The organism is Paraburkholderia sp. SARCC-3016, assembly GCF_031119615.1.
Taxonomy (GTDB): domain Bacteria; phylum Pseudomonadota; class Gammaproteobacteria; order Burkholderiales; family Burkholderiaceae; genus Paraburkholderia.
Window position 1 is genome coordinate 1 of record NZ_JAVHZD010000020.1, and the last position, 57457, is coordinate 57457.

At 61.6% G+C, this 57457-nt stretch carries 54 protein-coding genes (1 of these 54 cut by a window edge); 15 read left to right on the forward strand and 39 right to left on the reverse strand.

Annotated features, from left to right (window positions below):
• Positions 1-49: 49 nt before the first annotated feature.
• The 18 genes from QYH69_RS20310 to QYH69_RS20395 all read right to left on the reverse strand — a co-directional run bounded on the left by QYH69_RS20310 (position 50) and on the right by QYH69_RS20395 (position 20387).
• Positions 50-907, reverse strand: a complete 858-nt coding sequence (locus tag QYH69_RS20310) for a contractile injection system tape measure protein (protein WP_308833601.1) — start codon at positions 905-907, stop codon at positions 50-52.
• Positions 908-938: 31 nt separating this feature from the next.
• A complete protein-coding gene (locus QYH69_RS20315) occupies positions 939-1919 on the reverse strand; it encodes a tail fiber protein (protein WP_308833602.1) in 981 nt (326 codons plus the stop codon).
• A gap of 7 nt (positions 1920-1926) precedes the next feature.
• Complete coding sequence (locus QYH69_RS20320; RefSeq protein WP_308833603.1) at positions 1927-4761, reverse strand: hypothetical protein; 2835 nt, start codon at positions 4759-4761, stop codon at positions 1927-1929.
• Positions 4745-7519, reverse strand: coding sequence for a hypothetical protein (locus tag QYH69_RS20325; RefSeq protein WP_308833604.1), 2775 nt, complete (start codon positions 7517-7519; stop codon positions 4745-4747). The genes QYH69_RS20320 and QYH69_RS20325 overlap by 17 nt, the downstream gene beginning before the upstream one ends.
• 91 nt (positions 7520-7610) lie before the next feature.
• The gene (locus QYH69_RS20330) at positions 7611-8033 is read right to left on the reverse strand and encodes a hypothetical protein (RefSeq protein WP_308833605.1); all 423 of its coding nucleotides are present in this window, start codon (positions 8031-8033) and stop codon (positions 7611-7613) included.
• The gene (locus QYH69_RS20335) at positions 8030-8452 is read right to left on the reverse strand and encodes a GPW/gp25 family protein (protein WP_308833606.1); all 423 of its coding nucleotides are present in this window, start codon (positions 8450-8452) and stop codon (positions 8030-8032) included. The genes QYH69_RS20330 and QYH69_RS20335 overlap by 4 nt, the downstream gene beginning before the upstream one ends.
• 28 nt (positions 8453-8480) lie before the next feature.
• Positions 8481-10022 (reverse strand): phage baseplate assembly protein V, encoded by a 1542-nt coding sequence (locus QYH69_RS20340; protein ID WP_308833607.1) that lies wholly within the window; start codon positions 10020-10022, stop codon positions 8481-8483.
• A gap of 50 nt (positions 10023-10072) precedes the next feature.
• Positions 10073-10765 (reverse strand): hypothetical protein, encoded by a 693-nt coding sequence (locus QYH69_RS20345; protein WP_075161264.1) that lies wholly within the window; start codon positions 10763-10765, stop codon positions 10073-10075.
• A 2-nt stretch (positions 10766-10767) separates the two neighbouring features.
• Positions 10768-10932, reverse strand: coding sequence for a DUF5908 family protein (locus QYH69_RS20350; RefSeq protein WP_308833608.1), 165 nt, complete (start codon positions 10930-10932; stop codon positions 10768-10770).
• A complete protein-coding gene (locus tag QYH69_RS20355; protein WP_308833609.1) occupies positions 10929-11396 on the reverse strand; it encodes a phage tail protein in 468 nt (155 codons plus the stop codon). Before QYH69_RS20355 ends, QYH69_RS20350 begins: the two co-directional genes overlap by 4 nt.
• Positions 11396-12634 carry a phage tail sheath C-terminal domain-containing protein gene (locus QYH69_RS20360; RefSeq protein WP_308833610.1) on the reverse strand — a complete coding sequence of 413 codons (1239 nt, stop codon included), beginning with the start codon at positions 12632-12634 and terminating at the stop codon, positions 11396-11398. Before QYH69_RS20360 ends, QYH69_RS20355 begins: the two co-directional genes overlap by 1 nt.
• Positions 12634-13959: a phage tail sheath C-terminal domain-containing protein gene (locus tag QYH69_RS20365; protein ID WP_308833611.1), complete on the reverse strand. Its 1326-nt coding sequence runs from the start codon at positions 13957-13959 to the stop codon at positions 12634-12636. Before QYH69_RS20365 ends, QYH69_RS20360 begins: the two co-directional genes overlap by 1 nt.
• A gap of 56 nt (positions 13960-14015) precedes the next feature.
• Positions 14016-15068, reverse strand: a complete 1053-nt coding sequence (locus tag QYH69_RS20370) for a phage tail sheath C-terminal domain-containing protein (protein WP_308833612.1) — start codon at positions 15066-15068, stop codon at positions 14016-14018.
• Positions 15069-15079: 11 nt separating this feature from the next.
• Positions 15080-15532: a phage tail protein gene (locus QYH69_RS20375; protein WP_308833613.1), complete on the reverse strand. Its 453-nt coding sequence runs from the start codon at positions 15530-15532 to the stop codon at positions 15080-15082.
• 283 nt (positions 15533-15815) lie between these two features.
• Complete coding sequence (locus QYH69_RS20380; protein ID WP_308833614.1) at positions 15816-17291, reverse strand: NCS1 family nucleobase:cation symporter-1; 1476 nt, start codon at positions 17289-17291, stop codon at positions 15816-15818.
• A 187-nt stretch (positions 17292-17478) separates the two neighbouring features.
• Positions 17479-18357, reverse strand: coding sequence for an SIS domain-containing protein (locus QYH69_RS20385; RefSeq protein WP_308833708.1), 879 nt, complete (start codon positions 18355-18357; stop codon positions 17479-17481).
• 83 nt (positions 18358-18440) lie between these two features.
• On the reverse strand, positions 18441-19511 hold the full coding sequence (locus QYH69_RS20390) for a sn-glycerol-3-phosphate ABC transporter ATP-binding protein UgpC (RefSeq protein WP_308833615.1): 1071 nt from the start codon (positions 19509-19511) through the stop codon (positions 18441-18443).
• 102 nt (positions 19512-19613) lie between these two features.
• Complete coding sequence (locus QYH69_RS20395; protein ID WP_308833616.1) at positions 19614-20387, reverse strand: SDR family oxidoreductase; 774 nt, start codon at positions 20385-20387, stop codon at positions 19614-19616.
• A gap of 296 nt (positions 20388-20683) precedes the next feature.
• Between QYH69_RS20395 and QYH69_RS20400 the strand changes: the two genes are divergently transcribed.
• From QYH69_RS20400 to QYH69_RS20420, 5 genes are all read left to right on the forward strand, one after another.
• Positions 20684-21913 carry a sugar ABC transporter substrate-binding protein gene (locus QYH69_RS20400; RefSeq protein WP_308833617.1) on the forward strand — a complete coding sequence of 410 codons (1230 nt, stop codon included), beginning with the start codon at positions 20684-20686 and terminating at the stop codon, positions 21911-21913.
• Positions 21914-21939: 26 nt separating this feature from the next.
• On the forward strand, positions 21940-22077 hold the full coding sequence (locus QYH69_RS20405) for a hypothetical protein (protein ID WP_308833618.1): 138 nt from the start codon (positions 21940-21942) through the stop codon (positions 22075-22077).
• Entirely contained in the window at positions 22074-23006 is a 933-nt protein-coding gene (locus tag QYH69_RS20410) for a carbohydrate ABC transporter permease (protein WP_075159390.1), read from the forward strand. The genes QYH69_RS20405 and QYH69_RS20410 overlap by 4 nt, the downstream gene beginning before the upstream one ends.
• The gene (locus QYH69_RS20415) at positions 23003-23848 is read left to right on the forward strand and encodes a carbohydrate ABC transporter permease (RefSeq protein WP_075159391.1); all 846 of its coding nucleotides are present in this window, start codon (positions 23003-23005) and stop codon (positions 23846-23848) included. The genes QYH69_RS20410 and QYH69_RS20415 overlap by 4 nt, the downstream gene beginning before the upstream one ends.
• 107 nt (positions 23849-23955) lie before the next feature.
• On the forward strand, positions 23956-25416 hold the full coding sequence (locus tag QYH69_RS20420) for a DHA2 family efflux MFS transporter permease subunit (RefSeq protein WP_308833619.1): 1461 nt from the start codon (positions 23956-23958) through the stop codon (positions 25414-25416).
• Between the two features lie 123 nt (positions 25417-25539).
• On the opposite strand, the gene QYH69_RS20425 is transcribed toward QYH69_RS20420, so the two are convergent.
• Positions 25540-25875 (reverse strand): hypothetical protein, encoded by a 336-nt coding sequence (locus QYH69_RS20425; RefSeq protein WP_308833620.1) that lies wholly within the window; start codon positions 25873-25875, stop codon positions 25540-25542.
• Positions 25876-26143: 268 nt separating this feature from the next.
• On the opposite strand from QYH69_RS20425, the gene QYH69_RS20430 reads away from it, so the two are divergent.
• Positions 26144-26881 carry an SDR family oxidoreductase gene (locus QYH69_RS20430; protein WP_308833621.1) on the forward strand — a complete coding sequence of 246 codons (738 nt, stop codon included), beginning with the start codon at positions 26144-26146 and terminating at the stop codon, positions 26879-26881.
• Between the two features lie 96 nt (positions 26882-26977).
• Positions 26978-27721, forward strand: a complete 744-nt coding sequence (locus QYH69_RS20435; RefSeq protein WP_308833622.1) for a GNAT family protein — start codon at positions 26978-26980, stop codon at positions 27719-27721.
• Between the two features lie 76 nt (positions 27722-27797).
• Here the strand turns inward: QYH69_RS20435 and QYH69_RS20440 are convergent, their stop codons facing one another.
• The 3 genes from QYH69_RS20440 to QYH69_RS20450 all read right to left on the reverse strand — a co-directional run bounded on the left by QYH69_RS20440 (position 27798) and on the right by QYH69_RS20450 (position 30057).
• Positions 27798-28619, reverse strand: coding sequence for an alpha/beta hydrolase (locus tag QYH69_RS20440; protein ID WP_308833623.1), 822 nt, complete (start codon positions 28617-28619; stop codon positions 27798-27800).
• 407 nt (positions 28620-29026) lie between these two features.
• Complete coding sequence (locus tag QYH69_RS20445) at positions 29027-29497, reverse strand: VOC family protein (protein ID WP_308833624.1); 471 nt, start codon at positions 29495-29497, stop codon at positions 29027-29029.
• Between the two features lie 80 nt (positions 29498-29577).
• A complete protein-coding gene (locus QYH69_RS20450; protein ID WP_308833625.1) occupies positions 29578-30057 on the reverse strand; it encodes a VOC family protein in 480 nt (159 codons plus the stop codon).
• A 292-nt stretch (positions 30058-30349) separates the two neighbouring features.
• On the opposite strand from QYH69_RS20450, the gene QYH69_RS20455 reads away from it, so the two are divergent.
• Complete coding sequence (locus tag QYH69_RS20455) at positions 30350-30820, forward strand: low affinity iron permease family protein (protein ID WP_374992464.1); 471 nt, start codon at positions 30350-30352, stop codon at positions 30818-30820.
• A gap of 91 nt (positions 30821-30911) precedes the next feature.
• Here QYH69_RS20455 and QYH69_RS20460 read toward each other — a convergent pair whose 3' ends face one another.
• The 4 genes from QYH69_RS20460 to QYH69_RS20475 all read right to left on the reverse strand — a co-directional run bounded on the left by QYH69_RS20460 (position 30912) and on the right by QYH69_RS20475 (position 33654).
• A complete protein-coding gene (locus QYH69_RS20460; RefSeq protein WP_308833627.1) occupies positions 30912-32195 on the reverse strand; it encodes an RNA polymerase sigma factor in 1284 nt (427 codons plus the stop codon).
• An 8-nt stretch (positions 32196-32203) separates the two neighbouring features.
• A complete protein-coding gene (locus QYH69_RS20465) occupies positions 32204-32644 on the reverse strand; it encodes a VOC family protein (protein ID WP_308833628.1) in 441 nt (146 codons plus the stop codon).
• 41 nt (positions 32645-32685) lie between these two features.
• Positions 32686-33099, reverse strand: coding sequence for a YciI family protein (locus tag QYH69_RS20470; RefSeq protein WP_308833629.1), 414 nt, complete (start codon positions 33097-33099; stop codon positions 32686-32688).
• Between the two features lie 201 nt (positions 33100-33300).
• The gene (locus tag QYH69_RS20475) at positions 33301-33654 is read right to left on the reverse strand and encodes a YciI family protein (protein WP_075159403.1); all 354 of its coding nucleotides are present in this window, start codon (positions 33652-33654) and stop codon (positions 33301-33303) included.
• Between the two features lie 661 nt (positions 33655-34315).
• Between QYH69_RS20475 and QYH69_RS20480 the strand changes: the two genes are divergently transcribed.
• Positions 34316-35437: a porin gene (locus tag QYH69_RS20480; protein WP_308833630.1), complete on the forward strand. Its 1122-nt coding sequence runs from the start codon at positions 34316-34318 to the stop codon at positions 35435-35437.
• A 92-nt stretch (positions 35438-35529) separates the two neighbouring features.
• On the opposite strand, the gene QYH69_RS20485 is transcribed toward QYH69_RS20480, so the two are convergent.
• The 10 genes from QYH69_RS20485 to QYH69_RS20530 all read right to left on the reverse strand — a co-directional run bounded on the left by QYH69_RS20485 (position 35530) and on the right by QYH69_RS20530 (position 50842).
• Entirely contained in the window at positions 35530-35997 is a 468-nt protein-coding gene (locus QYH69_RS20485; protein WP_308833631.1) for an SRPBCC family protein, read from the reverse strand.
• Between the two features lie 105 nt (positions 35998-36102).
• The gene (locus QYH69_RS20490) at positions 36103-37242 is read right to left on the reverse strand and encodes an aromatic ring-hydroxylating dioxygenase subunit alpha (protein WP_308833632.1); all 1140 of its coding nucleotides are present in this window, start codon (positions 37240-37242) and stop codon (positions 36103-36105) included.
• A gap of 318 nt (positions 37243-37560) precedes the next feature.
• Entirely contained in the window at positions 37561-39105 is a 1545-nt protein-coding gene (locus QYH69_RS20495; protein ID WP_308833633.1) for a glycosyltransferase family 2 protein, read from the reverse strand.
• Positions 39105-39719: a cytochrome b gene (locus tag QYH69_RS20500; RefSeq protein WP_308833634.1), complete on the reverse strand. Its 615-nt coding sequence runs from the start codon at positions 39717-39719 to the stop codon at positions 39105-39107. Before QYH69_RS20500 ends, QYH69_RS20495 begins: the two co-directional genes overlap by 1 nt.
• A 193-nt stretch (positions 39720-39912) precedes the next feature.
• Positions 39913-40830, reverse strand: a complete 918-nt coding sequence (locus QYH69_RS20505) for a LysR family transcriptional regulator (RefSeq protein ID WP_308833635.1) — start codon at positions 40828-40830, stop codon at positions 39913-39915.
• 113 nt (positions 40831-40943) lie between these two features.
• Positions 40944-44261, reverse strand: coding sequence for an enterotoxin A family protein (locus QYH69_RS20510; protein ID WP_308833636.1), 3318 nt, complete (start codon positions 44259-44261; stop codon positions 40944-40946).
• Positions 44262-44381: 120 nt separating this feature from the next.
• Positions 44382-47834 carry an enterotoxin A family protein gene (locus QYH69_RS20515; RefSeq protein WP_308833637.1) on the reverse strand — a complete coding sequence of 1151 codons (3453 nt, stop codon included), beginning with the start codon at positions 47832-47834 and terminating at the stop codon, positions 44382-44384.
• Positions 47835-47958: 124 nt separating this feature from the next.
• On the reverse strand, positions 47959-48285 hold the full coding sequence (locus tag QYH69_RS20520) for a thioredoxin family protein (protein ID WP_308833638.1): 327 nt from the start codon (positions 48283-48285) through the stop codon (positions 47959-47961).
• A 135-nt stretch (positions 48286-48420) separates the two neighbouring features.
• On the reverse strand, positions 48421-49542 hold the full coding sequence (locus QYH69_RS20525; RefSeq protein WP_308833639.1) for a 3-deoxy-7-phosphoheptulonate synthase: 1122 nt from the start codon (positions 49540-49542) through the stop codon (positions 48421-48423).
• 211 nt (positions 49543-49753) lie between these two features.
• Positions 49754-50842 (reverse strand): alpha/beta fold hydrolase, encoded by a 1089-nt coding sequence (locus QYH69_RS20530; RefSeq protein ID WP_308833640.1) that lies wholly within the window; start codon positions 50840-50842, stop codon positions 49754-49756.
• 305 nt (positions 50843-51147) lie between these two features.
• Between QYH69_RS20530 and QYH69_RS20535 the strand changes: the two genes are divergently transcribed.
• The gene (locus tag QYH69_RS20535) at positions 51148-51345 is read left to right on the forward strand and encodes a DUF3562 domain-containing protein (protein WP_308833641.1); all 198 of its coding nucleotides are present in this window, start codon (positions 51148-51150) and stop codon (positions 51343-51345) included.
• 13 nt (positions 51346-51358) lie between these two features.
• Positions 51359-51832, forward strand: coding sequence for a GNAT family N-acetyltransferase (locus QYH69_RS20540; protein ID WP_308833642.1), 474 nt, complete (start codon positions 51359-51361; stop codon positions 51830-51832).
• A gap of 67 nt (positions 51833-51899) precedes the next feature.
• Here the strand turns inward: QYH69_RS20540 and QYH69_RS20545 are convergent, their stop codons facing one another.
• The 3 genes from QYH69_RS20545 to QYH69_RS20555 all read right to left on the reverse strand — a co-directional run bounded on the left by QYH69_RS20545 (position 51900) and on the right by QYH69_RS20555 (position 54449).
• Positions 51900-52481 carry a DUF3501 family protein gene (locus tag QYH69_RS20545; protein WP_308833643.1) on the reverse strand — a complete coding sequence of 194 codons (582 nt, stop codon included), beginning with the start codon at positions 52479-52481 and terminating at the stop codon, positions 51900-51902.
• Between the two features lie 28 nt (positions 52482-52509).
• The gene (locus QYH69_RS20550) at positions 52510-53847 is read right to left on the reverse strand and encodes a heterodisulfide reductase-related iron-sulfur binding cluster (RefSeq protein ID WP_308833644.1); all 1338 of its coding nucleotides are present in this window, start codon (positions 53845-53847) and stop codon (positions 52510-52512) included.
• A 179-nt stretch (positions 53848-54026) separates the two neighbouring features.
• Positions 54027-54449, reverse strand: coding sequence for a rubrerythrin family protein (locus tag QYH69_RS20555; RefSeq protein ID WP_075161269.1), 423 nt, complete (start codon positions 54447-54449; stop codon positions 54027-54029).
• A 231-nt stretch (positions 54450-54680) separates the two neighbouring features.
• Here QYH69_RS20555 and QYH69_RS20560 point away from each other — a divergent pair, with 231 nt between their 5' ends.
• From QYH69_RS20560 to QYH69_RS20575, 4 genes are all read left to right on the forward strand, one after another.
• The gene (locus tag QYH69_RS20560; protein WP_308833645.1) at positions 54681-55040 is read left to right on the forward strand and encodes a DUF3564 domain-containing protein; all 360 of its coding nucleotides are present in this window, start codon (positions 54681-54683) and stop codon (positions 55038-55040) included.
• Between the two features lie 275 nt (positions 55041-55315).
• A complete protein-coding gene (locus QYH69_RS20565) occupies positions 55316-56065 on the forward strand; it encodes a DNA/RNA non-specific endonuclease (RefSeq protein ID WP_308833646.1) in 750 nt (249 codons plus the stop codon).
• Positions 56058-56315, forward strand: a complete 258-nt coding sequence (locus QYH69_RS20570) for a hypothetical protein (RefSeq protein WP_308833647.1) — start codon at positions 56058-56060, stop codon at positions 56313-56315. The genes QYH69_RS20565 and QYH69_RS20570 overlap by 8 nt, the downstream gene beginning before the upstream one ends.
• 372 nt (positions 56316-56687) lie before the next feature.
• On the forward strand, positions 56688-57457 hold the beginning of the coding sequence (locus QYH69_RS20575; protein ID WP_308833648.1) for a hypothetical protein. It continues 1792 nt past the right edge of the window; 770 of the gene's 2562 nt are visible here — the first part of the coding sequence; it begins with the start codon at positions 56688-56690; the stop codon falls past the right edge of the window.

The following is a 57457-nucleotide window of genomic DNA, read 5'->3' on the forward strand; positions in this document are numbered from 1 at the left end:
TAGCCATGTCGTTCTGTGAGCCAAGGAGTTGGTAGAATGTTTTGTCTTCCTAAGACCGCTTGGCCTCCGACTTGTGACGGGAATACTGCCGCAGCCGTCGCGTCACTTCGTCGGGAAGCCTGTGCTTCAAGAGGCGTCGCACTCTTGCGTCCCGCCACAGCAACCCCTGCCAGCGCCGCAGTGCCGCTCCCGCCGGCTCCGAAAAAATAGCGAGCGCTTCTTTGTCGATATTGGCGTCGACAACGTGTTCGACGAAGGCATCGGCGTCGTTGCGAGGAAACAGATTGGCGTCCGGCTGACGGGATACAGGTTGACGCTGTAACCAGTGCAACGCCTTGAACAGAAGAGTTGATTCTGCAAGTTGAGCGTCGCCGCACAGTCGTCGCAACGAAGGCCGGGCTGTTTTCAAATGCAGCAGATACTGCCTGGAAGCCCGCCTCAGACACCAGCGCGCCAGCCACCTCCATGCAAGCTCCTGCTCGCTTTCTCTGACGCTCGAAGAAAAGCACCGCTCTAACTCGCGTGTTTCATCCAGCGAAAGCGGCGCAGCGACACTCTCATGCGACTTTGAATTGTCGGTTTGAGGTACTTCCTTTTTTTCATGCGCCCAGGCGGGGGCCGAATCGGGCTCCGCATGCGTTGCGCCGTTCATCAATGCACGGCGCAGTTCTTGCACAAACCGGCTGCGAAACTCGCGTTCGAACTGCCACGCTTGCATTGTCCCAAGGTTCAGCCGCAGCGTGCAGGCTCCAACGTGCGCATGCGCGTGCACGGTCTCGGTCACGATCCGGTGCAAATCGTCCTTCAGCTGCGTGTGGAACAAGCGGCTACACCTGAGCGTTATCGCTTGTTGCATGTGAAATGGCAATTCAATCTGTACGGTGAATCGCTCGATCTGTGTAGTCATGCGACACCTTCGGGATACGCGACGCCGTTTGTCAGATTTTCATGATGAAGGCCAGTACGAAGTACGGAACATAGACGTTCGCGGCGTGCGTGTGCCCGTTATCGGTGATGCCGTGCGAGTGACTCTCTCCGCCGCCTACCGTTTCGAAGTCCACTGTAGTCCATTGATCCGGATTAAAACTCGCAGGAACATGAGAATCTGACCCGTCCGTGTAGGCGGACCCATTTTCGGTCAAGTTATAGCCGTTGACACTCACCCGGTGCGAGTGCTTCGGCATTTCGCTTACCGACAGTGCATGCCCTTGCACCGAAACATTGGTATTCGACGAAGCAGAGGTGGCCGTGAAATAGGCGTGGTTACTGGCGTCCCAGGAGACCGTGCCATTGGCACGTCCGGACGTCCCCGTATCTGCGCCCAGAATGAATCGATTCCTCAAATCCGGCACCGTCACGCTGTTTCCATCGGAACCCGTCACGGTCGAGCCGTCGCAAATATGCCACCCGTCGGGAACCGTCGAACCGGAAAACATCATGATCATTCCCTTCACAAAAGCGATGGACGCATTCAGGCTAACGCCATTGCTGTCGACCATAATTCCCGGGCCCGCTTTGACAGCCACGTTGCCATTGCTATCGAACTCAACGCCATTACCGATCTTGACCCTAAGTCCGCTACCATCGACGTCCATTCCGTAACCGGTTTGAACGGTCACCCTGACGCTTTGGTCGGTACTGTCGATTCCAACGCCAAGCCCCGTCTTCACCGAAACTTTCCCTTTGTTCGCCGCGTCGCTGTCCGGCGCGATTTGCATCCCTGCGCCGACGCTGTTGTCCGTCTGATCCGCACTTTGGCCGACCGCGCGGCGGCCGCATTCAGCGATATTGATGAGTTCGCTGAAATCGGTGTCCAGTGGAATGGAGCCCGCCTGGAAGCGGCTCTTCAGATCGTCCGTCGTCCCGCCTGTCGTGCTGGCCACTGCCGCAGCACCTTCGCTCGAATTTGCGTTCGCCATGACTTGCTCACTCCTTGATCCCATCCGCCGGGGGCAATGAATCGTTTTTCGGCACGAAGAACAGACTGTTTTCCACAATGACGTCGACATTCCATTCATCGCCGCTCGCACCGATCACCTCGGTCTGCTGCTCCGGTTTCGCAATGATCATCGCGCCGATGCCGACATCGAGAGCGGCAGGCACCCGTCCCAATCCGAGTTTCCACAGCAACTGGAAGGTCGCCGTGCTCGGCGCGGTTTTGGTGCCTTGCCATACGGCATAGCTCAGCGCGAAGCTCGCAAACGACTGCGGGTCGTGCGGGTCGGAACTGAGCCAATGGATCATCAACGCAATATGTGCGGGAAGCTCTGCCTGAACGCACTGCTTGATCCACGACTCGGTGGCATCGGGGTCGCCCCCCTGGGGCAGCATGCCCTTGTTCAGCACAAGGCTGACGACCATTGAAAATCGATCGGCGATGCTCAGCGTATGCCACGTGTAGCCGCCGGCATCGGCAGGGGACGGAAAAGCCCCGGTTTCGCCTGCGGCGGGAATCACCTCTAGCGTCCCCGCGATGCCGTCGACCTGCTTGACGAGAACCTTCATCGACCAGCTTGTGCCATCCGGGCCCGATATCGCATCGATCGACAGCAGATCGCCTTCCCGCACGCCCGCCGGAAACGGAAACGACGATGCGATCGTCAATACGACCGGTGCGACGGGCGGGTCCGGTGTGTCCGCCGCATACGTCAACGGATAGACGATCTCTCGCAACCATGCCTGGCAGTTCTGCCAGTACAGCGCGTGATCTTCCTGCGCCTCGAGTACCGCGGAGACACGCGCAGCGAGCGGCGGGTTGGCGGCGAGCTGCAGCGTGAACGATTGACTGGCTGCATCCACCTTGTCGACGATCAACCCTTGCAGCGTCATTCCGTTGCTTTCGGGATAGAGCCGAAAGTCGATCAGGTCTCCGCTTTGAAGGTCCGATAACGAAGGCGTTGCCGGACACGTCACCGTTAGCGTACGGCCGTCTTCCGAAAGGTCCACTGCGGTCGGATAAACAGGCGTGTCGTACGCGGCTGACGGTTTTGCGGGCAGCAGCGAGCGATGCTCGACGAGATAGAACGGCAGCCTGCCCATCTCCACCGGATGTGAGAACAACGTCTCGCCCCACCCCATGCGGGCGGCAATGCGCTTTTGCAGCGCGGATACCCTGTCTACGCGGATATTGGCGCGCCGGTAAGCCAAGCTCGTGACTTCAGCCAGATAGTCCTGCTCGACTTGCAGAAATTCGTCCTGCGACGTGTCGAGCATCTGCGACGCCCGCTGCGTGCCGAAGTAGCCCAGCAGAAAATTGACGACGTTCAGCTCCTGATCGTAGTCTTCGGCGGAAGACGTAATCTGATCGACGAGCAGATTCTTGTATGCCGCATGCGCACTATCCCCGGCGCTACCATCGGCATAGGGCCATTGCGCGCCCCACACCGTATCCCCATCGCGTATGAACGACAGCAGGGCGGGAAGCATGGCCAGCTGCCGGCACCCGTTGGCCATCGCCTGCTCGAACGGCAACAGATACTGATACAAAGGCTGCGGACCGCCATAGCCGATCGGCAGTTGCAAACCGTAGCACGCCGGCATCCTGTCGGTCACCGGGTGGTATTGCGACAGGTTGCGCGCTTTGCCGTAAGGCAAAACCACCGGCGGATTGCGCTGTATGACGACGGCCGGCAATTGCGCCTCGATATCGTCCTTGCTGCAGACCACGATCTTTCCGTCCGCCGTGATCAACCGCACCGATTGCACGAGCGTACCGATCGGATCGTCGCCCCACGTCTGCGGATAGCGGTTCGGCCCCGCCGTGTTCCAGGTCCACATGCCACTGCCTGACGGCGGGTCCGAATATTCCCGAAGAGACAGAATGCTTTTAACGCCCTCAATCTGCATCCATTTCTGTGCCAGTCCGCTCAGATTGACGTAGACAGTGTTGGTGTAGTCGGTCGCCGCGGGCAATTGAGGCTGCCATCCGTGCAGCAGATACGGCCCATCGTAAATATCTTCCGTCGCAAAGCCTTGCTGCTGTAAAGCCGCGGTGCTTTCGTGGTCGACCGTCGGAGAGATATAGGCCTCGGTAGCGGTGTAAATATCAGCGTAGATTCTTGCGTAATCCTGTGCTCCTTCTTCGATCTGTATGTCCGCGATGGGATTGATTTTCACGGGCTGGGCCACCACGATCTTGCTGATGCATTCGCACAGGTTGCGGTAATCGGTGAGGAAAGCGCCAAGCACCTGTTGCGCTTCGGCGCTGTTCGCAGCCGACTCGCGAGTCGGCTCCAGATACAGCGCGTAGTCGCCGCGAAGGCAGTATGTGACCGCGCTCGCACCTTCCTTGGTGAAGCCGAACTCGAGGCTCTCGGGATCGTAGTAGTAGATGTAGTCAAAGCAGTTTGCGGAAGCGGGGTCGTCGGAGTCCAGCGCAATCAACTGCACATCGCGGTACAGGTAGTAGGTTTCCTGCGGATCGGTAAGATCGAGCAACGCGCGCCGGTAATCCGCGGGCGTGATCGGTCCACAGGTCAATGCCGTTTGAGGACCGAAATCGACGGGGAATAAGCCCCCGCCCGGAAGCTGCTCGTCGACCGATGGCGTAAGCAGATCGGCGAGAGGCAAGGTATGCCGATACGACAGATCCGAAGTGCTATAGCTATATCCCTCGATGAATGTCACACCGGGGTCGTGCTCGCCGGTATCGGTCCAGATCTGTCCACCGAAGTTCGCGATCGCTTGCAACGCCTGTTCGCATAGCGCATCAAAATGAATATCCGCCCGGACCAGACGGAGCAGTTCAGAAGGCCGACGCATACGTCCTCCCCGTCCGGTTCGCGCAAGAAGCCGTAGTCTGCCAGTTCAGGATCAGAACCTCGTCGCGTTGTGCATGGATCGAGACCGACTGTCCGTTCAACGTCATGCTGTTGACACTGGTTACGAATGGCTGCTGCTGAATCCAGGCAATGATCCCGTAGTAGTCCAGTGTATTGCCCAGTGTGACGCCGCGCGGCCCGCCCAGTATCCACGGCATGTAACGCAGCGTCAGCCGCTCCTGCAACTGGCGGTATCCGTAGTCCGGGTTCACGTTGAATGTGATGTTGTAGGCAATCTCAACGTCGCGATATCGCGGATTGACGACCTCGATGCGGGCCCACGCGGACGCGAGTCCCTGCAGATATTGCTTCATTTCGTTCAGATGGGCCTGGCTGAACTGCGGACGCAACGGATCCTGGTTGTCCTTCTTTTCGTTGACGGGTATCGCCACGACGGTTTGTATCAGCGAAGCAGGAAGGTCCGTCATGCTGTCCGCCGGCGGCAGCGCGACATCGAATACGTTGCTGAAATGCGCTTGCAGCAGCGCCGCCATGTCCTGCCATGTCAATGCCCGGTTGCGGTGGGACAGTCGCTGCGCAACGCGCGAGAAGAATTCGGACGGCGTTTCCGCCGGACGTCCGCCGCTAGACGGCCACGGTTGCGTCACGGACGACAATCCCGCCACGGGCGTCACCGCGCGCGTCACCGTGAAGGCAGGCAGCGGGCGTGTGAAGTGGCTTGCGGGCACGGTTTGCGGCTCATCGAGCGTCGCGGTCATGCCGTTTGCGGATATACCCTGCAACCAAACGTAACCGTACTGCGCGGTCTCCGAGCTTTCATCCACCCGCGCCGGGTTTATGAGGGCACACGGCTGATCGAGCACGGCGCGCAACCAGTAGCGGCCGGACGGCATCTGCGGCGCATCGGTGGCGGCGTCGTGCGGCAGCACCGCCGTCCACAGGCCGCAATCCATCAGTCCTTGCGTATCGTCTACCAACGTGTCGCCGAGCGAGGCCCAGGTGTTCGCCTGATTCAGATATTCCCATGCAGGCTGCAACGACTGCGGGCTCTGTAGTTGCCAATACAACGAAAGCGTTTCGCCCGGGATGCCATCGGTCAGCCCGACATAAAGATATGAACTGGCCGGATCATCCGCTTGCGCGCCGTCCGCCATATAACCGAACGGCGTCAGCAAATACTGGACGATGTCGGCTGCCTCGACGGCATAGCTCACCGTCATCGCATTGATTTGAGGTGTGTAAGGCGGATTGAGCGTCGTCGTGCCGGCGAGCTTCTGGTAATCCTGATAGCCGAAATCGCGACCTGTCAACTCGAAGCGGAGCCAGCGCGGCCAGTCGCACGGATTCGACGGATTACCCACGCCGGTGGGCAGCATTGGCGGCACGGCCACTGTCAGGCTGGCCCCGGCGGGCGCACCCTTGCCCGCGGCGAAGAGCGGCTGCGGCCCCGTCGCGGCCGGGTTGTCGATGCTGGACGAAAGCGGCTGCGCGCCAGAGCTCGACATCAATAACGCCTGCACTTTGAAGTCGCTATTGTCGGCCGGCTTGACGTCGCTATCGTAGTTCGCGTACCAGTCGGGAAAGCCTTCGTCCGGCAGACCCAGCCATCGTGGTGCCAGCGTCAGTTCGAGCGGCGCGGTCTGCTCGCACCAGTCAGCGGCGATCAGATTGAAGCCGCTCCCGACGACAGGCATGGTGCCGAACGGATAGCTAGTTCCGTCGAGACGGTTGGCGCCGCTATCGGTGCCATAGCTCACGGCACTGCTGCCTTCGACCTGGACTGACAAGCTCACGATAACCGGCACCGTCTGACCGTTCACGCACCCCAGTTTCAAGACGGGGACGTCCATCGTGATGCCATCGAGATTGTCGGGCGGGCTGATGGCCGGCTGATCGCCGTCGAGCAGCCACGACAGGGTGAGTTGATCCTGCGACACGCTGGAAAGCGCGAGTTCGAGCCAGCCATTCGCGCTGCTTACCTGCGCGACAGTCAAATTCGCACTCGCCACAGCTGAGCCGAATGTCACAGTGAATGTTCGGATTCCTGTACTCATTGCAAGCGAATCCGATGCGATCAACCGGCCGACGACTACCGGCTGCTGTTGCGCTTCGGGATCGAACAACCTGACGCCGGCCGATGGCCAGGCGCCCTGCTGCTGATCGTATGCGACAGCGGCCACTTGCGATGGGCCATCGCCGGGCTGCACCCAGCGCAAGTCCGTCCAGATGCTGGGGTTCACGAGCAAGTCTGCGTCGAGCGCGTATCTGACCGGGACGCCGCCGGTTTCGCCCGCATCGAACAAGGTGCCGGCCCGCAACAGGCATCCGCGAACCGACGGGCTCAGTGCGAACTGCAATACGACGTTGTCCGACTGCGCCGGCGACTCCCGCAGACTCAACAGGTCGCGATAGTAGAGATCCCGGTGCGCAAACGGCAGGTAGTTGAACAGTGCTCTTGGCGTTTTCAGCAACTGGAGAAACGCCAGCATGAACGCCTGTTGCGGCAGCAACGTTCCATCTGCCGAATCCGGTTTGCCAGACAGTTCGGCAAGCACGGGCGGAGCGTTCCCCGACATGAAGAAGAAGTCCGCCCACGTGTGGCCGCTGTCAAACGGTATCAGCGCGACGTAGTCTTCGAGGGATTGCAGCAGTTGCTCGTCGCTGCGGCCATCGAGTCTGAAGCCGTCGTCGACTGCAAGCTCGCTGAGCGCCCGGAGCAGGTTGTCCGGCACGGTCATGTTCGCTCTCCTACCAAATTCCCGGCCATCCGTTCATGGTCGAGAGACTCGTGTGCCGAGCCGCCTCATGCCCAGGCGGGCAGGTGCGGCTTCAGGCACGGACAAATTGCTGATGTGCGATAAATGCCCCGCGACCCATGCCGGGCGCGGTCGTATCCGGTGTAAAAGGAGTGCTCGCCATCACAGCCGGGGCCGTGGGCGTGAATCGCGCGGTGAATTGCGCCCCTGTTCCCTGAAGCATCAGCGGCGTCTGTCCCGCGACAAAGGGCGCCGTCTGACTCGCGTCGAGCATTTCGATGCTGACGATGCCTGCGCCAGGCGAATAGCCGGCGATGAAGTACTGCGCCGGCCACTGCGCGCGGTGCTCGTCGCCGACCACGCAAATCGGCCGACCCGATATCGTCGCGACTCCGGTACCCGTCAGGATCGCGGGTCCCGAGAGCACAACCTGGCGCGGGCCGAACATCGGTTCGAATGTCGCCTCGTCGCCGTCGCAAAGCACCGGTGAACTCATTGGAGTACTCCTCGCACCGCCTGTCCGATGTCCAACGTTCCCGACATACGCTGCGCCACGTCGCTGCCGCGCAGGCAATACGTAACTTCGACGGACACCGTGCTGCTATTCGTTCTGGACTGGTAGACGCGTATTCGCGTCAGGTTTGCGCGAGGCTCATAGCGCAGAATCGCATCCACGACTCTCGCCTCGATATTGCTCGTCAGGTCGCCGTTGATGTTCTCGAACATGACGTCATAGAGCGCGCACCCATAGCCGTCACGCATGATTCGCTCGCCCGGCTCAGTACTGAACAGAATGCGCAAGCTCTGCCTGACGTCCTCCGCGCCGTTCGCCATGACAACGCCGTCATCGATTGAGAACGCGGGTGGGAAAGCCCATCCGCGTCCAAAGATCCGGGTCAGGATGTCGTCGCTCATGCCAGGTGCTCCGTGACGGACGGTTTGCTTAACTCGAGAAATCGATCTTCGGCCCCTCGATCGAGACTGAAGTCTGGCCCGACAGTGTCAAACTGCTGCATTTCAGCGTCAGCGTGCTGTCGGTCTGCAGTTCGCCGCCCTGCTTGAGACTTAGCTGCTCGTGGGGCGAACTCAGAGACACGGCCTGACCCTTCGTATCGAAGCGAAGCTGGTATTGCTGCCCCTCGTGACTAACGACAAGGGCCTTCACGAAATTGCCGGCGTCGGGTTCGATCGGCGGCGGATTCAACGGGTTGTGCATCGAGCCCAGAATGACCGGATAGCTCGGGTCCTCGTCGAAGAAGCCGACCACGACCTCATCGCCCACCTCCGGGTAAAAACAGAATCCGCTCGTCGCGCTGGCATAAGGCTTTGCAAGCCGGGCCCAGACTGCATTGCTACTCTCGCCGAGCACCGGGAGACGAACCTGCAAGCGATGCATGCCATCCGGATCTTCCTTGAAAGCGCAAACCACACCGATGTGCAGACCACACGCTCTTGGCATCGACATCGGCTCGCGCAGCACGTCGTCGTAACCGAGCGTCAAAAGCGTACGCCAGCCTTCGCCCTTTGCGATCCGATGACGGATACCGGTAATGATGGCGCCGCCGTCAAAGGCCCGGCCGAATCCTTCTATCCCCAGCGTCTGCCCCAAGGCGTAATGCGCCGACCCGTCGATGAGGAATTCACCCGAAGCACGGGACGACTGAAAATTCATCAACAGGCCCTTCGCCAGCGCCGTCGTTTCGTCGAGTCGAAGCGGTGTGCTGTAGTTGAACGACCACGGCACATCGTTGATCTCGCGCCCATGCGCACAATCGAACGCGCCGCTGCCTAGCTGCGTCGCCACGCCGGTGACAGTGTCGTTGATCTGCGCATGATCGTTCCAGCTCGAAGCCGTCAGGACGGATGGCTGGAATTGCTCGCTGAATGTCCAGGCGCCCTCTTCGATCAATGTGTCCTGTCCCGGCACGGACGCTCGTTGCCGCAATGTCCGCGCAGGTTGAGGCGCGAGCCGAGGCGGCGCGATTTCGACTCCTTCCGGATTCGGAAACGCCCACACGCCGTTGACACCCAGACGGTGGCGCATGAAATGCCAATCGGAGCAACGGAACTGTACGAGCTGGTCATGCTCGACGCTCATTCCTTCGACATGCAGCAACACAATCCCCTGGGCAACCAGCAGGTTTGTCACGATCGCCGCGTCGGTCATGTTCTCGAACAGTTGCGATCGATGCGTGTTCTGCAGCTTCTGCAAGTCGTGGCGCAAATGCAGCACGAGTTCGGTCCGGGCCCGGGTCATACTGAGTTCCTGCCTCACGATCACGCCGCGGAAGATCAGATGTCCTCTGTCGTCCGGTTCATGAAGCAGCACTTCCACCTTTTGCCCTGCACTGCAAAGCGCAATCTCTTCCTGAAAGGTGATCAGATCTTCCAGCGCGTCGCCTTCCACAGACAGCACAATGCGCGCAGTGGGGATCGCATTGACCTTGTGCTGCACTTCCGTGCGCTCCGCCTTGAGCGCGATCAACGGCTTGGGAGGCTCTCCGACCATCACAGCCGTGACCGGTACGGGACGCATCATTGCTCCTTGTCTGCGCTCGAGACCTGCAGTTGCTGTCCCGGCTCGATCGCGTCAAGACTGTCCAGATCGTTCTCGGCTGCGACCTCCAGGTAGTCGGGCGCTTTCGCCAGCGAACCCGCAGCGCTCGTGGCAATCGACGGCAACGGTGTCGCATCGGGCACGGTAACCACTGCCTCGCCTGGCGAAAGCAACTGTTCCTTCGCGCTTTGCAGCGTCAAACTGCCGTCCGCTACGAGTTCCAGCGTGGCGGTCGCTCGTAGAGGAGTCGCATCCCGCTCGAACAGCGTGTAGCGTATCGACAGCGAACTCATGCGTCCCGCGAAATAGCCGTGGCCATTCCAGCCCATCCTCCCCCACTTCACTTGCAGATAACGGGGTTCGCTATGCGCCGGGTCGACGTTGTAGCAGAGGCCGCGCAACAGACCTAATTGCGCGTCGATCGGTTTCCGATTGCCTGGCATTCTCGCGTCGAAAAGCAACTCCAGCGATAAGCTGCCCGGCTTCGTCTGTACATAGCGATTGCTTTGCCGCGTCGTATTGATAAACACGTCCGGCACGAATTCCGTCTGATAACTGAGGCCAATGGAATCCGGGTTGTACATCACCGCCAGGCTGCCCACGAGTTGAGTCAACTCCCGGTCGCCGTAGGCGATCAAGGTCAGCTTGCCCGTCCTTCCGAGCAGGCCCACGATCACCACTCCAAACGCTGTTCGCACAGCATTTCGAGCACCCTTCGCGCGATGGTTTCGACCCACTCTTCATCGGGCAGACGCCTTGCGGGCAGAACCTCCGCGGGACGCGCTTCATCCGCGGTGACTTTCGCCTGGATAATCAGCTCACGAATCTCCACCGTCATAGCTTCGCTCCTAATGGGATCATGTCCTGGTACCGCAACTCGAGCGTATTGATCAGAACCTGATTGCTATTGGCATCGAGATCGCCGGTCTGCCATCGCACGGGGAGCGCTTTCGTGATCACCCAGTTCGTCAATGGCAAAGGCCACGGATCGAACAGCGAGATCACCGCATTCAGGTACGTCACCTTGCCGCCGAGCAGCTGCCTGTTGAACAGCACGCTAAGCGGCGTCAACAGCATGACGCCCCGTTCCATCACCAGCGATCCATGCTGGATCTTGTCGGCAAAGAAGCGGTTTCGCACATTCTCTCCGCCCTCGGAGTAGGCGGTGACGCCCAGTTCTCGCCCTAACCCGGTGATTCGCTGGAAACTCGCGTCGATGATGTCGGGCACCGGTACGCTTTCGATCCAGAATGTGACTGAAAAGCGATGCGATACGGAGGGCCGGTAAAAAGGTCTTTCCATCACGCCCTCGCCTGTGGTGCGTTGACCGACATGCGGGTATCGAACGTGAGGCTGATCTCGATGAACTCGGCGGGATAAGCGACGGCCACGCCGAGCTTGATGATCATCTTCCCCTGATCGATATCCGCTTGCGTCATCGTTTCGCCGAGGCCGATCTGCACAAAAAAGGCCTCGGCCTCCTCTGCTCCGTAAAGGCCGCCCTCCAGCCACATGTTGCGCAGCCAGATATGGGCCATTCCATGGAATTTGACCCAGGTAAGCGCGTTGTTGTCTTCGAACACGAAGTGCCGACCTAGCTGGCCGATTTGCGATTCGATGTGCGCCAGCAATCGCCGGATCTGCACATACAGCCACGGCGATGCCGTGTCCACCGCGAGCGTGCGGCACCCCCATATACGAACGCCCTTGCCGGCGAAGCTCCGGATCAGATTGATGGATGGGCCTGTCGTCTGGAACAAGCCGGACGATTGCAGCCACGAACATGTCGGCTTGATGACCTGAGACAGCGCGACGTTGGCGGGTGCGCGCCAGATGCCATATTGCTCATCCGTCGTCGCCATGACCGCGATCACGGCCGCAGACGGTGGAACCACGATCTGCGTTTCCGTATCGCTCTCGTAGCCGGTCACGAGACGAGGCCAATACGCAGCGCCCCATTCCGGTTGCGTGGGATGCTGCGCGAGAAATGCGGACAGACAGGCGGCAGCGTTCGCAGGGTCGTCAGGGGTGTCGAAAACGCCGAACACGCCCGCGCGGACCTGGCAGGCAGCGAGCAATGACAGCCACGCTTGCGCCCAGTATGCGGATTCTCCGTCGGGCAACAGCACCATGTCGGGAATGGCTACCAACGTAATGCTCGCTTCCTGCGCAATCGCGGTGGAAATGCGACCGTCGGAGATCGCCGCGATCAGGTCGTCCGGTGTAAGGTCGACGGGATCGGCGTATGCCCCTAACGAAAGCACGAAACCGCCTCGACCGCCATTGTCGAAATAATGCCGTACTGCGTAATAAAGGATGTATCCGTCCGGTGCCGCACCGCCGAAAACCGACTCGTAATCATCGAAGCTGTTTATCGCTACGAGCGTATAAGCCGTTCCCTTCTCGGTGTACCCGACAAATACCGGCACGGCGGTCGCAACGGGATCGTATTCGCCGGGTATCGCATCGTCGCTGTACACCACATCGGGTTGACTGATTCCCATCATGGAAGCTTCCCTCGTCCGCGTGCGCGCACCCATCACATCGACATGCTCTGCGTGAACTCCAGAATGATGAACTCGGCTGGCCGCGCGGCCGCCATGCCGACTTTGGCGATCATCTTCCCCGCGCTGATGTCCTCGTCCGACATGGTGACGTCTTTGCCGATCTGCACGAAGTACGCATCCTCGGGTTTGCTTCCGGCCAGCGCGCCCTGCCGCCATAAGCTATACAGATAATTCTCGATCGCGTGCCTCGTCTTCTCCCAGGTAGGCTGGTAGTTCGGTTCGAACATCATGGTCTGCATTGCCTTCGTGATGTCCGCTTCGGCGCTGTTGAACAGGCGCCGCACCTGGATGTACCGCCAACTCGTGTCGGTCGCCTCCGATGTGCCGGCGAGCGTGCGGCACCCCCACGGCACGATTCCGCGGTCCGGAAGCTTGCGGATGACGTTGATGCCGTTATCGTTCATCGTGCCCTGGTCGGTATCGCTGACCATCACCGCTACGTCGAGCGCACCGCTGATTGGAACGTTCGCCGGGGCATTCCATACACCTCGGGTTCTGTCGGTCGCGCAATAGATGCCGGCCATTGCGGCAGCTGGCGTTACGGATACTCTTAGCCGCGCAAGACGTGAATCGATCGTTGCGCTGATTTCTGCGTACAGGTCGGGATTGACTGGCTTGAGGTCGCTAAACCCGGTCACCGATGTGCCGCTGTCGTCTATATATCCGATGACCTCAATAAGATCGTCGGGCGGGCGCTCCGATCCCGCTGATTCAATGAGACCGGGATAGTAGACGCTCGTATATTCGGATTCCGTATCTGGAGCCTTTCCCTGGGCATCCGCATCGGCGATCAGGAAATAGTTGTTTCCCGCGCCTAGTAGAGAGTTTAACCAGGAATAGTACGTGTCCCGAAGATCCGAATCGATCGTGTAATGCAGATAGACAAGTAAGGTGATTTCTCGCACCTTTTTTATAGCCGATAAAATTCCATCGCTTGTCCCTATTCTAAGGATGTAACAAGGTCCTCCGCCGTTTTCAAAATATTGCCGCAGTGCCAGGTCGATTTCCGGATGACATTGCAGGATTATCTCGTATGTATAGGAATACCCGCCACCTGACAGCGGTTCTGATTCAATCTTCACAGTGACTTCGCCGAGTCGAGGATACAAGCCCTTAAGCACACAATATTCGAGCCAGTTATCCACGCGAATACAGACGTCCTTCGGAATGCTTACGCGGGGATTCTCACTGAAGTCGGTGAGAAAAACGGGCACCGCCGTAGCAGCAACATTGACTGATACCGAGGGCGTCCCTCCCTCTACAACATAAACACCGGGACAACTGGGTTGCGTTGTCATCGTGCGCCTCTCGTTTTATTGAGTGCGTGGATGCGATGGGAAGGGGCGAACGCAGCTTAAGCGTGCTCCATGTTTTGCGTAAATTCGAGAATGATGAATTCGGCAGGCCGCGCGGCCGCCATACCGACCTTGACGATCATCCGCCCCTGGTTGATGTCGTCATCGGTCATCGTGACACCTTTGCCGATCTGCACGAAGTACGCTTCGCTATCCGAGGCTCCGGCCAATCCGCCCTGCTGCCATAAGCCATGCAGATAATTCGTAATAGCCGTGCGCACCTTTTCCCATGTCGGAGGCGTATTGGGTTCAAACACCATCGTGTTCATCGCGTTGCGCATATCGCGTTCGGCGCTATTGAACAGACGACGTACGGAGACGTAACGCCAGTTATCGCTGTCCTCCAGCGTGCGCGCTCCCCAGACGGTCGGCCCCGTATCCTCGAAAGTGCGGATCATGTCGATCGCCCGGCCCTGGTTGTACTCTCCCTGCAGGTCGTCGCTCACCCTGAACTTCGGCGCATACCCGCCCGGTAGCGGCATATTGGCCGGCGCCTTCCAGACCCCGCGACTGCGATCGTTCTTGCAGTAGAGGCCGGCCATCACCGCGCTCGGCGGGATATCGACCGTCGTCCAGCTCACTTTGAGATAAGGGTAATAGACCGCAGCGTACGGTGTGCTCGGGTAAGCGTCCGCTGCCCCTGTCGTCGTGATTTCGGTGGTAGGACCATCTAGAATAACGAACAGTCCGTACCCCGGATCGGTGAGCATCGTGATGCTCGTCGAAATATCGTTGCCGTTCGCGACAGCCAGCGTCACCACATCCTTCCACGCAATTACCGCATTCGCGAATCCGGAATTCGCCGTTGCGTAGCAGGTGCCGCCGCCCGATTCGAAATAGGCACGAAGTCCCGCCACGCTCGCGTCGGTAAAATCCGGGGCGCCGTCGTAGTAGTTCGTCAACTCGAGGTAGCTATTGAATTTCACCACCTCCGTACTGAAACTACTGCCCATGCAAAAAAACGGCACGGCGGTCGGAAGGTTGCTGACCGAAATGGCAGGAGAGGCGTCTTCCTGAATGTACACGCCAGGATAAGTGGTAACGACGGTCATGGCATTTCCTCTTATGCAGTGGCCTGAATCGTGATGCGATCGGCCATCAAGGACATTTCCTGCACCGCAATCTCATTGCTCGCGGCATCCAGTGTGGGCGACGACAAAGACGTTGGAAATGCGTTGGCAACGTTCCATGTCATCAACAATGTGGTGCCTGCCTCGTCCGTCAGACTGATGGTGATGTCCTTTTTCTCCACCTGATTGAGCGAAATCGAATTGATCCATGCGTACAGTTTCGAATCTCCGGGGAACACTCCTTTGCGCAAGGTAATGTTTGGAACCTGGCGTTGACCCGGCATCTTGAACCAGTTTCCAATGCCGTCACGATATTCAATCGTGTCGTAGGTGATGTTCAATCCGGACACGTTGTTAAACGGAATGTCCTCGCCACCCATCGAGACGATAAAACGATAGGTTGGAATCGGATATGAGGCAGCTATCTGATCGGGTGTAGTCGCCATGACCGTGCTCCTTGTTGCACATGTATTCAAACCTTTTTTATCGCATTCCTAACTTCTGACGTCAGGGAATCTTTACGGTTGAATCCTAGCAGGCGACTTCAGTACTTCAAGCGAAATCGGAAGGAATATTCAAATAACCGGATAAGCGGTTCGATTCACGAATGCCAACATTAATTCGATAGCAAACGAAATACCGGGTGCACTGGTACCGTCGTCGACCGCTGCATCGACAATCTGCGCTGCATTGAGGCAGCTCGCAGTCGATGGTGATGGATATTTACCGCTACGCGCGCCTAGCCGCACGCATCAACGCGACATAAGCGACGGCCCCGGCAATCGCACCGATCAGCCAGCCGAAATTGTTCTCCGGCAGCACATGCAGCAGTTGCGTGCAAAGCTCCCAGCCGATCGAAATGCAACCCGAAACCGCGAGCGCAATGACGCCCATCCTGTTCCAGCCGCCGTCATAATAAAAGCGGCCTTTCGGCGACATCGAATAGAGTTCGGCGGTCTGCACCTGCTGCTTCTTGACGAGATAGAAATCGGCCATCATCACGCCGTAAAGCGGCGCGAGCACCGCGCCGAAAACGCTGACGAAGATCGTGATCGCCTTCGCGCTGTCGACGAAGATCCATGGGCAGACGAGCACCGCGAGAATCGACGCAATCAAGCCACCGCGCTTGAAATTCACGTGCTTCGGAAACAGGTTCGCAATGTCGTACGCGGGCGAGACAAAATTGGCAACAATATTGATGCCCATTGTTGCGACGATAAACGTCACGCTGCCGATCACCACCGCCACCTTGTTCTGAATGTGCGCGACGATCGCAACCGGGTCCATGATCATCTGCCCGAATACGGTCGCGCTGCCCGACGTCACGATTACCGTGATGATCGCGAAGACAATGAAATTCACCGGCAAGCCCAGAAAATTGCCGGCTTTCATCTGCCGCTCGCTTTTCGCAAAGCGCGAGAAGTCGCCGAAATTGAGCAGCAGCGCCGCGAAATAGCTGACGACGAGCAAAATCGCATTGCCCATCGAGGCCAGTTGCTGACCGCCCGTCAGTTCCTTGCCGCCGAGCGTCAGGCTCAGGCTGCCGAGCCCTGCCTGCGAAAGAATCCACGCCATCAGCACGAACATCACCACATAGACGGCGGGCCCGCAGAAGTCGATGAACTTGCGGATCGTGTCCATGCCGCGCTGGAAAATGATCAGCTGGAAGATCCACATAAAGAGGAAGCTGATCCAGCCCAGGCCATCGAGACGCAGGAAGCTCACTTGCGTCAGCGACGCCGAGGCGGGTATAAACAGAACGAGCAACGTCGCGACCGCTTTCGACGCGAAATAGGTTTGCACGCCATACCAGACAATACCGACAACACCGCGAATCACCGCCGCAAGGTTCGCGCCCATCACGCCCATGCTGACGCGCGCCATCACGGGAAACGGAATGCCGTGCACGTAGCTCGGCTTGCCGACCCAGTTCATCAGCACATACACGATCAGAATGCCGATCGCGAGCGCAAGCAGCACCTGCCAGCCCGAGATGCCTAGCAGGAACAGACTCGCGGCAAACGTATAGCCGCCGACGCTGTGCACATCCGACATCCACATCGCGAAGATGCTGTAACCGGTCCACGTGCGTTTATCGTGCGGCACAGGCGCGAGGTCGCGGTTATGCAGCCGCGCATCGGCTTGCTCAGCGAGCCCATCCCGTTCGCGTGGTGCGTCGCTATCGTAAAGAGGTGACGAGGACATGGCTTTCCCCTTAAGGGTTAACGACCGGTTATCTGCGAGAGATGCAGTGCGTTACGTAGTGCCATGGCGCGGTCCGCGAGTGCGGAATGACGGGGATGGGGATCGCGTCGGAATGGTGTTTATGCTTGTAATATGGATTGTTTGAGTAATGCGAGCGCTTGTCCAGTTGTCAAAAACCGGTGGCGCGTCAATACGACGAATCGGACGGATCGGTGCGCGCAGCGGAGGTTCGCTCGACCGCGGCGCTCGCCTCGCGCATCTTCTCGAGTGTCTTCGGTCCGAGCCGCAGCGCAATGCCGATCGCGAGCGCGTCGACGATGCAAAGGTGCACGAGGCGCGACACGCCCGGCGTATGCGGCTCGACCGCGTTCGGCGCGCGCAGCAGCAAAGGAATATCGACGAGCCACGCAAGCCGCGATCCGACGTTGGTCAGCGCGATCGTCGTTGCACCGCGCTCTTTCGCGATCTGGATGCTTTCGTTCACTTCGACGCTGCGTCCGGAATGCGAAATCGCGAACGCAACGTCGCCGGGCTCCATCAGGCCCGCATATAGCCGTTGCAGATGCGCATCGGTGAATGCGCTCGCGGCAAGGTCGAGGCGCAGCAAGCGCAGTGCGGCGTCCTGCGCCACGAGCCCCGAGCCCGCGCCGACGCCGAAGAAATAGACGCGTCGCGCGCTCGTCAGCGCGGCGAGCGCTGCTTCGACCGCAACCGGATCGAGCGCGCTGCGCGCGTGACTCAACCCTTCGATCGCCGCTTCGCCTACCTTGTCGAATAGCGTCTGGATATCGTCGTTACGCGCAACCGCCTGCGACTCGTACGGCATTCCGCCCGCGGCGCTTTGCGCGAGACGCATCTTGAAGTCGCGCAGGCCATGCGCGCCCACCGCGCGGCAAAAGCGCGTGACCGACGGTTCGGAGACTTCCGCGCGCTGCGCGATCTCGGTAATGCTCGCGCGCATCGCAAAGTCGACGTCGGCCAGCACCATGTCGGCGACCTTGCGTTCGGCGGGCCGCAGCGACGGCAACGCATCGCGAATATGGGGAATCAGGTTCGCTGCGGACACCCGCATGGTCCTCTTGGGTTCAAGGTCAGCAAATCGGCGCCACGGCGCCCGCTGTACAACGCCAGCACGCGCGGCGCATGGCGTCAGGCAATCCTGCGTCCGCTCTCCGTGTCGAACAGATGCCGGTGTTCGAGCGGCAGCCGCAGCGTAATGCGCTGGCCGGGCTCGAGCGCCGCGCGCTCGCGCGTCGTCACGCACCACGTAGTGCCGCCTACCTTGCCATACAGGTGCGTTTCCGCGCCGGTCGGCTCGATCACTTCTATCGTCATCGGAATGCCCTCCTGCGCAGCGCCCGTTTCGACATGCTCGGGCCGCACACCGAGCGTCACCTTCGCGCCGGGCTGCACCGGCTGACCGGTCAGCGGAATGCGCACGCCGTCGGCAAGCAACAGCGTCAGCCCACCGTCGCCGGCCACGACTTCGCCTTCTGCGAAATTCATCGACGGCGAACCGAGAAAACTCGCGACGAACAGATTGCCTGGCCGGTCGTACAGCTCGAGCGGACGCCCGATCTGCTCGATGCGCCCCGCGTTCATCACGACGATGCGGTCCGCCATCGTCATCGCTTCGATCTGATCGTGCGTAACGTAAATCACGGTGTTCCTGAGCCGCTGGTGCAGCGCCTTGATTTCGGTGCGCATCTGCACGCGTAGTTTTGCGTCGAGGTTCGACAGCGGTTCGTCGAAGAGGAACAGCGCAGGCTCGCGCACGACGGCACGGCCCATCGCGACGCGCTGCCGCTGGCCGCCCGACAGCGCACGCGGAAGGCGATCCAGATAGCCGCCGAGGTTCAGCATTTTCGCGGCCGCTTCGATACGCGGCCTGAACGCCGACGCCGATTCCTTGCGGATGCGCGGGCCGAACGCGATATTGTCGTACACCGAAAGATGCGGATAGAGCGCGTAGCTCTGAAACACCATCGATATATTGCGCTGCTGCGGTGCAAGCGCGTTCGCGCGCGTGCCGCCGATCGTCAACTCGCCGCCGCTGATTTCCTCGAGGCCCGCGACCATTCGCATCAGCGTGCTCTTGCCGCACCCCGACGGGCCGACCAGCACGACGAACTCGCCGTCGTCGATATGCAGGTCGATGCCGTGCACGACCTGGGTGTCGCCATATCGCTTGTAAATGCCGCTCAATTGCACTGCTGCCATGCTGTCCTCGTCGTTGTCAGCCCGGTTTTGCCTTTGCTTCCTGCCGCATCTTTGCTGCCGCCTGCGCCTGTTCGCATCTACCACGGCTGTCGCGCCGCCCGCTCAAAGCGATTCGAGCGTCAATTCCTCGGCCATCAGCCGGTTGCCCGCCATCAGGCCGCCGTCGACCGGCAGCGCCACGCCGGTAATCACGCGCGCGAGCGGCGACGCGAGAAACAGCACCGCATTCGCGATGTCATCGGGTGTCGCGAAGTCGCCGAGCGGATACCACTTCTTCAGGTTTTCGAAGACCTGCGGATTCTTGTCGACACGGGCCTGCCACGCCGGCGTCTTCACGGTGCCGGGGCAGACGATGTTCGCGCGAATGCCGTAGCGGCCCAGTTCGACTGCGAGCGCCTTCGTATAGCTGATCAGGCCGGCCTTTGCCGCGCTGTACGCCGGGTGTCCGAGCATCGCCATGCCGTTGACCGAGCCGATCAGCACGATCGCGCCGCGCTGCCGCTCGATCATCGATGTGCGCACCGCCTCGACCGTGTGGTACGTGCCATTCAGATTCGAATGCACGTCGCGCTGCCACGTCGCGGCGTCGGTCTTCGCAAGCGTCAGGCCCTCGGCCGAGCCCGCGTTCGCGACGACCACATCGACCGGGCCGGTCGCGGCAGTTGCGCGCGCAACCGTGTCTCGCACTGCGTCGGCGTCGCCGGTATCGACCGCGAGCGACGTGACATGCGCCGCGCCGAACCCGTTCGCGAGCGCTGCGAGAGACTCCGCTTTGCGATCGAGCGCCAGCACGTGATCGCCCGCTTCGACGAAGCGCTTTGTTAGTACGCTGCCAATGCCGCCGCATGCGCCTGTCACCAACACCACACGTTTCATCGTCCGTCCTTGTGCATTTTATGCCGCATGCATCGTATTCGATGCCATGTAAATTTCCAACATGTGAGACGCCGACACGCTTCGTAAGCCCTCTGTAGCCACCGCACCCATACGCCTCGTGGCTTACCCGCATCGCTACAAAAAAGCCCATTTTTACAGGATGTTATGCAAACGATACGGCGTCAAAAAATTATCGGCATCCCTACGTGACAACATTTTTTTCGTCCTGTAGGATTTTTTCAAACAATTCAACCCAAAGCGGCCGGCGACGGCAGCGGACCACCCAGGAGAGAGAAATGTCGTTGCATGCACGTGCTTCCCTCACGCTCGGCAAGCTTGCCGTGGCGCTCACGTTTGCAGGAATGGCCATAGCGGCGCATGCCGATACGGTCCGCGTCACGGTCGCCCACTACAGCGATCAGACGGCGCCGTACTTCGAGAAAATGGCGCGCCAGTTCGAAAAGGCAAATCCCGGCACCACGATCAAGATCGAAGACGTGAACTGGGACACGCTGCAACAGAAGCTGCAAACGGACATCTCCGGTAATGCGAACGCCGACCTCGCCATCGTCGGCACGCGCTGGCTGCTCGACTTCGTGAAGGACGGCGTCGCCGAGCCGCTCGACGGCTACATGGACGCGAACTTCAAGAACCGCTTCATCGGTCCGTTCCTGGCGCCGGGTCAGATCGACGGCAAGACCTACGGTCTGCCGATCGCCGCTTCGGCACGCGCGCTGTACTACAACAAGGACCTGCTCGCGAGCGTCGGCTACCCGAACGGCCCGAAAACGTGGAACGACGTGATCGACGCGTCGAAGAAGCTGAAAGCGAAGGGCATTGCCGGTTTCGGCCTGCAGGGCAAGGAAATCGAAACGGACGTCTACTATTACTACGCACTGTGGACCAACGGCGGGGACGTCGTGAGCAAGGGCAAGGCCGCGTTCGATTCGCCGGCCGGCATCAAGGCCGCGACGCTCTACAAGACCATGATCGACGAAGGCCTCACGCAACCGGGCGTGACCGGCTATAGCCGCGAAGATGTGCAGAACCTCTTCAAGCAGGGCCGCGTCGCGATGGTGATTTCCGCGCCGTTCCTCGCGAAGCAGATCAAGAAGGAAGCGCCGAATCTCAAGTACGGCATCGATCCGCTGCCGGTCGGGACGAAGGAAGCGACCTACGCCGTGACCGATTCGATCGTGATGTTCAAGAACTCGAAGGTGAAGAAGAGCGCGTGGAAATTCCTCGACTATCTGTTCACGAAGGAGCCGCGCGTCGAGTTCACGAGCACCGAAGGCTTCCTGCCGACGACGAAGGCTGAAGCGGCCGACCCGGCATTCGCCGATCCGGACACGAAGGCGTTCATCGCCCTGCTGCCGACCGCACACTTCGCGCCGACGATCACGGGCTGGGAAGACACCGCGAAGGCCGTGACGAACGCGATGCAAGCGGTGTATCTGGGCAAGGCGAAGCCGGCCGATGCGCTGAAGCAGGCGGCAAACGAAGCCGATAAGTCGTTGGGCCAATAAGCGCGGGACCAGCAAGCCTGCCCGCCATGATGCCGCGTCACGTTCTACCAGACGCGCGCGGCGTCGACGCCCTCAAGCCCGCGCCGCCGCTCGCCGGCGGCGCGGGTGACGCCGTACCCGGCCTCGCGGCCGGCGCTTTTCTGACCGAACACGAGCACGCATGAGCCGCCCCGCCTCCGCTTCCGCACCCGCCGCGCTGCGCGCTTCAGGGTCCGTTTCGCCGCGCATGACCACGCCGTGGCTGCTGATCGCGCCTAGCCTGATCCTCGCGCTGTTCATCATCAGCTACCCGATTTTCAACATCGTGTATCAGTCGATGCACGAGGTGTCGCGCTTCGGCGCGATTCGCGATTTCAACGGGCTGCAGAATTTCTACGCCGTGTTCACCGACCCCGTGTTTCTCGATGCAACGCGCCGCACGCTCGTGTGGACCGCATGCGTGGTCGGCGGCACGGTGCTGCTTTCGGTGCCCGTCGCACTGATCCTGAACCAGGATTTTTACGGCCGCGGCGTCGCGCGCACCATCGTGATGCTGCCGTGGTCCGTGTCGCTGACGATGACCGCCGTGGTCTGGCGCTGGGCCTTCAACGACGATTACGGCATGGTCAACGTCACGCTGCAGCGCCTTGGTTTAATCGGCGGCCCGATTCACTGGCTCGCGACGCCCGAGCTCGCGTTTCCGGTGGAAATCGCCGTCGGCATTCTCGTGTCCATTCCGTTTACAGTGACGATCCTGCTCGGCGGTCTGTCTTCGGTGCCTGGCGATATTTACGAAGCCGCGCGCATCGACGGTGCAAGCGCCTGGCAGCAATTCCGCCAGCTGACGCTGCCGTTGCTGCGGCCGTTTATCAACATGGCGATTCTGCTGAACGTGATCTACGTGTTCAACTCGTTCCCGATCATCTGGGTGATGACGCAAGGCGGCCCCGACAACGGCACGCATATTCTCGTCACCTATCTTTACGAACTCGGCTTCCGGCTCGGCCGGCCGGGTCAGGCGGCCGCGGTGTCGCTGATCATGCTCGTGATGCTGTTCGTGTTTTCGATCGCATATCTGCGCATGCAGCCGCAGAAAGAAGGAGACACCGCATGAACACGAAGATGAAACGCTCGTTGTGGTGCTGGCTCGCGCTGTCGCCGCTCGTCGTGGTCGTGCTGTTTCCGTTCGCGGTCATGTTTTTCACCGCCCTGAAGCCCGCGCCGGAAGTATTCGTCTATCCCGCGCGGTGGTTGCCGATGCACTGGCACTGGCAGAACTTTGTCGATATGTGGGATGCCGCGAATTTTGGCGTCGCGCTGCGCAATAGCGCGGTAATCAGCTGCCTGTCGACGCTGCTCGCGCTCGCGGTCAGCCTGCCCGCCGCTTATGCGCTCGCGCGCTTTCCGTTTAGCGGCCGCAGCGTGTACCGGCAGTTCCTGCTCGTCACGCAAATGCTGTCGCCCATTCTGCTGGTGGTCGGTCTGTTCCGGCTGGCGGCGATGATTCCGTACGGCGACGGCAATCTCGTCGATTCGAAAATCGGCGTCATCGTGTCATATGCGGCGTTCAATATCGCGTTTGCGGTGTGGATGCTGTCTTCGTACTTCCAGACGGTGCCGCGCGACCTCGAAGAATCGGCGTGGCTCGAAGGCTGCAGCCGGACGCGCGCGGTGTTCAAGGTGTTTCTGCCGCTCGCGGTGCCGGCTATCGTGGTGACGGCGATTTTCACGTTCATCAATGCGTGGAACGAGTTCGCGGTCGTATATACGCTGATCCGCTCGCCGGAGAACAAGACGCTGACCGTGCAGGTCACCGATATGGTGGCGGGCAAGTACACGGTCGAATGGCAGCTCGTCATGGCTGCCACCTTGTGTGCGACGCTGCCCGTTTCGGTGGTGTTCGCGTGGCTCCAGCGCTATCTCGTCAAAGGGCTTGCGCTCGGTGCGGTGAAGTAGTGGGTCCGAAACCCTTTGCGCGCCGGTTGAAGACGACACACACCCGGTAATAGACTGTCGGTTTTCCATTGCACGAAGAATTACGCATAACGAATGGAGACCGTCGCATGACCCACAATATCGAAGGCCGCACGCGCTGGCTGGCACTCGTCGTGCTTTGCCTCGGCGTGCTGATGATCGTGCTCGACACGACGATCGTCAATGTCGCCTTGCCCTCGATTGCAGCCGATCTCGGCTTCTCCGAAACGTCGCTCGTGTGGGTCGTCAATGCATACATGCTTACGTTTGGCGGCTTTCTGCTGCTAGGCGGCCGTCTCGGCGATCTCTACGGACACCGCAGGCTGTTTCTCGCCGGCATCACGTTGTTCACGCTGGCGTCGCTCGGCTGCGGGCTCGCCAACTCGCAGGTGATGCTCGTCTGCGCGCGCGCGGTGCAGGGTCTCGGCGGCGCCGTCGTCTCCGCGGTGTCGCTGTCGCTGATCATGAACCTGTTTACCGAACCCGACGAGCGCGCGAAAGCGATGGGCGTGTATGGCTTCGTCTGCGCGGGCGGCGGCAGCATCGGCGTGCTGCTCGGCGGGCTGCTGACGAATCTGCTGAGCTGGCACTGGATCTTTCTCGTCAACCTGCCGATCGGCATCGCCGTGTATGCGTTGTGCGTCACATTGCTGCCCGCGGGCCGCGGCCATGCGCACGGCGAGCGGCTCGATGTTGCAGGCGCGATCACGGTGACGGCGTCGTTGATGCTCGCCGTCTACGCGATCGTCAACGGCAACGAAGCGGGCTGGACGTCCGCGCAGACGCTCGGCTTCATCGGCATTGCGATCGCGCTGCTTGCCCTGTTCCTCGTCATCGAAACGCGTGTGCAGCATCCGCTGATGCCGCTCGCGCTGTTCCGGATGCGCAACGTGTCGATGGCCAATGCGATCGGCGTGTTGTGGGCCGCGGCGATGTTCGCGTGGTTCTTTATCTCGGCGCTCTACATGCAGCGCGTGCTCGGTTATGCGCCATTTCAGGTCGGACTCGCGTTTTTGCCCGCGAATCTGATCATGGCGGTTTTTTCGCTTGGACTTTCCGCGCGCATCGTGATGCGCTTTGGTATTCGCCGGCCGATAGGCGTGGGTCTGCTGCTCGCGGCGATCGGGCTTTTGCTGTTTGCGCGCGCGCCGGTCGCCGGCCAGTTCGTAGTCGACGTGCTGCCCGGCATGGTGCTGCTCGGCATCGGCGCGGGCGTCGCCTTCAACCCCGTGCTGCTCGCCGCGATGAACGACGTCGAGCCGAGCGATTCCGGACTTGCGTCCGGTATCGTCAACACGTCGTTCATGATGGGAGGCGCGCTCGGTCTGGCGGTACTCGCCAGCCTCGCGGCCGCGCAAACGGGCGAGCTTGGCGCGACGCAGGATATGCACACGGCACTGACGGACGGCTATCACGTCGCGTTTCTGTGCGGGGCGATCTTCGCCGCGCTGGCCGCGGCGCTCGGCGCGTTCCTGCTGCGCACGGCACCGCCGCGGGAAGCACAAGCGCAAGAACAAGACAAAGACCGCGCTGCGACCGATCGGGTTTGAAACGGCCGCGCGGCGCAGCGGCGGCTCCGCGGGATCCCGCGGGATTAGCTCCACATCGAGGTTCCGGGCCCGCTGTACGCGCCTGCCGGCGCCGTTACAGCAGTGCGGCGCGCACTGCGCCGGTCAATGTGGCCCGTTGGTCGGCTGCTCGTCGTGCGACGATTCGAGCGGCTTGTGCGCATCGCCGCCGGCCCCCGGGAAAAATGCGTTCCAGACCGCCCGCACGCCCTCGGCCGCCGCCACTTCGGCGCCGATACTTTCAGTTTCACCACCGCTCGTCGCCGGGTCTTTGCTCAAGCCGCGCCAGTGCGTAAAAACGAGCAGCGGCTTTTCAGTCCACTCGTCCTCGGCAAAACGCGCAAACGCGGTTTCGCCGCTCGCCAGCTGCACTTCGTACCATCCCTCACGCACCGGCTTGTATTCGTCTAACGGAAACCACTCGGTCGGATCAATTTCCATGTCGTCCCTCTTTCGGTTCGTCGGTCATCACGGGTGCTACACCACTGCTGCCAGTATGCATTGTACGTGCGGAACCGGTCGCGTTTGCGATGAGCTCACGGGCTGAAGGAAGATCCGGGCCGACGCTCGGGCGCGTTCGGGTCGACATGCAGCGCCGGCAAACATGTGCAATTTTTTCGAATGTAATCGACCCCTTGTTCGTACGGCATTCGACGTCGCAAAGACCACAATTCCCTTCACACCGAACGCATGTTCATAGGAGAACATCATGAATCGCTTTGAAGGAAAAACCGTACTCGTGACCGGCGGCAACAGCGGAATGGGTCTCGTCACTGCACAGGCCTTCGCCGCCGAAGGCGCGCGTGTGATCATCACCGGTCGCGATGAGGCTTCGCTTGCAGCGGCGGCGCTGACGCTCGGCGAAACCGCACTCGCGATCCGCAATGACGCGGGCTCGGCGGCCGGAGCGCGCGAACTTGCGCAGCATCTTGCCAACGACGACGTACGGCTCGACGCGGTGTTCATCAATGCCGGCGTCGCGAAGTTCGCTGCATTTGCGGACGTAACGGAATCGATGTGGGACGAGTCGTTCGACATCAACGTCAAAGGTCCGTACTTCCAGATTCAGGCACTGACGCCGCTGCTCAAAAAGGGCGCGTCGATCGTGCTCAATGCGTCGATCAATGCGCACATCGGCATGCCGTCGTCGTCGGTTTATGCCGCGAGCAAGGCCGCGTTGATCTCGCTGGCAAAGACGCTATCGGCCGAGTTGTTGCCGCGCGGCGCGCGCGTCAATGTGGTCAGCCCGGGCCCGGTCACGACGCCGCTTCATACCAAGCTCGGTTTCGATGACGACACGAGGGAGCAACTGCGCAATCAGATCCCGCTTGGCCGCTTCGGCAATTCGAGCGAAATCGCGTCGACGGTGCTGCATCTGGCGTCGCCGGAATCGGGCTTTATTGTCGGCACCGAGATCGTCATCGATGGCGGAATGATCCAGCTTTAAGCATTCCGCTCCGGCTGGCGTTGCAGGCATACTGCTGTCTCGGCATCACATCACGCAAGCGCCGGCTTCACGGCCGGCGCCGTCGAGGAGAACAGAGTGCAGCAGAGAACCAATGAATTCGGTCAGCCGATCGGCTTGCCCGTCACGAACTGGCAAGGCGTGCCGAAGCCCGACGGCACGACGCTGATGGGCCGCTATTGCCGGCTCGAGCGCCTCGACGTCGAGCGGCATGCGAACGAACTGTACGACGCATATGGGCAAGCGCCCGATGCACGCGACTGGACCTATCTGAGCGCGGGACCGTTCGAGTCGTTCGACGCATTCCGCGCGCACCTCACGCGCGTCGCCGCCACGGCGGACCCGTTTCACTACACGGTGATCGATGCCGCCACGGGCAAGGCGGTCGGCACGCTCGCGCTGATGCGCATCGATGCGGCCAATGGCGTGATCGAAGTCGGTTTCGTCACGTTCTCGCGGCTGCTGCAGAAAACCCGCGCCGCGACCGAGGCGATTTATCTGCTGATGCGCTACGCGTTCGACACGCTCGGCTATCGCCGCTTCGAATGGAAGTGCGATTCGCTCAATGCGCCGTCGCGCAGTGCGGCGCTACGCTTCGGCTTCACGTTCGAGGGAACTTTCCGCCAGGCCATCGTCGTTCACGGGCGCAATCGCGATACGGCGTGGTTTTCGATTATCGATAGCGAATGGCCCGCGATTCGCACGGCGTTCGACACATGGCTCGAGCCGGAGAACTTCGATGCGGGCGGCGTGCAACGACGCAAACTTGCGGAATTGATCGAGGCGCAACGCGGCGCCGCGCACGTTACGGCTTTACGCTGAAGCGCGTTTTAGCGGCCTTCACGAGGCGCTACTCGCGCCTCGTTTCACATACACCGCGTTGCGGCCACGCTCCGGCTTAGCCCTTGATGAACTCGAGCAGATCGGCGTTCACCTTGTCGGCCTGCGTCGAGCACATGCCATGCGGCGCGCCCGGATACACCTTCAGCGTCGCGTTCTTCACGATTTTCGCCGACATGCGGCCGGCTGCGTCGATCGGCACGATCTGGTCGTCGTCGCCGTGCAGGATCAGCGTCGGCACGTCGATCTTCTGCAGATCCGCCGTGTAGTCGACTTCCGAGAACTCCCGGATGCACGCGTACTGACCGACAATGCCGCCGCTCATGCCTTGGCGCCAGAACTCGTCAATCGTGCCTTGCGAGACTTTCGCACCGGGACGGTTGTAGCCGAAGAACGGCAGCGCGAGGTCCTTATAGAACTGCGAACGGTTATCCGCGACGCCTTCGCGAATGCCGTCGAACACGTCCTTCGGCAGGCCACCCGGATTCTTTTCGGTTTTCAGCATCAGCGGCGGCACCGCGCCGATCAGCACCGCCTTCGCGACACGCTTCGTGCCGTGACGGCCGATGTAATGCGCGACTTCGCCGCCTCCCGTCGAGTGACCAACGAGCACGGCATCTTTCAGGTCGAGATGTTCGATGACGGCGGCGAGATCGTCCGCATACGTATCCATATCATTGCCGTTCGCCGTTTGCGACGAGCGGCCATGACCGCGGCGGTCGTGCGCAATGACGCGAAAGCCCTGTTGCACGAAAAACAGCAATTGCGGATCCCACGCATCGGCATCGAGCGGCCAGCCATGCGAGAAGACTATCGGTTGCCCGCTGCCCCAATCCTTGTAGAAGATCTGAGCGCCGTCTTTGGTCGTGACCGTATTCATCGTTAAGCTCCGTGCTGGTGAAAAGACTACTGACGAGGACCGCGCGCCGGCAGATAAAGAGCGGGCGCACTGCCCGCTCGCCCACAAGCCGATGCGCGGGCAATGCGATGCTTCAAGTTGTGGGGGTTTTCATCGGGCGGTCATATACCGCCGATCTTTATGAAAAAACTGCGACACGTGCCGGCGCGAAATGCCGGGCCCGTCCGCTGAAGGTGCAACCTCGCGAGATGCAAACGACTATGGATCGGTTCGCTGATTATGCCGGGGATTTTCTGCGCTGCATATAAACGATGGTTTATGTCCGTTGCGCTCGGGGCGACGCCGTGGTGCCGCAATTGAGCAGTGATGGCCGCTTCATTTGCATTGGATGCGTTGTTGAGAGCGGCCAGATAGCGGCTAGATAGGCGCTAGCCCGCATACGCCTTTTCCAGCGCCGCGATGTCGAGCTTCACCATGCTCATCATCGCTTCCATGGCGCGCTTCGATTTTTCGCGGTCTTTGTCCTGGAGGATTCTGAGCATGACGGTCGGCACGATTTGCCACGAGACCCCATAGCGATCGGTCAGCCAGCCGCATTGCACCGGCGCGCCGCCTTCGACGAGCCTGTCCCACAGCGTGTCGACCTCGGCCTGCGTTTCGCATTTGACGAACATCGAGATGGCCGGCGAGAACGTGTACTGCGGGCCGCCATTGAGGCCTACGAACTCTCGCCCTTCGAGCTCGAACGTCACCGTCAGCACTTCGCCCGCCTTGCTTGGAATCGCGTCGTTGTAGTACGACGTCTCGACGATCCGGCTGTTACCGAATACCGACACGTAAAACTTCGCCGCTTCTTCCGCCTGACCGTCGAACCAGAGACATGTGGCAATCTTGTCCATTGACACTCCTTTGCCTGCCTGGGGCGGCGGCGTTCACCTCGCGCGCCGCTCTTACACATTTAGTGCCAGCGTGTGGCCGCTCACTGACGCGATTTCATCATTTCCTGCATCGCCGCCTGCATTTCCTCAGGCGACAGATCGACCTTATGCGTTGCGACCGACCAGCGATGCCCGAACGGATCTTCAAGCTGCCCGTAGCGGTCGCCCCAGAACATGTCGGCAGCGGGCATCGTGACCTTCGCACCGGCCTTCTCTGCCTGCGCAATGGTTGCGTCGGCATTGTCGACATAGAGGTGAATCGTAACGGGCGAGCCCTTCAACGCCTTCGGGCCGAGGCCGCCGCCGCACTCGGGCATTTCGTCGGCGATCATCAGTGTCGAATCGCCGATTTTCAGCGATGCGTGCATCACCTTGCCGCCGGGCCCAGGCATACGGACCTGCTCGACCGCGTCGAACGCTTGCTTGTAGAACTCGATCGCGTCGGCCGCGCCGGCGCAGACGATATGCGGGGTCAGCGAATGCATGCCTTCGGGGATGGTTCTCGTGGCTGGCTTGGACATAGTCGTGGCTCCTGTCTATCGACAAATGAATAGGGTGGCGAAGCGTCACCGGACACCGTGGCTTCATCACGACGACGAGTAAGCCACCGCCCGATCGACATGAGCAAGCGGAAATTTCTGTACGGCTGCGCAACGCGGCGATGCCGCGCCGCAATCTACGGTCTGGCACGCAATGTGCAAAGCGTGTGTCGCCGATGGGGTTCGCCAATCGGCTTTACCGATCCATGTTGCTGATAAGAGGTGTCTCGTGACCAGGAACTGGTTCTCCCGATTTTCGACCGCGCTCTCGACGATGGCGGGCAGGCCCGTCACGTTCGTCATCGCCGTGATGCTCGTCGTCGTATGGGGGGCGAGCGGGCCATTGTTTCACTTTAGTGACACGTGGCAGCTCGTCATCAATACGTCGACGACGATCGTCACGTTTCTGATGGTGTTCCTGATCCAGAACACACAGAACCGCGACACCGCGGCGATGCAAATCAAGCTCGACGAATTGATACGCGCGCTGTCCGGCGCGCATAACGCGCTGCTCGATCTCGAAGAGCTCGATGAAAAGGATCTGACGCGGTTTCGCAAGCATTACGAACAGCTCGCCGAGGCCGCGCGCGACGCACTGCGCTCGGGCGGCACCGACACCGATTCGCCGTTTGTCGAGGATCGGCCGGACAATGCCGATCAGGACGATGCGCCCAAGCAGCGGCGCCGTGATGCGGAGAGCGAGCGGGAATGCGACGGGCAGCGAGGGCGAGAGGAGAACCGGTAGTGGAGGTGGCAGGCCGCTGCTCTTGCTAGCGCGGCCTGCCCGGTGCTTCCGCACGGTTCGTCCATGCGTTTGCGTTCCGTCGCTGCGTTGTTCAGTGCGTGCCGCCGCTCATTTGCTGCGCGCGTTCGAGGAGCAGGTCGCGCTCGCATGCGTTGCGCGTCATCGCCGCCGCGCGTTCGAATTCGGCGCGCGCTTCTTCGCGCCGGCCAAGCCTGGCAAGCAGGTCGCCGCGTACGCTCGGAAGCCAGTGATAATGCGCGAGCAGCGGATCCTCACCAAGCGCATCGACGATCTCGAGTCCGGCGGCCGGACCGAATGCCATGCCGACTGCCACCGCACGATTCAACTCGACAACCGGCGACGGCGCGACTTGCGCGAGCGCGTCGTAGAGCGCAACGATGCGTTCCCAGTCGGTCTCGTCGGCGGTATGCGCGCGCGCATGGCACGCGGCCAGCGCGGCCTGCAATGTATAGACGCCGCTGCCGCCTCCGAGCGATTCGGCCCGCTCGAGCGCGGCGAGGCCGCGGCGGATCAGCAACGGGTCCCAGCGGCTGCGGTCCTGGTCGGGCAGCAGCACCGGCTTGCCTTGCGCATCGACGCGCGCGCGAAGACGCGATGCCTGAATCTCCATTAGCGCGGCAAGACCATACGCCTCGCTTTCGTCGGGCACGAGTCCGACGAGTATGCGCCCGAGCCGTAGCGCTTCCTCGCAAAGCGCGGGACGCGTCCAGTCGTCGCCGGCCGTTGCCGCATAGCCTTCGTTGAAGATCAGGTAGATCACTTCGAGCACCGACGCGAGCCGCGCTGCGCGCGCATCGGCCTGCGGCACTTCGAACGGCACCTTCGCGGCCGACAACGTGCGCTTCGCGCGCACGATGCGCTGCGCGATGGTCGGTTCAGGTACGAGAAACGCGCGCGCGATTTCGTCGGTGGTGAGGCCGCCAAGGAGCCGCAGCGTCAACGCGACGCGTGCATCGGTCGACAGCACCGGGTGGCATGCGGTGAACATGAGCCGCAGCAGATCGTCGCCGATGTCGTCCTGACGCGCGGCATCGAGCGCATCGACGAAATCGGGCACGAGGTGCGCCTCGAGCGCGTCGAGGTCGTGGCCGAGTTCTTCGCGCTTCCTCGCGTGCAGCGCCTCCTGGCGCCAGCGGTCGAGCGCGCGGTTTTTTGCGGTTGCCATCAGCCACGCTCCCGGGTTGTCGGGCACGCCTGCTTTGGGCCAGTGTTCGAGCGCGGCGACGAGCGCATCCTGCGCCAGTTCTTCGGCGACGCCGACGTCGCGCACGATGCGCGCGACGTGCGCAATAACCTTCGCGGCTTCGATCCGCCACACCGCCTCGATCGCACGATGCGTCGCGGCCGACGACACGGCCGGCCTCAACGAGCGTCCGGCGCAGCCGGCGCTGCCGCCTGGTCCGGCATCGGCACATTCGGGTCCATGTAGGCAAGCTCCCAGATGTGGCCGTCCAGGTCTTCAAAGCCGTGGCTGTACATAAAGCCGTAGTCTTGCGGCTTGCGCGGCACCGAACCGCCCGCTGCGAGCGCTTTTGCAACCAGACCGTCGACTTCGGCGCGGCTCTCGCACGACAGGCAGATCAGCGCTTCGGTGCTCGTCGAAGCATCGGCGAGCGGCTTCGTCGTGAAGTTGCCGAAGAATGGTTTTGTCAGCAGCATCGTGAAGATGTTTTCGCCGACGATCATGCAGGCGGCGTTCTGGTCGGTGAATTTCGGCTCGAACGTGAAGCCGAGCTTCGCGAAAAAGGATTTGGAGCGCTCGAGATCGTCGACCGCGATGTTCAGGTAAATCTGCTTGTGCATCGTGCACCTCGCTTGAATGGCTTTGTCGGATTTGGGCGACTTCAATGGTTCGTGCCTTCGAGTTTGCGGAAACGATCCATCGACGGGCTCGGTTCGAAATCGTCGAGCCCGAAAAGTTGACGCACTTCGATCTCACCCTCGGCATGCTCCCCGAACGGTGCCGGAAAGCGCCGCGCCCACTCCATTGCTTCTTCGCGCGAACGCACCTGGATCAGCGTGTAGCCGGCGAGCAGCTCCTTCGTCTCGGCGAACGGGCCGTCAATGATCGTGCGCCGGCCGTTGTCGTAGCGGATGCGCCAACCCTTCGATGTGGGCTGCAGGCCGCTCGCGTCGAGCAGTACGCCCGACTTCGCGAGTTCCTCGTGATAAGTCGCCATTGCGGAGATCAGTTCTTCATCCGGCATCTTGCCGGCTTCGCTGTCCGCGTTTGCCTTCACCATGATCATGAATCGCATCGCCGTTTCTCCTTGTTTGTCGATTTGTGCTGGCAGAGCAAAGAGCCGCGCAAACCCGATTGTTCGGCGACTCCTTGCCTGCACGACGAAGCAGCAATGACCGGATCGACACTCGAAACGCGACGGACCCGCCAGGGAAAACCCTCGATTCGACGGCGCAACCGGCATGAGCGACGAAGCACTATGCCCCGTGCCTTGACGCTACTGGAAACAAGGCCCCAGCTTGCGCACTTCGATCGTGCACCACCGAGCGGCTGGGCATTCGGCCGCAAGCGCGAGAGCTTCATCCTGCGTTTCGCAGTCCAGCAAAAAGAACCCGCCGATCATTTCTTTCACTTCGGCGAACGGACCGTCGACAACGCGCGCCTTGCCGTCCTGTACCTGCAGGCGCTTGCCCTTCTTCGCGGTGGTCAGCGATTCGCCCGAAATCAGCACGCCGCGCTCTTTCAGCGAGTCGCGATACCGCACCATTTCGGCAAAGACCTCGCGTCCGGCGATTTCCCCGCGTTCTTCGCGCTGATCGACCGGCTCGACGATGAGCAGCATATAAGCCATGGAACCTCCGATGAAAACGTCATTGCAACGGTTGCCGTCGCGCACGCGCCGGCCTGCTTTCGGCTAGCGACGGCAGTCTAGCAAGCGGATACCGGATCCTGCAAACGCGTGGAAACGATAACGCAGGAAGCCTTAAAGCCGAATGACGAAAATCCGTACGAATAGAAAAAAAGTCAATTCGAGCTTTAATGGTTCACATGATTGACGATTCTTTTTGACATTTCAATTAGCCAAACGGGATAGGACATTTCTTACTCAATCCCTAATTCATAATCGTATCCATCAAGACAAATCCGCAGGATAAAAGTGTCTCCAACTTTTTAATTTTTCGAGATAAATTCTATTATCCATTGGCTCTTGTCGATCCGGCGTTGCCATCAAACAACGCACCATTCAATCTCGAAAATAAACCTGTCTTTATTTGAGATGAACAAGCCGAATAAAAACAAAACCCTACTGTTCATTTATCGATCTATTTCCTAATCAGCAAGAATTAATTGCCAATTGTTCGAGAAAGAATGATTAGGGAGCCTACCTATACTGCGTGGCGTTCCCCAGACAGGGAATGGACCGGCCTTGTCATGGACCGGCTGCACGCGTTGCGTGCCGGGCTTCCGGCGCCGACGCGTGATCCACAGAACACCGAAGGAAGGAAGCTCAGATGAAAAAGACCCTGATCGTCGCGGCCGTCGCCGCCTCATTCGTTCCGCTCGCTCACGCGCAAAGCAGCGTCACGCTGTATGGCCTGATCGACGCGGGCTTCACCTATACGAACAATGTCGACGGCAGCGGGCGCGCGGCCATCGGCAGCGGTATCGATCAAAGCCGTTGGGGCCTGCGCGGCTCTGAAGATCTGGGCGGCGGTCTGAAGGCGATCTTCAACCTCGAAAGCGGCTTCGACATCAACAACGGCAGGCTCGCGAACGACGGCTCGCTGTTCAACCGTCAGGCGTACGTCGGTCTGTCGAGCGACTACGGCACCGTCACGCTCGGCCGCCAGTGGGATGCGATGCAGGACTACGTCGCGCCGCTCACCGCAACCGGCAGCTGGGGCGGCACGTATTTCGCGCATCCGTTCAACAACGACAACCTGAACACGAACGGCGGCTTCCCCGTCAACAACTCGATCAAGTACGCCAGCGCGAATTATGGTGGCTTCACGTTCGGCGGCACCTACGGCTTTTCGAATCAGAGCAGTTTTGCGAACAACCGCGAATACAGCTTCGGAGCCGCATACCAGTACGAAGGTCTGCGCGTCGCCGCCGCTTACTCGCAGCAGAACAACCCGGGTGCGACGTCGAACGGCGCAACGACTGATCCGGACATGAGCGCGATCTACGCGGCAACCGGCGGCTTCCGCCAGCGTGAATTCGGCGTCGGTGTGAGCTATGCGTTCGGTCCTGCTCAGGTCGGGGTGGCCTGGACGCAGTCGCGTATGGACAACTTCGATATGTCGGCAGGTTCGTCAGCGCACGTGAACAACTACGAAGTCAACGCGAAGTACAATTTCACGCCTGCTCTGAGCGCCGGCATCGCTTATACGTACACGGACGGCGATTACAACGTCTCGGGTGTCAAAACCAACGTCGGCCATCTGCATCAGGTCGGTGTGCAGACCGACTATGCGCTGTCGAAGCGCACCGACGTCTATGCGCAAGTCGTCTACCAGCGCGCAACGGGCGATCAGGTGGGTGCCGCGTCGATTTACTCGGGCAGTGCGAGCCAGTTGTCGTCGTCGCAGAATCAGGCAGCTGCGACCGTGGGCTTGCGTCACCGCTTCTGATCGCGTGAGGGTGCGGCCCGATCGGGGCCGCTAACCAGACTGCCGGCGAAAGCTCCCGTGCGCACGCAACGCGGGAGCTTTTTTCACTACGATTAGCGCCCCGCCCCACGTTTCAGCTCGGCCGCAAGCCGGTCGAAGCTCTCTTTGTTTGCCTTCAGCGCAAACGTTTTCACCTGATCGCGCACCGCCGCCGTATCGAACACCATCCGGTAAATCAGCGTGGTCTTATCCCCGGCTTCGTCGAACGACACAATCACCGTGAAATGCGGCCCGGAAACGTGATCGAATACGATCCGATCCGGTTCGCTGATCTCGACAAATACGCTGTGGTTTTTATAGTCGACGCCATCCGGTCCGTGCATCACGAAGCGCCAGTTTCCGCCGGGCTTCAGTTCGAATTCGTGGAAGGTGTTCCGGAAGCCCTTTGGTCCCCACCAACGGGCAAGGCGCACGGGGTCTGTCCATGCGCTGAAGACGCGCTCACGCGGCGCGTCGAAGGTGCGGGTCGAAAGAATTTCCAGATCGGGAACGGTCGCGTTCCCTTCGGTTGCCTCGGACATGGCGCGGCCTCCTCGAACGACAGCGCGGACATCCGCGCATCGAACGCGGACGCCCTGGAGGCAGCATAACGCAACGCGGCCGTGCGCAGTGACAATGCGCGCCGCTCAACTCGCGCAAGACTGCGCCGCGGCCGCTTCCGTTTCGACGGGTTCGATCGGCACGATACGGCGCACCGGCGGAGCACCGCATTGGCGCAGCAGATCGCGCAGTTCGTTGATGACAGGGAACACCTCATGGTTCCAGTCCGCGCCCTGCGCGTCATGCGCTTCCTGTTCGCGTTCGACGATCCAGCGGTCTTCGGCGAAGATGCGCTCGGTGAACCAGACGAGTAGCGGCCACGCCATATCGAGCAGGAACCCGAGCTTCGGCCGCTTCACGGAGAGCAAACCGAATGTGCGATTCGTGCGCTGCTCGGCGTCGAGCGGCACATAGATGATCCACAGGTCCATCACGAGCGTTCCTTCCGACGTGCGGATCTGCAACGTCTGGTAGGGGTACTGCGTGCGGATCGTCATCACGTCCTTATGTTTCTTCGCGCCTTGACGGCTTTGCCCGAACACCAGTGCTTCGCCGATCGGCTGCTGGCCCGCTTCGCGCGAGAACGTGTAGTCGACCTCGACCCAGTCGTCGCCGCGGCGACGACCGAGCGAGCGCGCGCGCATCTTGCCCATCTGCCGGCGGTGCAGGAACTGATGGTTCATGTCCATCAGGTTTTCGTGCATGAACGAGTAATGGCATGCCACTTCACGTCCGAAGCGACGCGTCTTGTACTGCCTGTTCGCGACCGAACCGAGCGGCGGCAGCGGCGTCGATTCGGCCAGTTCGGCTTTGCCCGGAAACACGAAAACAAGCCCTTCGACTTCCCGGCACGGGTACGCGCGCACGCCGTTCGGCAGCCGCTCGCGACCCAGATACGGAACGTCGATGCAGCGGCCTGTGCAGTCATAGGTCCAGCCGTGGTAACAGCAGCGGATCGCTTCACCATCGACGACGCCGCCGTGCAGCGGCACCTGACGGTGCGCGCAGCGGTCTTCGAGTGCGAACACGCTGCCCGACTCGGTACGCACGAGCACGATCGGCTCGCCGGCGAAGCGCACGCCATGGGCCTTGCCGCGCTTCACTTCATGAGACCAGGCAAGCGGATACCAGTAGTCCGGGTTGATGTGAACGCGACGCAAATCGCGCACCGGTGCTCCCGCAGGTATTTCGGCTGTGCTGCTTTCCACAGGACTGACTGCGTGCATGTATGCCGCCCTCCTCTAGCGACCGAGCCTTCGGATACTTAAAAATCGAAGTTCTCGAGCTTTCTATTGAATTACTGAGTTAGCTGCTCAGTCTACCGGAAGTCGGGGTGCTTTTTGACAATTCCAGAAAATGAACGCCCGCGCGAGCCGGTACGACCGTGATTGGGGGCAGGGTATCTGCGTATGACGCGAAGCCACAAACAAAAAGGGCCGCGGTGCATCGCGCACCGCGGCCCTTGCCGATTAATGGTCAATGTCGAAAAAGAGGTGGGCGCCTACAGCCTCTATGCGTACGGCCCGTGCATGACCGTCATGACTTCATGACTGTCCGTTTTTGCCGCCCGGCGCAATCAGCCCGGAGCGGTGTTGCTTGCCCCACGACTTGCTGCCGCGCAGGAAATGAAACCAGCCGAGCACGGCCCCGGTGTGCCGCAGCAGCTGGAACGTGAACGGCTCGGCGATCGCCGCGGCCGTCGCCGACCACAGACTCGATCCGGCGCGCAGCCCGGTCCAGCGTCGATAAAGGTGGATGCTCCAGATATAGAACGCGAGATCGAGCGCGGTCTTCAGGAAGATCACGCTGAAGATCGAAACGACGATCACGCCGTGGCCGCCGAACAGGAACGCGAGCAGCAGCGCGAACGCCGTCAGCCCGTAGACCGGCTGCATCGTATCGAATGCCTTGACCGGCAGCATGAGCATGCCGAGCGTGCCGTAGCGACGATTGCCGGTCATGTCGCGATTCCAGTATTGCGTTTCGAGGAAGCCGGCGAACCAGCGGCGCCGTTGCCGCAGGAAGCTCGCGAGCGTATCGGGCGCGTCGGTTTGCGCGTGCGCGTCGCCGACCACGCGGACGTCCCAGTCGAGCCCGCGGTCCACCGAATAGCGGCGCAGCCGATGGATCAGCTCGTAGTCTTCGACGAGGCACTGACCATCGAAGCCGCCGACCGCGACCAGCGCCTCGCGCCGGAACGACGCGAAGGCGCCCGACACGAGCAGCAGGCTATCCGCGCGCATCCATGCAAAACGCGAGATGAAGTTGCGCATGTACTCGTACGTCTGGAACCACTGGAACAGGCGACCGCCAACCGACTTGCTGCAGATCGGCACCAGAATGCCGGTCGCCGCGACGAGCGTCCCGCTCGCCGCGAATGCCGCGCGCATCGCGCGTGTCGCGTCGGGCGCGAGCAGCGTGTCCGCGTCGACGGTCATCACCGTTTCGGTCGTCATCCGATCGATCGCGGCGTTCAGCGCGCGCGCCTTGCCGCCGTGCGGCAGACGCAGCCAGTACAGATTCGGGTAACGCCTGCTCGGCGCGCTCAGTTCGCCGAGCGCCGGTGTCGCGAGGCCGTAACGCGTGGTCAGCAATGTTTCGGTGCCGTCGGAAGAACCATCGTCGGCAATGATGATCTGCGCGGGCCCGTCGACCTGTTCGAGCAATGCGGCAAGCGTCACGGGCAGCACGGCCGCCTCGTTATGCGACGCAACGATGACGCCCATCTCGGGCAAGCGCCGCGCCCCCGCCTCCGATAGTCCGCTTCCCGCGCTCGACGACCTCATGCGCTGCGCGAGCGGCCACGACTTTATCGTGACGAAGAACAGCAGCAGCGTGTCGTAAACCACGTACGCAATGCCGGTTGCCCAAGCCACCACGCCATGCAGAAAGAACGCGCGCGCAAACAGCAGCACCCACAGCGCCGTGACGCCGCCGTGAATCAGCCGGCCCGCCCAGGTCGCCTGCCGCGGCGTGATGCGCGGCGACACTGCAGCGAGCGCGTCTTCGAGCGAATGCTTAGTCGTACTGGCGGTGCGCTCGGCCTGCGCTTGCGGCGCCTGCGGTTCGACTACGACATCTGCACACATCAAGGCACCATCCGTTTGATGACCGAATGTCGATCCAGCCACTGATGCTTCAACGCACCGCCGACATGCATCGCGAGCAACGCATAAAGCGCGTAGCCGAACCATGCATGCACCGTGCCGAGCTTGTCGTGGAGATGGAGCCGTTCCTTGACGGCAGGATCGATATTCATGATGAAGCCGATCCGCGGCCATTCGAAAAGGTGGAAATACTGCATCGGATGCGTCGCCGCGTCCTTCCATGCGGAATCGTGCGCCCAGCCGGAAAGCGGCAAACCGATCATCAGCAGATACAGCAGGAAATGCGCAACATGCGCGGCCATCCGTTCCCACGCCGGAAACTCGTTCGGCAACGGCGGCGGCTTATGCGAGACGCGCCACAAAATGCGTAACAGCGCGAGACCAAGCACCGTGATACCAATCGACTTATGCGTATCGATGACCGGTCGCACCCAATCGTCGGGCAGCGAATCCGCGCTCAAGCCCAGCACGACATTGCAGATGATCAGCAGCGCGATCACCCAGTGCAGCACCATTGCGATGCGCGTGTATTGGGTCGGCTCGTCGGCGCGCGCAAGCGCCGTGTGTCCGTGCCGGGACTCGATTCGGGTCGTCATTGGTATTTTTTTCGGGAAATAGGGTTGGCGACGAAAGCTGTTCGAAATGGACGCACAAGGGCGGCGCAACGTGCGGTCAGTTCGCTTGACTGCTTAACGCACAGACTATCCGTTTTATTCCGGGTTTTCCTGTACGTCGAGGTGTATTGGCGTCTGAATGTGTTTCAGTTCATTGCAAGGCACATCGAAATTTTCATCGAACGAAAGCGTCGATGCCCTGTACGAGGCGTTTCGCGAGACGCGGCTGGCGCAGCTGGTCGACCCACCATTGCAGGGCGCGGCCCTCCTGGTCACCGCGCCACGCGACGTATAGCACATTCGGCTCGCGCGGGTCGGCCGTCTCCTTTTCGATCAGCTCGCCTCGCTTCAATAACGACGCAACGCGCTGCCGCGGCACCCAGCCGACCCCGAGGCCGTCACGCTGCGCGAGAATCTTCGCGCGCATGGTCGGCACCGCGAGCGACGCCTGCCCGCCGACGACGCCGTATGCGCGGCCGCTCGCGCGCGACGAATCGGCCACCGCCACCGCGCGCTGTTTCGAGATCTGCTCACGCTTGAGCGGCTCTTTGGCCGAAGCGAGCGGATGGCGCGGCGACACCGCGAACACCCATTCGACAACACCGAGTTCGAACCAGCGCAGCCCCGCAATAGCCGGCGGTTCGTTGGTTGCGCCAACAATCAGGTCGGCGCGGCCGTCGCGCAACGCCTCCCACGTGCCGCTCAGCACTTCGTGCGTCAGGCGAAGCTTCACGCCCGATTGCAGTGCATCGAATGTGTGGATCAGCGGCATCAGCGTGTCGAATTCCATCAGTTCGTCGCTGACTATCCACAGGCGATCTTCCCAGCCGCTCGCGACCTGGCGCACGCGCTGCGTCATCCGCGCGACGTCGTGCATGAGCCGTGCCGCCTCTTCGGCGAGCAGATGGCCTGCAGGCGTCAATTGCAGGCGATAGCGGCGGCGATCGAACAGCAGCGCATCGAAGCGCGTCTCGAGCTGGCGCGCCGCATGCGAGACGGTGGACGGCGCCTTGCCGAGGCGGGCCGCCGCCCGCGACAGGCTGCCGCTCTCGCGGATCGCTTCGAGCAGCGTCAATTCTTCGTCGGTCAACATGTTCAACTCCGTCGAACGTGGCGGGCGGAACGATCGTACGGCAAAGCGTCCGAGCCCGCTCATCGCGCGCGGCGAACGGCCTGTTCCACGATGTCCGCGCGGCCAGGGTACGGCTAGTTCAGCAAGGTGGAAAGCTTCTGGCGACGCGCTTCTTTCTGACGGACCCTGTCCATCGCGTCGTCGCTGATCCGGTAGCTCGAGGAAAGCGTCCTCTGGCCGAACTTCACCGTGCCGGACCCGGCATCGTATTCGGCCCGCCAGTGCTCGACACCATCGAGCGTGTGCGCCGTGAGCCGGCCCGGCGCCGTCGACATCAGGTAATAGCCGTCGGGAAACAGCCAGGCGGCATTGTTCTCGAACAGCCACCTCGATGTGTCGCGCACATCTGCGTAAGGTATCCAGTCGGCATAGTTCAGGAAATTGCCCTCGTATCTGTTGCCCGGCACCCTCGTCACGAAATGTGTCGTCGTCTCGGGCAGCGCCGAATCCGGATCTGTCTCGAACAGATAAAGACGATGCTGGCCGCCCGTGAGTCTTCGAAACGTGTGCTCGTTGATCTGCGGCGGCGTGGCGCGTGCGCCATCGGGCCTCCTGAGCGCCCATTGCGACCGCAGCCCGGCACTGGCGTCCGTGACGAACGGTTGATATGCCATCACACCGACCGTCAGATACTTGCCGTCTTCCAGATGCACGAGTTGCGAATTCGCATAGTTGAACACGCCGTTGGTGCTGTTCGGCTTCGACGGCAGTGCGCCGAGATACACTTTTCCATCGTTCGCGACCCGCAACACCTTGCTGTAATCGCTCGCCAGATGGAAGCGGCCGTCGTCGCCCATCGTGAACTCATGGCGGCTCGCCGGAGTCCGCGTGCCGGCCACCCGCGGCACGCCCTCGGCGTCGATATAAAGGCGTACGCCTTGCGTGTCGTTACCGCCGTATGCGTCGATCGTCAGCGGTCCACGATAATCGAGGGCCGCCGCCTGCCGCGCCTGAATGCGGCGCACCTTCTCCCACGCGTTGTCGTAAAACTGCGCGTGCATCCGGTTCAGATCCTGTTTGAATCCGATTGCGACTCCGCGGCTATCTCTCGATACGAACGCGCGATACCCCGATTGATTCCATACGCCGCTGTCGACCGGCAGCCGCGACAGCTGCGGTTGCGCGCCGGCCGTGCGCGTCTGGTTATAAACGTCCCATCGGTATTTCGGGTTCGCAACGAACGCACCGGCCACGCCATGACTGACGGCGCGCCACCCGCGAATCTGCGCATAGTCGATCCGGCCCATCGCCGCGACCTCGAAGTTTTCCGGCCTGCGCACATACGAGCCGAGGCTCAGATTGACGTCGATCATGTTCGGCGTCGGCGCCACGAAATAGATATAGCCGCCGACGTCCGGCAGCTTTGCGACCGCCGCGCGCTCGCGACGGAAGGTGGCGAGATAGCCGGCGCTATCGAGCAGCTTCAGGTTCGATGCGGTATCGAAGTTGTGCAGATCGAGGTTCACGTTGCGCATTGCGATCTGCTCCGATGAAAAGCCGCCGCGCGCCTCGAGTTCCGCCGGCGTGACGGTCGATGGCCGGAACAGCGCGTATGGCTTGGGATCGCGTGCGTACTCGGTCGAGCGTCTCAGATCGACGTGCGGCCGCTGCGTGCCGGGCGATTCGTCGAGCCCGAAATCGGGCGGCGCAATCGGCGACGGGAACGGCGGCGTCTGGGACGGGTTTCCGTTGATTCCAAGCAGCGGCTCGATGCCGCCGAGCGTGATATTCGCAGCCAGCGATTCGTGCTGCCATGGTGCGCCCTGTCCAGCCTGTCCTTGCGGTGCCGCCTGATCGTCGTCGTAGTGACCGAAATACACCGTATCGACATGTGTGACGCCGCCCGAGTCCGCATACCCGTCATTGATCGCGCTCGCCAATGCTTCGGACATGGCATTGAAATCCGCGTATCGGAACACGCCGCTCCTGGGCTCGTGGAGTTCGTAGCGGTCGTGATGGAAATCGCCGGATACGCCGTGCCGCTGAATGACGATCGAATAGGCGTCCGCCGCGGCGCCGCCCGTTGCGCCGCCCGCCGCGGGCGGCGTTCCGAAGGTCAGACGCAGTTCCGCGACGTCGTTGCGATATGGCACGCGCGTGTCCTCGACATCGCGCAGTTCGCTAAAGCGATGCCTCAAATCGTCAATCAGACGCGGTGCGACGTTGATATGCAAGGCGCCGGGTCGCCGGCTCCGATGCGGCAAATCCGTCAGCAGTCCCTGTCTGTTCTGCTGCTGCAGGGCGCTGATTTCGTCGATCGAGCGGGACCGGCGCATCTCATCCGACAGTCCGCGCCAGATATCGTCGGTGGCCTGAATCAGCGTCGGCGCGCGGCCCTGCGCGACGTTCCTCAGCGCAAGGTGCGCAACGCCTTGCGACGCGGTTTCGACGGCGCGTGCGTCGCCGGCTGCCGCGGCAAGCGCCGCGCCCGACAGTTCGTTCGATTCCTGCGCGGTGGAGGCAAGCAGACGGCGCAAGCGGGGCTCTTCGCGTGACAGCGCGGATGCCGGCAGCGACGGCGCGCTCGTCATATGCGGCAGCAGCAGCCCTCCTTGCGGCAACGCCGACTGACTGTAGAACTCGATGCTCTGCGGCTCGGCCTCGAAGGAATTGCCAGGATCCCTGAATGCGGTGTTCAGGTATGCCGCGAACGCCTCCCGCATCGATCGCTGGTTCTGATACAAAAACGCGCCGTTGTTCGGATCGAAGATCGCATACTCGCCGCGATCGCGCCGCTGCACGAGCAGTGCATGTCCATTTATCTCACGCGGCCTCTGCGTTGAAACCGGCGCGCCGGCAGCCGGCGCGCGATACAGCGCAAGCCGCACAAACGCCAATTCGCGCTCGCGCAGTTCGCTGCCCAGGTGGTCTAGCGCACTGTTGATCGTCGAATCGCGGTCCGAATCCGGCGTGATCCGTTCCGTCAGTCGCAAGTGAAGGTTCGCCAGCGCAAGCGACGATGCGCGCCGCTGATAGGTGCCGACGCGGCCAAACATTTGTGCCGCCGTTCCGTCCGGACGTCTTGTCGCGTCTTCGCGAATCTGTTGAACGACCGCATAGAGGCTCGGCGGGGCAGCCCGGCCGCCCCGATCGATGCGGCGCATCGCCTCGCGCACCCAGCCTTCGCACGCCGGCCTGTAGTCGATGTTGTCCTCGCCTCGATAGCGATACTGGTCGAACGTGCGGTACGAATACGATTTCGACTTCAGCGCATCGCCGCCGCGACATTCGCGAAACTCTCTCATCGGTGCGCATCGGCTCAGCACGGGCCCTCGCGGTGTGCGCGTCGACGGATCAGGGCGGCTGTCGTCCGCCGCCGGTTCGTCGACGCGCTGGACCGGCGGCGTGTCCGGCGGTTGCACCGAGCTACCGGAGAGAGCAGATGAGAACATGATGTGCTCCTTGCAGCGTCGCTACGCGGCCGTGTTGACCGTCGTATTGCAACATGCGGGCAACGACGCCGCGTCGTATCGGGGTGCGACATGACGTTACGGCGGACACTGACCCACCGCTCACTTCATGAAATAAACGCCCTTCAGGGCTGTGCGTAGAAATTCGCGGCGCGCTTCGCCCTCCTGCACCCTTTGCCATGCATCGTCGCTTATCCGGTATGCGCGCCCGGCACGGTCGGGCAAGCGCAGGAACGGCGCGCCTGCGCCATCGTCGTTGCCTGCGGCGGACGTGCCGGAAATGCGCTGTACGGTGGTCCCTCCCACGGTCCGCACCTGCAAACCCCCGGCTCGATCCGGCACTACGTAGTACCCATCCCGAAAGAGCCATGCGGCGTTCTGAGAATCGAGCCAACGCGCCGCGTCGCGGGCGTCGCCGGCGGTCATGTGCGATGCGTAATCCGCAAAGTCGCCGTAAAACCGGTTGACCGGCACGCGCGTAACGAAGTGCGTCGCGGTTTCGGGCAGTGCGGTATCGGGATCTTCCTCGAACCGGAATAGTTGTTGCCGGCTGCCCGCCGCCCTTGCGTCGAACGTATGCAAGTTTGTCGAGGGCGGTGCGGCGCGCTGTCCGTCGGGGCGCTCGAGACGCCAGTCCGAACGCCAACCGGCGTCCCAACTGGTGACGAACGGCGTAAACGCTGTCTTGCCGACTGTCAGATACTTGTCGTCCTCCCGATGCACGAGATGGCGCCCGTCATAAGCGAATACACCGTTCAGCGATGCGGGGTCGTCGGGAATCCTGCCCAGATAGAGGTATCCGTCGTTGCCGACGCGCAGCACCGCGCCATAGTCGTTCGCCAGATGAAAGCGCCCGTCGTCGCCGATCGCAAACGACGTGCGGTTGCCCGCGTGCCTCGCATAGCGGCTGTAGGCGGTATCCACAGCCACCTGGCCATACCCGTCGATGAAGACACGGGTTCTCGATGCATCGCCGCCGTATGCCTGGATCGTCAGCGGCCCGCGGTAATCGCCCCCCATCGCCTGGCGCATCTGCAGATTGCGTACTTTCTGCCACGCATTGTCGTAAAACGCCGCGTGCTCGACATTCGGATCGCAGTGGAACACCGCGGCACCGTTCTCGTCCGTCGAGACGAACGAGCGGTGAGGCGCGGTGTGCCACGCGTCGCCGGCAATCGGCATACGGGCAAGCTGCGGCTGTGCGCCCGCCGTGCCGGTCCGATCGTAAACATCCCAGCGATATTTCGGATTCTTGATAAATTCCCCCGCAATGCCGTCTGTCACGGCACGCCAGCCGCGAATCTGCTCGTAGTCGATGCGTCCCATCGCCGCGATTTCGCCGGATTGCGGATCACGCGCGTGCGATCCGAGCGTGGCGCCGACATCGATCATGTTCGGCGTCGGCGCGACGAAGTACACGAAGCCGTTTTGCGCATGAGCTTGCAGACGGCCGAGTGCGACACGTTCGTTGCGAAAAGTCGCCAGATAGCCCGCGCTGTCGGTGACGGCCGGCCGTGCCGCGAGGTCGGCGTCGTGAAGATCGAGATCGACGTCGCGCAGCTTCGTCTGTTCCGTGTCGAAACCGCCGCGCGCCATCAGCACGTCCGGGCTCAGCGTCGATGGTCGAAACAGCGCATACGGCCGGCGCTCGGCCGACAGCCGTTCCGGCGAGCGCTTCAGCTCATCGTGACCGGAGCCGGCAAGCGACGTCGGCCCCGTGTTCAAGTCGGGCGGCGGAGGCAGCGTCGCGTGAGGCGGCGTCATTGCAGGGCTGCCGCCAATATCGAGCATGCGTTCGACGCTGCCGAGGCGCATGTCGGCCGCTGGCGACTCCCGCGACGTGGACGGCATGGGCAAGACAGGCACGACCTGATGCTCGCGCCGGCTGTCAGCGAACCACGTGGTGTCCGCACGCTCGATGCCGCCCGATTCCCGATAACCATTGTCAAACAGGCTTCGCAACGCCGACGACATCTGCGCGAAGTCCGCGTATCGGAATACGCCGACACCGGGATCGTAAACGGCGTACCCGTCGCGCTCGAAGTCGGCCAATGGCCGCAGCCGCTGCACGACGATCGAATGGCCTTGCGGGTCGTCGCTTTCGCTTGCGTTCGGATCGTCGCTATCGACGGACCGGAACGTCAGTCCGATTTCGACAAAGTCATTCCGGGAGCCGCGCACGGCGTGATCGCGATAGTAGGCGGTGCCGAACTGACGTCGTAGATCGTCGACAAGCGCGGCGCCTGAACGAATGCCGGTCGCGCCCGCATGCCGGAGCCGGTCCGTTATCTCCGCCACGACTGCGTACTGGTTCTGCTCCTGAAGTTCGGCGATGTCGTGAATCGTCGATTGCCGGCTCGCGGCATTGCCTAGCTGTACCCGAATATCTTCCACCGCCGACAGCAAATCCGGCGCGCGGCCACGCGCGACGTTCTCCATCGCGCGAACCACGAGCCCGCTGCACATGCCGGCCATCACGCGCCGCTGCCCTGCCTCTGCGGAAAGCACGTCGTCCGACAGTCGATCGGACGCGACCGCAGTGTCCGCGTACGCGCGCAAGGTCGCAGCGCCGCTTCGCGATTGAGAAGATGGACCGGGTTGCGGCGCATCGGCCCACGCATCGGCTGGCGCGACGACAGCCTCGACCTCCTGCGCGGATGCGCCCTGCGACGGGCTCGGCGACGCGGAGAAGAATTCGAGACTATCGGGCACGACGATGCGCCCCGCTTCACCGAAAGCGTCGTCGAGATATCGGCGCAGCGCGTGGTCGGCGGCACGCCAGGTCGGGTACACGAACGCGCCGTTATTCGGGTCGAAGATCGTGTAACGATCGTGCTGCAGTCGCTGAATCGCGAGCGTGTGCCCTGTGCGCCCTTCATTCGAACCGCGCACGGTCAATCCAACGCGCAATACGGCCAGGTCGCCTGAATTGCGCAGATGCCCACGCGCTGCGCCTAACATGCCGTCCACCCGTTCGCCCCGCTCGCCATGCGGATCCGAATACACGACGGGCGCTTGCGTGTGGCGACGCAAAGCCAGCGTCGCGGGACTCGCCTGGAGGTCGATGACGCGACTCAACATGTCAGCCGCGGCGAGGCCGCCCCGATTTGCCTCGACACTCATCTGGCGAACCGCCGATTGCAGCGTAAGCGGCTGACGGGCGTCGCTCCTGTCGATGCGCCGTAGTGCTTCCCATACGGCCCCATCGCAGACGCCGCGATGCTCCGGGGTGCGCAAGCGCCGGTAGTCGTACTGATCGAAACGCTCGTGACCGACCGATCCGGTGTTGAGCGCTTCTCCGCCGCGGCACTCGCGAAACCGCGAGCCGGGCAAGCAACGGCCGAGCACGGCGCCGCGTTTCACGCTCGGCGCCGAGCGCGCCGCGTCGCCCTTCCCGGCCGATCGGGTTTCGCTCACACGCGGCGTCGCGCGAGCGTCGGCGCCGCGATGATCGGCGCGAACGAGGTGGTGGCCGACCTCGACGTTCGGCGTGGCGTGGTCTACCGGCCACCACTCGGGTGGCCGCGCCCGGCCGCCTGCGGGATGCATGAACATGACGCAAACTCCTTGGGCGCGCTTGCCCCGCGCGGGAGTCGCTATTGCATCATTAGCGCCGGGATCGGATGCGGTGCTTATGCAATGCGCGGCCGACGTGCCTGCATCGGGCCACGCGCGCCGCTCATGCCTTCAGAGCCGCGAATGCTTCCTCGAGTTCGGCGAGGTCGCCGGGCCTCACGACGCGCCCGATTTCAGCACCGTCGCGCATGAAAACAAGTGTCGGCCACAGCTTTACACGAAACGAACGGCCGAGCGGGCGCCCCGGCCCGTCTTCGATCTTCAGATGACGCGTGCCCGGATGCTGTGCAAACGCTTTTTCGATGATGGGCTGCGCGCCCTTGCAGTAGCCGCACCAGTCGGTGCCGAATTCGACAATGGTTACGCCGGCAAGCGCATCGACTTCCGCGCGAGTCGGGGCGGTCTTCGCATATGCGGTAACGGTGCTCATGTTCCCTCGTGCAACGTATGTGAAAGGGCGGCGCGTTGATTGGCGCCTCGACTCCATGTTGCCTTGATCCGGCGCATTTTGCCGAACGCGCCGACCGCGCTGAGCGTGGCCGGCCCGCGGTCCCGCCTGCGGCCGCTAGCCGCGTTGACGGCGCGTACGCACGGCCTGCGCGAGTTCGTCGAGCACCGGTTCGGTTTGCGCCCAGCTCAGGCACGCGTCGGTGATCGACACGCCGCGAGCAAGCGGCACACCCGGCTTGAGATCCTGACGGCCGGCTTCGAGATGACTTTCGATCATCACGCCGATGATGCGGCGATCGCCGCCCGAAAGCTGTTGCCCGATATCTTTCGCGACTTCCGCTTGCCGCTCGTGCGATTTGCCCGAGTTCGCATGCGAGCAGTCGATCATCACCTGTTCGCGCAAGCCGAGCTTGCGCAATGCCGCGCATGCTTCTTCCACGCCGGCGGCGTCGTAGTTCGGGCCTTTTTTGCCGCCGCGCAGGATTACGTGTGCGTCGTCATTACCGCGCGTTTCGAAGATCGCGGCCATGCCCATCTTCGTCATGCCCATAAACGCATGGCTTGCGCGCGCGGCGACGATCGCATCGGCCGCGATCTGCACGCCGCCGTCGGTGCCGTTCTTGAAGCCGATCGGGCAGCTCATGCCCGATGCAAGCTGCCGATGGGTCTGACTCTCGGTCGTGCGCGCGCCGATCGCACCCCAGGCGATCAGATCCGCGATGTATTGCGGGCTCAGCAGGTCGAGAAATTCGGTCGCGGTCGGCAAACCGAGATTGCCGATGTCGATCAACAGTTCGCGCGCGCGACGCAGGCCTTCGTTGATGCGGAAACTGCCGTCGAGGCGCGGATCGTTGATGTAACCCTTCCAGCCGACCGTCGTGCGCGGCTTCTCGAAGTACACGCGCATGACGATCAGCAGATCGTCGCGCAATCCGTCCGCCTTCGCCTTCAACAGATGCGCATAGTCGATCGCCTGATCGTGGTCGTGAATCGAGCACGGGCCGACGATAATCACCGGCCGGTCGTCGCGACCGTGCAGCACGTTTGCCACTTCCATGCGGCTTTTTTCGACGAGCGCCTGCACCGCAGGCGGAATCGGCAGTTCGTCGAGCAGCAGCGCCGGGGAAATAAGCGGGCGCACCGCGCCGATGCGCGTGTCGTCGATGCGCGTGATGTCTTGCGTGGAATCGGCGGAGCCGGCTTCCTGGTCTCGTGTGGGGTTGTCGATGCGGCTCAAGAGGGTTCTCCGGCGTGGGGCTTCGCGGGCTTGGGGGGTTCCGGCTCGGTTCCGGCTGGATTCCGCGATGGTGAAACGGCGATTATCGCATTTCGCCATGGCGGCGAAAGGCGGGCGCAGGGTTATTCCATGGCGCCCGCTTCATGTGCCGCTTTCATTTCTCGCTTTTATGTGCCGCTTCGTACCCTGCCTGACGCTCAGGACGGACGCGTCAGTTGCCGCTCATCAACTGCACGAGGTACGGCTTCCAAACGTCCGGATGCGCGAGCGTCTGATGCCCATACGAATGCGCGGTTTCAGGCATTTCGACGAAGCGGCCGCCCGGCACTTCGCCAATCAGCTTCTGCATGACGCCGAGGTCCGTCGCATTGATCAGGTCGTCCGCGAAATTGACGGCGAACAGGCGTCCGCGGATTTTCGACAGCTCGGGCGCGGGGTTGTAGTCCCACGACGATTCGAACCAGTACAGCACGTCATTCGCATCGGTCTTCCCGGCATTCGCGACAAGCGTGTCGTACATCTTCGTCGCAGATGCGCGGTCCGGCGCCTCGGTCTGCATACGCGCGGGGTTGTTCGTCATCAGCGTGAAAATCGGCATGACGCGCGTCCATTGCGTCGGCTCGGCCGAATACGCGCCGCCCTGCCAGGCGGGATCGTTGCGGATCGCACCGACGATCATCTGCCGCCACAGCCAGTTGCGGCCCGCCATCGCGATCGGCTGGCTGGCGATCGGCATCAGCGCGTCGGCCATGGCCGGATAGCGCTCGCCCCACATCCACGTCTGCATGCCGCCCATCGACGTGCCGAGCACGAGCCGCAAATGTTTGATCTTCAGTCCGTCGACGAGCAGTTGATGGTTCGCCTCGACGACGTCGCCGTAACCGTAATGCGGGAAATTCATCCGCATGCCGTCGCTGGGCTTCGTCGAACCGCCGCGGCCGAGGCCGTCGGGGATCACGATGAAGTAACGGCTTGCGTCGAGCGGCTCGCCGGGCGCGAAGAGCTCTTTGCGCATCAGCGGTGTCAGATACGCGTTGCCCGTGCCGGTGGTGCCATGCATCAGAAGCACCGCGTTGGTCACGTCGCCGCGCGCATCGCGCTGCGGCGTGCCGAGCGTCACGTAATGGATGCGGACCTCGGGCAGAATCGTGCCGTCCGAGAAATGAAAGTCGCGTGCGACGAAATCCGCGGCACGTTCGGGAATCGCAGCATGGGCGTCGGACGGCGTCGCAGCAAACGCGTGAGCGGCAAGCGAGAGGGCTGCGAGCAGGGCCGCCTGCATCGCGATCGATCGGATCACGTCGGTCTCCGGTTTGTTGTGAAGAATTTGGAGTGCGATCGTACACGAACGCGCGGCTCGACGTTTATCGATTGGCTGTCGCGCTGCTTTCATTTTCCGCACTGCGTCACCGGGACGCATGCCGATTCGCCGCGTGTCGAATATATGCAGTCGGAGTGCTGTTTTGCGGCGACCCGCGTCCCGCTTTGTTCGAACGAAAGACGCGCGATTGATAGTTCGATTCAATTGGTATCGAGACGTCTGGCGACGTGTAATGCTATTCCCGTGCTTTGCCTTTTTTCTGACCGTTACAACCGGAGAGATTCATGGCCCAGCCACAGCTTGACGCCGAAGAAGTCGTCAAGGCAATCGCCGCTGAAACGAACACCCCGCCTGAAACCGTCTCGAAGCTTTACTCCGACACATTGGCGCAATACCAGGCCGACGGTCGCATTCTCGATTACATGCCACTGCTCGCCGCGAGGAGAGTTCGGGAGACGCTGCGCCAACCCTCGTCGCGCTAGCGCCTGCGCTGCGATGAGCGACCCCGTTCCGCACCGACCTCTGGTTCGACCTGTCACACCCGATGATTTCGATGCATGGCTGCCGCTGTGGGACGGCTACAACCGCTTCTACGGCCGCGTCGGTGCGACGGCTGTGCCGCGCGAAATCACGCAGTTGACGTGGACGCGATTTTTCGACGGCTATGAGCCGATGCATGCGCTCGTCGCGGAACGCAACGCCAAGCTCGTGGGCCTCGTGCACTATCTGTATCACCGCAACACGCTCATGGCCGGGCCGACGTGCTACCTGCAGGATCTGTTCACCGATGAAGCGGAACGCGGCAAAGGCATCGGCCGCGCGCTGATCGAACGCGTGTATGAAGAGGCGCGCGCCGCGCGTGCGGAACGCGTCTACTGGATCACGCACGAGACCAATGCGACGGCGATGCAGCTTTACGATCGCATCGCCGAACGCTCTGGCTTTGTGGTCTATCGCAAGGCGCTTTGAGCGTGTGCTTGTGTCTGTGCTTCGGGCGCGGCGGACGCAACGCTGACGTAGATCGAGCCTGCGACGATCAACTGAGGTCGTTCAGCAGTGACGCGCGCACGCTTGCTTCAATCACCTGCACCGGAACCGGATAGTTCGGATGATCGCATCCGATCAGCAACGCCGCGCCGTCGCGCAAGCGGGCCTTCATCGCCGGTGTCAGTTCGAAACGGGCAAAGTGCACAGCGGATGTCTTCTCGTTGTTCTCGCGATCGAGATCTTCGTCGGCGATCGCATAGACAGGCGCGTCGCCTTCCACCTGAATGAAAACACGATCTTCGATACCGATGAGCCGCGCCAACGCCGCCCGCCGCTCGATCTCGTTCTCATACTCGATCTGGATCGTCGCTTTCAGATTGCTGCCGTCGGGCACGAGCGGCAAGTATGCTTCGAGTTCGCCCTGAATGCCGTCTTCGTCGAAAATCTTTTCGATGTGCAGCATCTCCTGAATCTGATAGCGAATCGTCAGCTCGTCTTCGAACAGAAACGTCAGGTGGTTGCCGAGCTTCACGGTGCGGTGTTTCTTGTGCTCGATTACGCGGCTGCGCATTGCCGTGCGCGACTTCGAATAGTTCTCGAGCGACAACAGGGAGTTCCTTGCGATCGTCATCGGATGTCCTTGCGACGTGTGAGAGGGCTCATAAGCCGTAGGCTTTGCGCAGCAGCGTCAGCGGATGCGCGAGTTGCGCCTTCGGCAAACCGGTTTCGTCGAACCCCTGTTCGATATGGTGGCCCGCCAGCTGGCAGTCGGACGAAATATAGTCGGGCTGCGGCTGTGCCATTGCCTTGAAGACCGGTGTGCCGATTTTCATTGCCGTCTCGTGGAACTCCTTTTTCACGCCGAACGTGCCTGCGTGTCCGGAGCAACGCTCGACCACCGTCACTTGCGTGTCCGGCACGAGCGCCAGGGTTTCGGATGTCTTGCGGCCGATGTTCTGCACGCGCGCATGACAAGGCACGTGATACGAGACCTTGCCGAGCGGCGTATTGAAATCGGTCTTCAGCAGGCCGTCGCGATGCCGCGACACAAAGTACTCGAACGGGTCCCAGAACGCTTCGCTGACGGCGCGCACGTCTTCATCGCCGGGGAACATCAGCGGCAGCTCGTGTTTGTACATCATCACGCAACTCGGAATCGCGCCGATCAGCGCGTAACCGTCACGCGCGTATCTGGCCAGGATCGGCAGGTTTTTCTCCTTCTTCCGCGCCACGCCATCGAGATCGCCCTGTTCGAGCAAAGGCATTCCACAACATGACTCGCTGCTTACAAGCTCATATGGAATGTCGTTATGCGCGAGTACTGCAAGCAGATCATGACCGATGCCGGGCTCGTTGAAATTCACGTAGCACGTTGCATAGATCGCCACCTTGCCGGGCGTTCGTTCGCCGTCCCGAACCGGTATGTCTCGCGATCGCTTCGCTGCACTGCGGAATTTGCGTGAGGCGAACGATGGCAACCATGCATTCCTGTGGACGCCTAGCACGGTCTCCATCAATCCGCGCGCGGCGGCCGTATGGTTGACGGCGTTGACGGTTTGGGTCACGACCGGGATGCCGGCGAAATGGCCCAGCGCATCGGTATTCGACAAAAACCTGTCGCGTGTTTTGACCTCGCCGCGCTTATAGCTCGCGGCCTTGGTGCGCAGCATCAGATGCGGGAAATCGACATTCCACGGATGCGGCGGCACGTACGGGCATTTCGTCATGTAGCAGAGATCGCACAGATAGCACTGGTCCACCACCTTGCCGAAATGCGCCTTGTCGACGTCGTGCGCTTCGCCGGTGTCGGTCTCGTCGACGAGATCGAACAGCGTGGGGAATGCACCGCACAACGATACGCAACGGCGACAGCCCGCGCAGATGTCGAAGACGCGCGTCAGTTCTTCGTCGATTGCGCTCTGATCGTAGAAACTGTCGGAGCGCCAGTCGAGCGCGTGCCGGGTCGGTGCTTCGAGACTGCCTTCCTTGTGGGGCATGACGTCAGTCTCCTTTTCATCGTTCTTGTTTATGCCAGGAGCCGTTTCGTGGAGAAGACCGCACGCGAAGCGGCGCGAGAAGCCGCGGACATGCGCCGCGGTTTCTCGCGCGAGGCGTGGGGCGTGCCGTTTAACGAAACGGCATCGGGCATCAATTCACACTGCCGGCTGCGGCCTCGTCAGTCCACCAGCGACTCGAGCGCTTTCGAATAACGGTTGGCATGGCTGCGTTCCGCCTTGGCCAGGGTTTCGAACCAGTTGGCGATTTCGTCGAAGCCTTCGTCACGCGCCGTTTTAGCCATGCCGGGGTACATGTCCGTATATTCATGCGTTTCGCCGGCGATTGCGGCCTCGAGATTCAGGCGCGACGAGCCGAACGGCAAACCGGTGGCCGGATCGCCCGATGCTTCGAGATATTCGAGGTGGCCATGCGCATGACCCGTCTCCCCTTCCGCGGTCGAACGGAACAGCGCTGCGACGTCGTTCTGGCCCTCGACGTCCGCCTTGGCGGCGAAATACAGGTAGCGGCGATTGGCTTGCGATTCGCCGGCGAATGCAGCCTTAAGGTTGTCTTCTGTTCTGGATCCCTTCAGTTGCGTCATCTGAGCCTCCATCCATCTTTTGTAGTGTGGGAATCGCGCGTTGGGGAAGCGGGCATCGTCGCGAGCGACTGCGGCTGGACGCGCGCGCCTGAGCCGTGCATTAAATCTAGAAGCTCACCCATGCGTTCCCAATTGTGATTTTCAATCTCGCCGATAGTGGTTTGGGTTGCATAACTTTTCGTCCGACATAGACTGTTGTAGCGGACAAGCGTCTATGCGGGGGGCTTGGAAATGCGGCTGACCATCCTTATCAACGGTCCGGATCCAACCGTGAATCATGACTACGCAGTGCTGTGGCTGGACACCGAACAGCGCCGCTGGTCCAGAGAAGCACACGAAGGCGTGCATCTCCCCCCGTGGGGAGAATTGCGCGATAGCGACGGTGTCACTGCGTTATGCGCGCCGAGCACAGAAGCGCCGTTGTGCACGCTCGAAGGATTGCATGTCGACCGCAGACAGCGTGTCAGTTCTTCGCAAGGCGTTGCGGCATGGCAGTCCGAACGCACGCATTCGCCGATGAACGGCTTCTGGCGCCTGCAAGCGGTTGATCGCCAGCCGGTAAAAGCGGAAAACAGCATCTTCGGGCGCTGACCGGCGCCCCTGGCGCGCGTGCGTCGGCCCGCGCGCTGCGCAACGGGCCATTCGTAGCGAATGAACGGCCACGGTAAATCGATGGCTCGCAAGGCGCCGCAATGGCAGCCACCCGAGTAGTTCGGTAGCGTCCTCTTCTATCCCTTCACCACGCGTTCAAAGCGGATTGCTGCAGTGCAATCGCATTAACGCGCTCGCGCCGCGCGACGCTATACTTGCGCCTCGCCGTTTCCGCCCATGCCTTTTTCGTCCTGCCTTTCATCCCTCTGCAATCTATGAAGAAGTGGTTTCTCTGCCTGCTGGCCGCTGTCGCGGCTCATGCGACGGCGGCGCCGTCCTGCACCGATTTCACGCCAAACGGCCAATGGCCCGTGCTAACCAATCCGAAAATGGCGCCGCAAACACGCATGCTCTGCTATGCGGATTTTGCGGTGCTGCATTCCGGCATCACGCACGGGCCGTTGTGGTCCGCCGAACATTTGACGCGCGATCATATCGAGGCAGCCAGAAATATGACGCGCACGAATCGCTTCTTCGAAGATGCGCGCCTGCCCGCCGGCGAAGGTGCGACGCTCGCCGATTACAGGCGCAGCGGGTTCGACCGCGGCCATATGAGCCCGGCCGGCAATCGCTGGAACGAGGCAGGCATGGCGCAATCTTTTTCGCTCGCGAACATCGTCCCGCAGAATCGCGAGAACAATGAACGCTTGTGGTCGCGCGTCGAAAGCGCCGTGCGCAAACTCGCGCTGAAATACGATGACACCTACGTCGTCACGGGCCCGATGTTCGTCGGCCAGCGGTTGCAGACGATCGGCGCGACACGCGTATTCGTGCCGACCCAATTGTTCAAGGTGATCTACGTGCCGTCGAAGCGGCTTGCGTTCGCGGTGGTCGTGGACAACACTGCGACCAACCGCTACAACGTCAAAACCGTGCATGAACTCGAAGCGGCCAGCGGCATCCGCTTTCCCGGTATTCCCGAGAGTGCGAAGGACGAACGGCCAGGAGGGCTCAAAGGTGTTTAACGCGTATTCAAACGACGTCGACGTGCTCGGCATTGAGGGCGATGCGTTGACCATTACGAATGGCGCGACCCGCGTGCTGATCAGCGGCACGCTAGCGCTCACGAAGGATAAGCGCGGACTCAAGGCCGCGCTTGCACTCAAGCAGGCAGTCGATAGCGCGGTCGCCGCATTGCAGGCGCAAGCGGATCTGCCCGAACGCATCAAGGACGAGCCGAACGCGAAGCCGGGGGCGGTCGATAACCCGTTTTGAACAGCGTCGTCTCGCGATGCATGTCGCCCGCGTCGGCGCTTGAAAGCTCTATTCAGCGTACTCCCGCAACACCATCGCGATGCGTGCCTTTGGCCTAATGATCGCAGTAAGCCCGATCACAAATGCAAAGGAGACGACATCATGCTGGTCAATCCACCTTCTATCGACCCGCGCATGCGGGCCGACGGCGACACCGCGAAAGGCGCAGCACCATCGGCTCCGCAGCAGATTGCCAACAGCGCAGACCGTGCATCGGATCAGACAGCCGCCGCTTTCGCCGATACATCGTCGGCGCGAACAAGCGACAAGCCAGGATCGCCATCACACGCTCCTGCAAGCCGCGAACGTTCGAGCGCTTCCAGGCAGACAGGCGTGCCGCCCGGATCCGGCGCGCTTCACCGCAAACAGCCCGAGAATCGAGCGCGGACCCTGGCGAGCCATGCGAACGATGACCGGCTGATCGCTAACCTGAACCGGATGTTGACCACCTCGCAAATCGGTGCCTGGAACGAATCGAGCGATTACATCCGCGGTTCGATCGAACACGATCTCAGCAGCGATCGCGGTGTGCTCGAGACATCCGCGCAGAGCGTACGCACTGCACAAAGCGGACTCGATGATGCCGAGCATCAGATGACCAGCCGCGCGGACCCGTTCTCGGGTATCCCCTGGCCCGCCGACTACGCAAGGTACAAAGCTGCCAGACAGTCACTCGCACGCGCACAACAGGCAAATGAAGACGCGGAAAAATCGTGGCGCGAGGCCAACCGGAAACATCTGGCCGATATGCCGCCGTACGTGTCCGGCGCGATAATGCTCGATGCGACCAACCGCATCGCACAGGACGTCCATGCCGGCCGCGCCAACTGGATCGTATCGGCGACCGATGCGCGCGCGCTCTGTCGTCAGGCGACACAGAATGCGAAGCAAAAGATCGACGACCACCTGGGTAAGGCGTGGGAACAGCTGGTGCTCGATTTGCGCGCGTGGCGGAGCAACAATGTCGGCAAGATCGATTCCGAATCGATCGTCAGGCAGATGAACAAGACATCGGAGACTTATCTGCTGCTCGAACAGGACGCGGCGCTGAAGAAAGGCATCATTGACGCACGCGTCAAGAACTTCGACGATTGGCTGGACCA

Excerpts from the sequence above, each read along its gene's own strand:
- QYH69_RS20310 (WP_308833601.1), bottom strand. The coding sequence starts at position 907 with ATGACTACACAGATCGAGCGATTCACCGTACAGATTGAATTGCCATTT.
- QYH69_RS20315 (WP_308833602.1), bottom strand. The coding sequence starts at position 1,919 with ATGGCGAACGCAAATTCGAGCGAAGGTGCTGCGGCAGTGGCCAGCACG.
- QYH69_RS20320 (WP_308833603.1), bottom strand. The coding sequence starts at position 4,761 with ATGCGTCGGCCTTCTGAACTGCTCCGTCTGGTCCGGGCGGATATTCAT.
- QYH69_RS20325 (WP_308833604.1), bottom strand. The coding sequence starts at position 7,519 with ATGACCGTGCCGGACAACCTGCTCCGGGCGCTCAGCGAGCTTGCAGTC.
- QYH69_RS20330 (WP_308833605.1), bottom strand. The coding sequence starts at position 8,033 with ATGAGTTCACCGGTGCTTTGCGACGGCGACGAGGCGACATTCGAACCG.
- QYH69_RS20335 (WP_308833606.1), bottom strand. The coding sequence starts at position 8,452 with ATGAGCGACGACATCCTGACCCGGATCTTTGGACGCGGATGGGCTTTC.
- QYH69_RS20350 (WP_308833608.1), bottom strand. The coding sequence starts at position 10,932 with ATGACGGTGGAGATTCGTGAGCTGATTATCCAGGCGAAAGTCACCGCG.
- QYH69_RS20355 (WP_308833609.1), bottom strand. The coding sequence starts at position 11,396 with ATGGAAAGACCTTTTTACCGGCCCTCCGTATCGCATCGCTTTTCAGTC.
- QYH69_RS20360 (WP_308833610.1), bottom strand. The coding sequence starts at position 12,634 with ATGGGTGCGCGCACGCGGACGAGGGAAGCTTCCATGATGGGAATCAGT.
- QYH69_RS20365 (WP_308833611.1), bottom strand. The coding sequence starts at position 13,959 with ATGACAACGCAACCCAGTTGTCCCGGTGTTTATGTTGTAGAGGGAGGG.
- QYH69_RS20370 (WP_308833612.1), bottom strand. The coding sequence starts at position 15,068 with ATGACCGTCGTTACCACTTATCCTGGCGTGTACATTCAGGAAGACGCC.
- QYH69_RS20375 (WP_308833613.1), bottom strand. The coding sequence starts at position 15,532 with ATGGCGACTACACCCGATCAGATAGCTGCCTCATATCCGATTCCAACC.
- QYH69_RS20380 (WP_308833614.1), bottom strand. The coding sequence starts at position 17,291 with ATGTCCTCGTCACCTCTTTACGATAGCGACGCACCACGCGAACGGGAT.
- QYH69_RS20390 (WP_308833615.1), bottom strand. The coding sequence starts at position 19,511 with ATGGCAGCAGTGCAATTGAGCGGCATTTACAAGCGATATGGCGACACC.
- QYH69_RS20395 (WP_308833616.1), bottom strand. The coding sequence starts at position 20,387 with ATGAAACGTGTGGTGTTGGTGACAGGCGCATGCGGCGGCATTGGCAGC.
- QYH69_RS20400 (WP_308833617.1), top strand. The coding sequence starts at position 20,684 with ATGTCGTTGCATGCACGTGCTTCCCTCACGCTCGGCAAGCTTGCCGTG.
- QYH69_RS20405 (WP_308833618.1), top strand. The coding sequence starts at position 21,940 with ATGATGCCGCGTCACGTTCTACCAGACGCGCGCGGCGTCGACGCCCTC.
- QYH69_RS20410 (WP_075159390.1), top strand. The coding sequence starts at position 22,074 with ATGAGCCGCCCCGCCTCCGCTTCCGCACCCGCCGCGCTGCGCGCTTCA.
- QYH69_RS20415 (WP_075159391.1), top strand. The coding sequence starts at position 23,003 with ATGAACACGAAGATGAAACGCTCGTTGTGGTGCTGGCTCGCGCTGTCG.
- QYH69_RS20420 (WP_308833619.1), top strand. The coding sequence starts at position 23,956 with ATGACCCACAATATCGAAGGCCGCACGCGCTGGCTGGCACTCGTCGTG.
- QYH69_RS20425 (WP_308833620.1), bottom strand. The coding sequence starts at position 25,875 with ATGGAAATTGATCCGACCGAGTGGTTTCCGTTAGACGAATACAAGCCG.
- QYH69_RS20430 (WP_308833621.1), top strand. The coding sequence starts at position 26,144 with ATGAATCGCTTTGAAGGAAAAACCGTACTCGTGACCGGCGGCAACAGC.
- QYH69_RS20440 (WP_308833623.1), bottom strand. The coding sequence starts at position 28,619 with ATGAATACGGTCACGACCAAAGACGGCGCTCAGATCTTCTACAAGGAT.
- QYH69_RS20445 (WP_308833624.1), bottom strand. The coding sequence starts at position 29,497 with ATGGACAAGATTGCCACATGTCTCTGGTTCGACGGTCAGGCGGAAGAA.
- QYH69_RS20450 (WP_308833625.1), bottom strand. The coding sequence starts at position 30,057 with ATGTCCAAGCCAGCCACGAGAACCATCCCCGAAGGCATGCATTCGCTG.
- QYH69_RS20455 (WP_374992464.1), top strand. The coding sequence starts at position 30,350 with ATGGCGGGCAGGCCCGTCACGTTCGTCATCGCCGTGATGCTCGTCGTC.
- QYH69_RS20465 (WP_308833628.1), bottom strand. The coding sequence starts at position 32,644 with ATGCACAAGCAGATTTACCTGAACATCGCGGTCGACGATCTCGAGCGC.
- QYH69_RS20470 (WP_308833629.1), bottom strand. The coding sequence starts at position 33,099 with ATGCGATTCATGATCATGGTGAAGGCAAACGCGGACAGCGAAGCCGGC.
- QYH69_RS20475 (WP_075159403.1), bottom strand. The coding sequence starts at position 33,654 with ATGGCTTATATGCTGCTCATCGTCGAGCCGGTCGATCAGCGCGAAGAA.
- QYH69_RS20480 (WP_308833630.1), top strand. The coding sequence starts at position 34,316 with ATGAAAAAGACCCTGATCGTCGCGGCCGTCGCCGCCTCATTCGTTCCG.
- QYH69_RS20485 (WP_308833631.1), bottom strand. The coding sequence starts at position 35,997 with ATGTCCGAGGCAACCGAAGGGAACGCGACCGTTCCCGATCTGGAAATT.
- QYH69_RS20490 (WP_308833632.1), bottom strand. The coding sequence starts at position 37,242 with ATGCACGCAGTCAGTCCTGTGGAAAGCAGCACAGCCGAAATACCTGCG.
- QYH69_RS20495 (WP_308833633.1), bottom strand. The coding sequence starts at position 39,105 with ATGTGTGCAGATGTCGTAGTCGAACCGCAGGCGCCGCAAGCGCAGGCC.
- QYH69_RS20500 (WP_308833634.1), bottom strand. The coding sequence starts at position 39,719 with ATGACGACCCGAATCGAGTCCCGGCACGGACACACGGCGCTTGCGCGC.
- QYH69_RS20505 (WP_308833635.1), bottom strand. The coding sequence starts at position 40,830 with ATGTTGACCGACGAAGAATTGACGCTGCTCGAAGCGATCCGCGAGAGC.
- QYH69_RS20510 (WP_308833636.1), bottom strand. The coding sequence starts at position 44,261 with ATGTTCTCATCTGCTCTCTCCGGTAGCTCGGTGCAACCGCCGGACACG.
- QYH69_RS20515 (WP_308833637.1), bottom strand. The coding sequence starts at position 47,834 with ATGTTCATGCATCCCGCAGGCGGCCGGGCGCGGCCACCCGAGTGGTGG.
- QYH69_RS20520 (WP_308833638.1), bottom strand. The coding sequence starts at position 48,285 with ATGAGCACCGTTACCGCATATGCGAAGACCGCCCCGACTCGCGCGGAA.
- QYH69_RS20535 (WP_308833641.1), top strand. The coding sequence starts at position 51,148 with ATGGCCCAGCCACAGCTTGACGCCGAAGAAGTCGTCAAGGCAATCGCC.
- QYH69_RS20540 (WP_308833642.1), top strand. The coding sequence starts at position 51,359 with ATGAGCGACCCCGTTCCGCACCGACCTCTGGTTCGACCTGTCACACCC.
- QYH69_RS20545 (WP_308833643.1), bottom strand. The coding sequence starts at position 52,481 with ATGACGATCGCAAGGAACTCCCTGTTGTCGCTCGAGAACTATTCGAAG.
- QYH69_RS20550 (WP_308833644.1), bottom strand. The coding sequence starts at position 53,847 with ATGCCCCACAAGGAAGGCAGTCTCGAAGCACCGACCCGGCACGCGCTC.
- QYH69_RS20555 (WP_075161269.1), bottom strand. The coding sequence starts at position 54,449 with ATGACGCAACTGAAGGGATCCAGAACAGAAGACAACCTTAAGGCTGCA.
- QYH69_RS20560 (WP_308833645.1), top strand. The coding sequence starts at position 54,681 with ATGCGGCTGACCATCCTTATCAACGGTCCGGATCCAACCGTGAATCAT.
- QYH69_RS20565 (WP_308833646.1), top strand. The coding sequence starts at position 55,316 with ATGAAGAAGTGGTTTCTCTGCCTGCTGGCCGCTGTCGCGGCTCATGCG.